The organism is Sphingobacterium sp. xlx-130 (assembly GCF_011007405.1).
In the GTDB taxonomy this organism is placed as follows: Bacteria; Bacteroidota; Bacteroidia; order Sphingobacteriales; family Sphingobacteriaceae; genus Sphingobacterium; species Sphingobacterium luzhongxinii.
Map to the genome: position 1 here is coordinate 115343 of NZ_WFKN01000009.1, position 56811 is coordinate 172153.

Consider the following 56811-nt stretch of genomic DNA (forward strand, 5'->3'; position numbering starts at 1 on the left):
GTATGCTGCGGCCTGGACTGGTGCTCCTGTTGTCAATATGACCTCTGCATATGGTGGTATTCGTTGGGGAACGGGTATGTCCAGACAATTTCAATACGAGAAGACACAAAGTCGACTAGGTGCCACTCTTTGGGAGGATAGAGATCTATATATTGAAAACTCACCTTTATTTTTTATGGATAAGGTAAATACACCTGTAGTCATCATGCACAACGACAATGACGGAGCCGTACCGTGGTATCAGGGGATAGAAATGTTTACCGCATTACGTCGACTACAAAAACCTGCCTGGTTACTAAATTATAACGGGGATGACCACAACTTGATACAAAGACAGAACAGGAAAGACATCCAAATCCGACAAAGCCAATTCTTCGATCACTTCTTAAAAGGAAAACCAGCGGCAGAATGGATAAAAACCGGAGTAAATGCAACTAAAAAAGGTATAAACTGGGGTTTAGACACAAAATAATCAAAAAAACCCAATATTATACACCAAAAACACTCGAAAAATTTATTTTTTTCGAGTGTTTTTTTTGATTTTTATAAAAAAATAAAAAAATAGATTGTATTTTTGAAACAGAAGATGTAAATCACAAAAAAAATCAACTCCAACACAAAACCCAATGTCAAGTATCAGATTTGAATCCGTAAATGCTGCCTCATCCAGACACGCATTGCCCGAAGAAAAGGTGGTCACAAAAAGAGCTATCACTATTTTTGGCAAAAATGTATTTACTATTGCCAAAATGAAAGATTTTCTGCCGAAAACAACTTTCAAAGAACTGACCAAAGCAATAGAAGACGGTGAACCAATCACTCGAGAAATTGCTGAGTTCATATCTCAGGCCATGAAAACATGGGCTATCCAAAACGGGGTATCTCATTACACGCACTGGTTTCAACCATTAACAGGAACTACTGCAGAAAAACACGATGCCTTTTTTGAACCTGATGAAAACGGTGATGCTATTGAAAAATTCACAGCTGATGCATTGGTGCAACAAGAACCCGACGCCTCTTCATTTCCAAATGGAGGTATCCGAAATACGTTTGAAGCACGTGGATATACAGCATGGGATCCTTCTTCTCCTGCTTTTATCTATGAGTCTGCTGCCGGAAAAACACTTTGTATCCCTACCGTATTCGTATCCTATACAGGTGAGTCTTTAGATTATAAAGCTCCTTTACTGAAAGCGGTAAATGCAATAGATAAAGCTGCAACTGATGTAGCACAATACTTTGATAAAGCGGTCACTAAAGTAAATGCCTCACTAGGAATTGAGCAAGAATATTTTTTGGTAGACCTTGCCCTTTACAACGCGCGTCCCGACTTGCAACTAACCGGACGCACACTATTTGGACATATGTCTGCTAAAGGACAACAATTAGAAGATCACTACTTTGGTGCCATTCCTGAGCGGGTATTGGCTTTCATGGTCGATCTAGAAAATGAAGCCCTTAAGCTCGGTATCCCCTTAAAAACCCGTCATAATGAGGTAGCTCCTTCGCAGTTTGAATGTGCACCTATGTATGAAGAGATAAATTTAGCAATCGATCATAATCAATTGCTGATGAATGTCATGGAGCAAGTCGCAATACGTCATAATTTTAAAGTGCTTCTACATGAAAAGCCTTATTCAGGGGTTAACGGATCCGGCAAACACAATAACTGGTCACTAATTACCAACACTGGAGTAAACTTGCTGTCTCCTGGGAAAACACCTAAGAACAATCTTATGTTCTTAACGTTTTTCGTAAACACAATCAAAGCCGTTCACGAATATGCTGACCTACTGCGTGCTTCTATCGCAAGTCATAGTAACGATCATCGTTTGGGTGCCAACGAGGCTCCACCAGCTATCATATCTATTTTCCTAGGATCTCAATTGGATGAGTTATTGGAAGAAGTAGAATCCGCACGCGTAGCCAAAAAAGTTAAGTCAGAAGCGAACCTTTGGCATGGAATCCCTAAAATCCCTGAATTAAAATTGGACAATACCGATCGCAACCGAACTTCTCCTTTTGCTTTTACAGGTAATAAATTTGAATTTCGTGCGGTAGGCTCCTCAGCAAACTCTGCGCTACCAATGACAGTATTGAATGCTATTGTAGCAGCTCAGCTGATTGAATTTAAAATTGAGGTAGATAAGCAAATCAAAAAAGGAACGAAAAAAGACCTTGCTATACTTAACGTAATAAGAAAATATATCAAAGAGTCCAAAGCTATCCGATTCGAAGGAAATGGATACAGCGATGAGTGGGCACAAGAAGCTGAGTCCAGAGGGCTTTCAAATATTAAATCTACACCAAAAGCTTTAGATATTTATGTCAAAGAAGAAACGATTGCTTTGTTCGAGAGACTAGGAATTTATTCTAAACGCGAATCTGAAGCTCGTCACGAGATTCTTTTGGAAAACTTCTATAAGAAGCTACAGATTGAAGCCCGTGTAATCGGGGAAGTGGTAAATAGTCAGATCGCACCTGCTTGTTTCGTCTATCAGAATGAACTGATAACCAACGTGCAAGGCCTTAAAGATTTAGGGCTGGCAAAAGAAGCTTATTCTTCCCAATTGAATCTGGTCGAGCGTATATCCAAGCATGCAAACACTATATTGGAGAAGTCTGAAGAGATGCGTCAAGCGCGTAAAACAGCAAACACTGTTGAAGACTTAAGAGAGAAAGCCATCAGCTATGATGAAATTGTTAAGCCATATTTCGATGAAATACGTTACCACGTCAATAAACTGGAAAAAATCGTTGACGACTCAAGATGGCCGCTACCAAAACTACGCGAACTCTTGTTTATTCACTAAGTAAACTAATCAACCTTTATATTTTAACTAAAGAGACATCTAAATGGGTGTCTCTTTTTAATTAAATCATCTTTGACGAAAATATTAGTGCTTACTTTAATTGATTTCTATAAGCCACATAAATATCCATATTACTTCCATTCTTGTTGGTATTTATGATAATTTACTTTTTTTTATATAAAGATGGGTTAATAAGAGTTTTATTGTTAATTTCCCCTGCTTAAAGAAGTAAAAAGATGAAAACTATAGGGATAATTCCGGCACGCTATGACTCTTCAAGATTTCCCGGCAAACCTTTAATAGATATTGGAGGTACCAGTATGATACAACGTGTCTACAATCAAGCGAAGCATGCGTCCTCTTTGAACGAAGTTATTGTAGCAACAGATGATACTCGTATCTTCGATCATGTCAAAAGTTTTGCTGGAAACGTTATTATGACAAAAAAAGATCACCAATCTGGTACAGATCGTTGCGCAGAGGTTATTGAAAGTATCCAAGGATTTGAGGTAGCGATCAACATACAGGGCGACGAACCTTTCATCGATCCACTACAGATAAACCTGCTAAGCAGCTGCTTTGATAATAGCCATACACAGATAGCGACGTTGATTCGTAAAGTAGAGACCTTTGAAGAATTATTCAACGAAAATAAACCAAAAGTTGTAATCAACAAAAATGGAGAGGCTATTTATTTTTCACGGCAAGCAGTACCATTTCTTAGAGGAACAAAAAAAGAAGACTGGCTAAAGCAACGTCCTTACTATAGCCACATCGGAATATATGGTTACAGTGTACCTGTTTTAAAAGAGCTAGCCGCTCTTCCTTACTCTGATATTGAAGCAATGGAAGCACTTGAACAATTACGATGGTTAGATAATGGTTACAAAATACACACAGCAACATCCAGCCACACCAACGAAGCCATAGATACACCTGAAGATTTAGAATATTTACTCAAGAAGTATTTTACAAAATAATATTTAATCTCTGTGTTCTTTATAATGCGAATCAATTCCAAGAGGTATAAATTGATTCGCATTTAAAGTTCTTATCTCCTCATAAGCGTGGAGTAATTCTATTAGTTGAGCCTTATTACGGATTCCTACCAAAGCACTGGCAATAATAGAATTTTGCAAAACATAAGCTAGTGCAATGGCAAGATTTGATACGCCTTGAGATTTTGCGATTAAAGTGATCTGCTCTTGTAAATGTGTCACGGTATCCACATCTGTCGCCAGATAAGGTTTAGCAGACTTTCCGATTAAGACTCCCTGTGCCAAAGCTCCTCGAGCAATGATACTCACGTCATTAGATTGAAAAGAGGTAAAATACTCCTCTGGTCTGGTATCTAATACACTATACTGCATCATATTGGAAACGATAGCGCTATGTTCTGAATAATATTTAAATACATTGGGCCGAATGGAAGACAGACCGTAAGCTCTGATTTTCCCTGTTTCTTTCAATCGCTCGAATGTTTCGATGATTTCTTCGCAATTATCGGTATTAGTACCTCCATGTAGCTGATACAAATCAATATAATCAGTCTTCAATCGGACCAAAGATGCATCAACGGCTTTATTAAGATATTCTTTAGAGACATTCCAATCCCGACCAGGGCCATCTTCATGCCATACATTTCCGACTTTAGTAGCTAATATTATATCCTGTCTGATTCCCGTTAACGCCTCACCCAACAATCTTTCATTCTCTCCTTTACCATATAAATCGGCTGTATCAAAATAATGGATTCCTTCGGAGTAAGCCTCTTTGATCAGGTTTATATCTGCTAACCTATCTTCTCCTGAAAGGGACATTGCTCCAAACCCAAGTTGGGTAACCTCTATCCCTGAATTACCTAATTTATTCCGCTGCATCTTTAGTCTTCACTTCCAAAAGTTCAACCTCGAAAACTAATGGACTGAACGGAGGTATGGTACCAGTTCCACGCTCGCCGTAGGCTAGATTATAAGGGATAAAGAATCTGTACTTGGCTCCGACATTCATCAAAGGTATACCAATCTGCCAACCCTTTATGACAGAAGACAAAGAAAGGTTAAGAGGCTCGTTCCTATCATAGGAACTATCAAACTTATTGCCATTGGGCAATGTTCCTAAATAGTGTACAATAACCTCATCAGACACAGTAGGACGAAGCCCATCTCCTTGTTTTAAAATTTCATACTGAACACCTTCGTCAGTCACTTTGACATTCGGGTTCAACTTATTCTTAGCGAGAAATTCTTCTCCTGGTTTACGAAGTTCGGCATTTTTCACTTCCATCATCTTCCGGACAGAAGTCTGAATTATTTCCGCACTCTTATCTTCCGTTAAAAGAATATTATCACCTTTGAAATAGTTCGATATCCCTTCAGAAAGTAATTTTACATCTAAATCAAACCCGTTTGATTTTAATGACCGAGCAACATCAGTACCTAACGCGTAAGACAAAGAATCTCGCCCATTTTTTAAAACAACAACATTTGCTTTTTTTACAACGGCCTTACTGCTTTGAACATTTCTGTTTTGAGGTTTTGCGGACTGCCTTTTTACGGCAGTTTGCGCATTAGCGATACATAATGAGCCTGTCATTGCCACTGCCAGAGCACACATTAATCTGAATTTCATCTATGGTTATTTATGATTGTTTCTATAATAGACATTGTGTTATTTGGATAGTCAACGGTAACGTTACTTTTATTATTCAACCAAAGTTCGATATCATATTCGTATTTTCTTTTTAGACTTTTGATAACAGGAACTCCCATTTTTTCAAGAGCTGCAGCATTCAAATGTTGTTCGTACTGATTTTTCATCGGAATCACTAAGACCTTCTTTCCTAGATACAATGCTTCGGCTGGGGTCTCGAATCCAGCCCCACACAATACGCCCTCGGAAGAAGCCATACTTTTCACAAAAGCATCGCTGTTAATAGGATTAATACTTACATTTTTATACCGTAACGACTTTGAATTGTGCTTTGAAAACACCTCCCACTTTACGTCCTCAAATTTTGTCAAATGTTTCAAAAGATGGGCGTCGTCATAAGATGGTAAATAAACGGTATAATGGCTGTTTTTCGTAGCTTCTAAATTTCGTATGGACTCCCGTATTACGGGTGTGTAGACCGACTTATGGTAGGACTGAAAATGAAACCCATAAGCGTCTGATACAGGCGCATAGTTTTTCATAATAAACTTACCCATCAAATCCCCCTCTTCAGGCTTGGGACTGTCCGGATGCAATGCACCAATTTGATGACTCAAACCAATACAACGTATATCTTTTGTATGACACGCCCATGCTGTAATAGGCTCAAAATCGTTGATAACGAGATCATAATTTTCTACAGGAACTGAATTTATTTCTTGAATAAACTTCCGGATCGTTGAGCTCATAAATGTTTTCCATAAATCAACGCCACCACTTTTTCCAAAAATAAAACTAAGACCATGCAGTTTATAAGTAATATCAAAAGGCAATTGAATATCGGCCTGAATTCCGCTAATTAGTACATCAACTTGACCAAATTGTTGCAAGCATGGAATGATATCCATTGCTCGACAAAGATGCCCATTTCCTGTACCTTGTATGGCGTATAATATTTTCATCCTCAATTTTAAAGTGATTCGAAAATACTCATTTTTTTCGATTTGCTTCTCTTCATCGTGTTAAATTATGATTAAGCATATTATTTCAGTAACTTCAAACTCATAACCATTACGATATGACAACCGCAACAAGAGTATTGATAGGTATGTCCATCCTTATATTTACTTGTTCTTGGGGATTCTATGCACATAAAAAAATAAACGAGACAGCGATATTTCTATTGCCTTCCGAACTAGCCCCCTTTTTCAAGAAAAATATAAAACTCATCACAGAAAAAGCTGTCGATGCTGATAAACGCTGTTATGTTGATACTGTAGAAGGACCTAGACACTACATAGATATCGATCGCTACGAAAATATAGATTCCGTCCCTATTCATTGGAGTAAGGCGGTAGAAAAATACTCGGAGCGTAAATTATTAGCGCAGGGTATTGTGCCTTGGCAGATATGGAAAACCTATCAAAATCTAGTACGATCTTTCAAAGACTGCAATGAAAGAAAAATCATTCAATACTGTGCAGACATCGGCCATTATATTGCTGACGCCCATGTTCCTTTGCATACAAGCAGCAATTACAATGGTCAGTACACTGATCAGGTTGGCATACACTCCTTTTGGGAGACGAGACTTCCTGAAATGTTCTCTAATGAATACAATTACTTTATTAAAAGAGCAGAATATATCAGCGATCCCTTGGAAGAATCCTGGAAAATAGTAAGAGAAAGCAACGCTCTTGTAGATTCTGTTCTTCAAATTGAGAAACAGCTTTCCCTGAAATTTAAAGCTTCTGAACGTAAAGCTTACATAGAGAGAAACAACCAACTAATCTATACTTATTCCGACAGCTATGCGACGATATACCATCAAGCGCTCAATGGTATGGTGGAACGACGTTTTAGATCATCTATTCTTAGTGTGGCATCGCTTTGGTATTCAGCTTGGCTTGATGCGGGACAGCCTGATCTATCAGATTTGAAAGTAAACGATAAAGACTTTAAACCAATAGATACCAAAAACAAAAAAAGTTTGGGACGAGAAGAATGGCATTAAGACACTATAAAATAAGAGGATGCATATTATTTCACACTCTCAAACTATACTCAATTTAGTAAGATATAGAGTATAAAACACTTAATCCTCAAAGGAACTATTAGCTAGCACCATAAGTGATCCCTTATCTATCACTGTCTTTTGTCCAGATTTGTTGCCTATAAAAATATAAAAATACACTCCACTTGTTAAATTAGATGGAACAATCCAATCGTTGCGGTAGTCGACTGAGGCAAATACCACTCTTCCAAATCGATCCATAATACTAACTTCTGCTTGATCAAAATTTGACAATCCAAAAATTTGGAAAGTATCATTTTTCGCGTCTCCATTAGGTGTTATGGTATTGGGTATAAATAATCCCTTAATGATTATGTTTACAGTAGCAATATTCGACCAGTTTCCATTTGCATCCATCACCTGATAAGCTAGCCTGTCTTTTCCGATGTAAGTTTCATTCGATTGATACAACCATTTACCATTCACGTCTTTAAATAAGATACCATTTTGGGGATAATCTACTATCCGAACACTTTCTTTGTCTATATAAGAATTTTCAACAAAATCATTATTAATAATTTGAGATAAATCTAGGGTATTATACATGACATCATAGAAATCATCTTGTGCTATTGGGTTAGTTTTTATAATCTCTAAATATACTTTGCCTACCACAGGCTGTATCCCCCTCTCGTTGGTAAGTCGATAAGAAAAAATATCATCACCATAAAAAGCGATGTCTTTAACCTTATAAACTATAGTCCCACCGCTCACCTTCAGGTCTCCATAAAGCGGAAAATCTATAATCTCAATATCTTTCCAAGTCACTGAAGTCTCGCCGCTAACAGTAAACAAATCAAACTTAACGTCCCCTCCCTGATAAAGTTTAATACGCTTTTCTTGCTCTAAAGGTGGAACAGCTTCTCCTCCATCATTCCCTCCACTTGTTCCAACACTAATTCGTATTTCACTTTCTGCCAGCAATTGCACGGAATAGGTCCAGGTATCCATAGCTCGCTCGTTACCATAACTATATGCCCCATATCCTCCATTAGACAAACCGTTGTCTAAATATTTGCTAGGTGTATAAGTTCCCCAACGATGTCCGTCGACCCGACTTGGACTTCCTACTTTATTTTCTTGTGGTCTAGAGATTTCACTGGGTTGTCCAGCAGTGATATCTGTATCATCCCAATACATGATGGCATCACTATGCGTAGTCCCGTCGACATTCATACGCTCTACTAAAATACCATTCGGATTGATCTCCATATCGAAATAAGGAAAATGTACCTCTCCTTTCAACAAAGAGATAGAAATCCCTATTTTATAATCCTTTCCTTTTGGCACAAAATGACCGTCTCCATCCAACCCATCCCAGAAAAAGTTATTTACACCTTCTTTAGCTTCCACACTCAACTCACGTTCCTTAAAGCACTGCTGTTCTGATTTTGCAGCGATGATTACCTTATAACGACCAGAATAGTTTGTTTCAAATCTCAAAAAAACTCCTTCTTCGCTCAACTGACCTTCCTTCCCTTCTAACCATTCTATCGCTATATCTTTTACCTCAACGACTTGCTTCGGATCAAACAACCAACTGCCGCCACCAGGAAAACATCCAACACTCTCTTTGGGCATGCACACATCTGGCATGTTGTAAAACATCTTGTGTGTTATATGTAAATTATTATCTTCATGATTGGGGTTATGAAACTTAGCTAACTTCTCCTGATTAGCACTTTTGTAAGTGACCTTGCCATGTTCATCCAGTATACCTGAATTATTAACGAAGTAAACAAAATCGATACCGTGGCTACCATTACCGTCAACATGATAAATGTAACCATCCTTTGTCAACACATAATTACGTCCATAAAAACCTCCATGTGCATCTGCCAAACTTTCCTGAGAAAGATGCAATTGTAACATTGACATAAAAACTCTGCCGGAAAGCCATCTCGCATTATTTACATCTCGAATAGAAACATCCCAAGCCGCAATGAGACTACCTTCCTTATGCTGTACCCAATCTTCATTAGCTTTAAGATTGTATGGATGTATCAAACGGGCATTGAAGGGGTCTGTATCAGGCGATGTAAATTCAACGCGCCAAATTCCACTTTGCCCTATGCCGACAGGCACTTCGAATGAGGTGTATCCGACTCGGGGGCCTGCTAACTCTGCAGCTCGAGTCGAACCGTTAAAACCTTGAATACGGCCCACATTATTTGATTTTGTCTGGTATATCTTACCATCAGGTGCTGTAAGTATAATACTCCCAGAACCGACATTCTGAGCACTGGAAGCGACAGCTATGGTCTCGCCTTCTAGTGCATAGGCATAATGTGAAGCTTGATTGGAAAAAGCAGTTCTCTCAAAAGGCTGCGAGACCAAAAAGGCCCGATTACCTTTTATATTTTCAGGATACAGGTCTTTAGAACCTTCGCCCAAAACGGCATTCGTCCAAAAAAACAAGCCCACCAAAAGGAGCATGTTTAATTTCATATTCATAGTATAGATAGATGTGTCCCGACGGACTGTATCAAATATAATCTTTTCGTAATAAAAAGCCAATAATAGAATTTAAAGTTTTTAGATATACAATCCTTGGCTTATTTATCTTACCTTTGCAGCCTATAAAATTTGAAGATAATGTCACATCAAGTCCCCGAAAACGGCACAAAACTTCCATTAATGGAGGATTTTTATACGATTCAAGGAGAAGGATTCCACACTGGAAAAGCAGCTTATTTCATACGTCTAGGAGGTTGTGATGTAGGTTGTCATTGGTGCGATGTAAAAGAAAGCTGGGATGCTGAATTACATCCTCTTACAGACACTGAAGCGATTGTTGAAAATGCGAAGAAACATCCCGCAAAAACGGTAGTTATCACTGGAGGGGAACCCCTTATATATAACTTGGATTATCTCACCCGACGTCTTAAGGAAGAGGGAATAAAAACTTTTATCGAAACATCTGGCGCATACCCATTGAGTGGAGTTTGGGATTGGATCTGTCTATCGCCAAAGAAATTTAAAAGCCCTAAAATAGAGGTTCTACAAGCTGCCGGTGAACTAAAAGTCATTGTTTTTAATAAAAGTGACTTCAAATGGGCAGAAGACCACGCTAAAATGGTAGGCCCTGATTGCAGATTGTACCTTCAGCCCGAATGGTCCAAAGCAAGCGAAATCACTCCGTTGATTATTGAATATGTTAAAGAGCATCCTCATTGGGATATCTCCTTACAGACCCATAAATTTTTAAACATTCCATAATTCGCTTATTTAAAGATTGTTTTCTACTTTTAACATCTGATACACATATTTCGTGTTTCTGTCCGTCGTGTACAAAAACAAATAGTCAGATGAATTGGTTATTAAAAACCTTTTTCTTTTTAACACTGTCCTGTTGGGGCACTATCACTTTAGCTCAAAAGAGTTCTGTAAATAAAAAGGCACAAAACGCCTATGAGAATGCAGCCAAACATCTGTCGCTCCAAGATAAACATGCTGCCATCACTGAATTACAACATGCCATTCTGCTAGACCCCGAATTTGCAACGGCTTATCAGCAATTAGCAGATTTATACCGATCTGAAAAACAATATCAAAAAGCAATTCCCCTTTACAAAAAAGTATTACAGATAGATCCTAATCTAACCAAACTGACTCTTTTTGGATTGGGCGAATCTATGTTGGCAAATGGGGAATATCAAGTCGCATTAAATTTTCTTACGACTTACGCCAAAGAAAATCTAAATCCGAAAAGTAGACAGAAGGTGGATAAATATATTCAAGATTGTGTATTTGCTTTAAAACAAATACCAGATACCTCTGTACATCTTGAGAAACTGCCAACAGCTATAAATACGCTGGACGACGAGTACTTTCCGAAACTGACTGCGGATGCAAGACGTATCATATTCACCCGTAAGAGCAGTAATCAGGAAAATTTCTTTGAGAGTCATAAAGAGGGATTAACTTGGTCCATTGCCCAAAAGCTTTCTGGCGCAGTAAACTCCGACTTTTTTAATGAAGGTGCGCACTCTATCTCTCCAGATGGAAAATACATTTTCTTTACTGGCTGTAACCGTCCTAATGGGCTGGGTAGCTGCGATATTTATGTTTCAAAATATGAAAATGGCGTATGGAGTGTCCCTTACAACCTAGGGCCGCCGATCAATACCAAAGGCTGGGAGGCGCAACCTGCTATCTCAGCAGACGGGCGAACACTTTACTTCGTCAGTAATAGAGAAGGAGGATATGGAGCTAGCGATATATGGAAAAGTGAGCTATCCCTAGATGGTAAATGGCAAACACCTCAAAATTTAGGTCGTAAAGTAAACTCCGTATTTGACGAGCGCTCACCGTATATTCATGCCGATAACAAAACGCTATACTTCGCATCTGCTGGTTGGCCAGGCTTTGGTCAATTTGACCTCTTTAAGACACAAATAGACACCTTGGGACAATGGACAACACCTATCAATCTAGGCGCCCCAATCAACAATAATTATGACCAAACCGCTATACATATCGTTATGAATGGATCTGTAGGCTATTTGTCGTCTGCCGATTCAACAGAACAACTCGATATATATAGCGTAAACATCCCACTGCATATACAACCAATCCCTGTAGCATATATACAGGGCAACGTCTATAACGCAGAAAACAAAACTGCTCTATCTGCGACCATTGCTGTAACAAATACAAGCAATGGTGAAGTAGCCTATCTTAATGAATCTGACTATAACGATGGCCAATTTATTGCGACATTGCCGGTAGGTGCGAACTACGCAGTACACGTACACAAACCGGGATATATGTTTGAATCAAGACAATATGATATTTCGAATATCATCTTAAAGGATGAGGTCTTTAACAGTGATATCTACCTTCATCCGCTCAAAAAAGGAGGCATAATGCAGCTAAACAACATTTACTTCGATACCGATAGTTCTATTCCACTAAAAACTTCGACAACTGAACTTCAACTGATCGTAAATTTTCTTCAAAAAAACCCAACTGTAAAAATTGAGGTGGCTGGGCATACTGACAACACAGGCAATAAAATACACAATCAAAGGCTTTCTGAAAATCGCGCATCCGCTATATCCGCATATCTATTATCAAAAGGGATTCCCTCTTCCCGAGTGACAAGCATGGGGTACGGAGATACCAAACCAATAGGCGATAATACGACGGTAGACGGAAAACAAAAAAACCGTCGAACAGAAATTATAATACGTTAAAGCTGCACAATATTGCCCGTACGCACCGCTTCGTCACAAGCTATTGCGATGTGAAGACTATTAATTGCATCCTCCATGGATTTACTAAGATCCACATTATTCCGAATAGTTTCTAAAAAGAAACGTTGTTCACGATTACACAACTCTTGATGATCTGGTTCGTCTTCCAGATTGATCCATTTATCTTCTCTAACAAAACTATTGTCTTCATTTAGATCTGCGTAATGAACCCGGATAGATTCTGTTTTTGTGTGAGCTTCTACCGAATCTGACATACCATCTTTGGAAGCATCATTTGCAACGATCGACACCGAGCCTTTAGGGCCTATGACATCTTTCACAAAAAAAGCAGTCTGACTCATCATGGGCCCCCATCCTGCTTCATACCATCCTACACTACCATCGTCAAACCGAATCTGTAGTTGCCCATAATTATAATTTTCAAGGGGGATATCATTCGTCAAACGGGCTCCAATCGCAGAAACAGAAACTGGCGCTGCATCTGTCATTTGACACATCACATCTATGTAGTGTACCCCACAATCTACGATTGGACTTAAGCTTTTCATTAGATTTCGGTGTACGTCCCACATATGGCCTTGACTTTGTTGATTCAAGTTCATCCGAAAGACCAACGGAGCCCCCATCTTCTTTCCTTCCGATATAAATGTGGTCCAAGAGGGATGATGCCGTAAAATATAACCCACCACTAATTTCTTATTTGCTCGCACAGCAGCGTCCACAACACGCCTAGCACCAATCACAGTATCGGCAAGCGGCTTCTCGATAAAAACATGTGCTCCATGTTCGAAAGCCAGGACAGCAAAATTTTCATGGGTATCGGGATAGGTCGAAATACAAACAGCGTCGGGTAGGGTCTCCAGCAGCGCTGCTTCATAATCTTCAAAACAAGGATACGAAGCGCCAAGCTTAGCGTTAAGTAGTTTTTTACTTTCGCCTCTTGAAACCAAACCTACTATTTCGAAATCAGGCAAATTGTGATATGCTTGTGCATGGGAGGCTCCCATATTACCACAACCGACAATTAAAATTTTAATACGTGTTAGCATAACTTAAACAAAAGGTTTAAATCCTGGTTGTGCTATTGGTGTTACATCAGGAGACATCGACCAGTTATATCCATCTGAATGTGGGCCTAGCTCCTCTTTAGAATCCATAATCTGCTCATAAGATATGCGTTTGCCGGTATATGCTGCGATCTTACCCCAAATTGCCAATAGCGTAGAGTTCACCATAAAGTCTCCATCATTAAGCATTTGGCCTTTTGAGATTGCTGCCATCAACTCGTCATGTTGTGTCTGATACATATTATTGATCTTTCCATTATATTCAAATGACTCGTCGCCATATATATTATAGTTTTTCATAATATTAACATCAACAAAGCCCCGCGTTCCATTAACCTCCACCGAATTACGGGATTCAGTGCCATTTTGTTGCCTTGAAAAATGCATTCCTTTAACACCTGCTCCATAATCGTACTCTACGGCAAAATGATCATAGGTATTTCCTGTAGCTTCCCACGATCGACTTTGTCGTCCGCCCGTGGCACTGACCGATTTAGGCAACTTATTGCCCATAATCCAATTCATGTAATCAACGCTGTGTATCGACTGTTCTACAATCAAATCTGATGCGTACCGCTGAAAATAATACCAGTTTCGCAATTGATACTCAAAATCAGTCCAAGTGTTCATTCGCTCTTTTAAAGTCAACTCACCGCCATACCTAAATGTCGTTACCGATTTAATATCGCCTATAGCCCCATCTCGAACCCGTTTCATAATCTCCCTATTAGGTTCTGAATAGCGGAAACAAAAACCAGAAACAAGATTTAACTTCTTTTCTTTCGAGATACGTACACTTTCCATAACCCGTTTCAATCCCGGAATATCTACTGCAACCGGTTTTTCGCAGAACACGTGTTTTCCGGATTGAACGGCATACTCTAGATGATCAGGCCTAAAATTGGGAGGACTACATAATAGTACGACATCCACTCCTGAATCAATCAGTGCCTTATAACCATCAAAACCTACAAACTGACGTTCGTTAGGAACATCAATGCGTTTTGCATCTTTTTTATTTAAAATAAGTAATGCTTGATCTATTTGATCTTGGAATGCATCGGCCAAAGCCGTAACCACGACATTAGGATCTGCAGCCAAAGATTGCACAACAGCTCCCGTCCCCCTTCCTCCACAACCAACTAAGCCGACCTTAATTGCATTGGATATTCCCAACTTCTCGGCCAATGTGATAAAAGGAATACTCCCCAATGCTATACCACTGTTTCTTAAAAAATGACGTCTAGACAAATTCATAGTTTTATTAAATAGGAAATTAAAGTTATAACAATATATATGTATTACAAACGCAAACACATAATAGTAAAGAATTCGTTACTATTTTTATCAAAAATATTACATAAATTCACAAAAATTTCAAAAACCCTTTCATTTGCTTTCTAACTAGCTACCTAAAAAGGGGATCGAATATTACAATATTTACGTAAAAATTTTAGTTGAGAACCAACCGATTTCAACTAACTAAATAACGAAACAGACTTATTAAAAAATGAATAACCAAACAGTCATTATCGAACCTTTAATTACAGACACAGCCGTCATCCTTGGGATATTAATGGCTATCTTGGGATTAATCTTTTATACCTCATCCTTGTCGAACAAATACATCAAAGGTTTTTATAATGTTATCCCCCCTTTATTATTGTGTTACTTTCTCCCTGGGATTCTAAATTCACTGCATGTATTCGAAGGGTCGAACTCTCCATTAACGAGTGTAGGTAGTAGATATCTGCTTCCGGCCTGTCTTATCCTTTTTGTCATAAGTTTAGATCTTAAAGAAATGTGGGCCTTGAGGAAACGTGCAGGTTTAATGTTCATCACAGGGACAGTAGGAATAGTCCTTGGGGGACCTTTGGCTGTTTGGATTGTTTCCTTTTTTGCCCCTCAGGTTGTTGGAGGAATAGGCCCTGACGAGGTGTGGCGTGGATTAGGCTCCTTAGCGGGGTCATGGATTGGTGGAAGTGCTAATCAAGTAGCATTAAAAGAAATCTTACAACCATCGCCTAAATTATTTTCCTCTATAATTGCTGTTGATGCGTTTGTTGCTTACTTATGGATGGCTTTTCTGTTATTTGGTGCGAGTAAAGTCAAAAAATTTGACCAGTTTTTCAAGGCGGATTCTACAGATGTCGATCAATTAATGCAAAAAATGGAAACCAAAACCCAAGCCAATGCACGTACGCCACAAACAAAAGACTTTATAATCATGTTGGCATTGGCTTTTGGCGGAACGGGTTTAGCAACCTATCTCGCTGAGCCTGTAGCATCTTTTGTAACAACGCATTACCCACAATTAGAACAATTTTCACTCACAAGCGGCTTTTTTTGGATCATACTCTTTGCTACAATCATTGGTATTGTACTCTCCTTTACCCCTGCCAAAAACCTGGAACATGCAGGAGCCTCTAAAGTTGGCACCGTATTACTATACATGCTCATTGTCACCATAGGTATGCAGATGGATATTTCAGCTATTGTTGGAAATCTTGGTTTATTTGCAGTGGGTATTATTTGGATGAGCTTCCACGCTTTTTTATTACTGATAGTAGGCAAAATTTTCAAAGTTCCTTTTTTCTACTTTGCTGTGGGTAGCATGGCTAATGTTGGGGGTGTTGCTTCCGCATCGGTAGCCTCAGCAGCATTTCATCCTTCTTTAATTTCTGTCGGGGTTATATTAGCAGTATTTGGCTATGCAATTGGCACCTATGCAGGGTGGCTTACTGCTATACTTATGCAAATTGCCTCTCCTATCTAGTGATTTTGTCATTTGTTAGTTATCTTGCATTTTTAAAATACGAAAAATACAAGTAATTATAAAAACAAATGGATATGCAGAACAAAACCTTTTACGAAGGTCAGGTCCTATGGTCTCAAATAGATGCAAATCGTCATCTTAGACATTCCGCTTATGCCGATTTCTGTGCCCAGGCACGAAGTAATATGTTAAACAAAATGGGGTTATCTTTGGATGAATTTGCAAGGCAGAAAATCGGGCCTATTCTTTTCCGAGAAGAGCTCATCTATTTCAGAGAAGTAAAGCTAGATGAATACATAAAGGTGGACGTGCTGCTTACTAAATTAAACAGAAGCAATGCACGTTTTTCCTTTCAACACATCGTATACAAAGAAAATCAGGTAAAAGCTGCAGAGGTAAATGTCGACGGTGCTTGGTTAAACCTCGTTGATAGAAAGCTTACTGACATCCCTTCAGATTGGTATGAAATCTTAGAAAAAATCCCAAAATCAGAAAACTATGCAGAAAGCAACGCATAGATACACAAATTTATTTTCTATTTTCCTTACTCTTATAATCATAATTATACCCAAGGAGAATGATGCACAACTCATGAAAGCCAAAGATATATTCTTTGAGGCGGATTCTCTACGCGGTCAATTAACACCTTTGCGTACCTGCTACGACATCCTATATTACCATCTAGATGTCCGTATTGATATCGACAATAAGTCGATTTGTGGATCCAATCTATTCAAATTCAAAGCAGTCAATCCATTTGATCGCCTGCAGTTTGATTTATTTGACAACCTGAGTGTAGACAAAGTCGAATATCAGGGGAGCGAGATCCCGTTCAACAGGTCGTACAATGCTGTATTTATAGATTTCCCGACAACTATTGAAAACGGAAAGATAGATTCTTTTAGAGTACATTATTCCGGTCATCCTTTGCAGGCTACTCGTGCCCCTTGGGATGGAGGCTTTGACTGGAAAAAGGACAGTAATGGTCTCCCTTTTGTAGCTACCGCTTGCCAAAAATTGGGTGCGAGTGTATGGTGGCCCAATAAAGACCATCAATCTGACGAAGTGGACAGCATGTTGATTTCAGTTTCAGTTCCCAAAGACGTAATCAATGTTTCGAATGGAAGACTCATTCGGACAGAAGATCTTAAAGATGGCTATCGCAAATTTCACTGGAGAGTAGAAAACCCAATAAACAACTATAATGTCGCTTTAAATATAGGAGACTACGTCCATTTCAAAGAAATTTATAAAGGAGTAGATGGTAACTTGGATATTAATTATTATGTCTTGCGAGAGAATAATCAAAAAAATAAAAGAGAACATCTACAAAAAAATGTGAGAGAAACCCTACAAGCATTTGAGCATTGGTTTGGCCCTTATCCATTTTACAAAGATGGATATAAGCTCGTTGAAACAGCTCATTTAGGCATGGAGCACCAAAGTGCAATTGCTTACGGGAACAAATACCAAAACGGATATCTAGGTAGCGACGGATCTAACACAGGCTGGGGTAAAAAATGGGACTTCATCATTGTTCATGAATCGGGCCATGAATGGTTTGGCAACAATATTACAGCAAAAGACCTTGGCGACATGTGGATACACGAGAGCTTCACCAATTACTCCGAAGCATTATTCATTGACTACTTCTATGGTAAAAAAGCAAGTCAAGATTATGTTCATGGAAATCGTACAGGCATTCTCAATGACAGACCTCTACAGGGGCCTTACCATGTAAACAAGGAAGGTTCTGGAGATATGTATCTGAAAGGAGGCGTAATACTGAATATGATACGTACAATAATTGACAACGACGAAAAATGGAGATCAATACTCAGAAGCCTTAATGAAAAATTCTACCATTCGGGAGTAGATTATAACGATATTGTTAATTTTGTAAGCACTGAATCCGGTTTCAATCTACGCCCCTTCTTTGCTCAATATGTTCAAACCACAGCTATACCGACTTTGGAAATCCAAATCGGATCAGACGGAAACGTATTAGGGAGATGGATTAGTGATATCCCAGATTTCAACATGCCAGTACACATCGGATTAAAAGGCAAAAAAAAGATCCGTATACTACTTAAAGATACGTTTACAAAAATAGAGATACCTAACTTAAAAAAAGATAATATAGAAATTGACACCTTCAATTATTATATCGGCACTTTGATACAATAACACGAGCATTTATAGCGTTTTAACAGATGGTTTCTGATCAAAAATCAACATGATTTTATTTGACATTTTTGTAGAGTTCAGTTACCATAATAGATTTTTTTTCATTAGGTTTGCATTAAAATTAAAACAGAATTAGGACTTACTAAATGGGGTTATTCAATTGGTTTACGCAAGAAGTTGCGATTGACTTGGGTACGGCAAATACCTTAATAATACATAATGACAAAGTAGTAGTGGACGAGCCTTCGATTGTAGCTTTTGATCGGACAACAAACAAGGTCATTGCGATAGGCAGACAGGCTATGCAGATGGAAGGTAAAACCCACGACAACATAAAAACAGTTAGACCACTTAGAGATGGGGTTATCGCAGATTTTACTGCGGCTGAACATCTAATAAGAGGAATGGTAAAATTGGTAACCAATGGCAAATCATGGTTTTTTCCATCATTGCGTATGGTAGTATGTATACCTTCCGGTATTACGGAGGTAGAAAAGCGTGCCGTTCGAGATTCGGCAGAAATTGCCGGTGCTAAAGAAGTCTACCTCATTCACGAACCCATGGCTGCTGCGGTAGGTATCGGAATCGATGTGGAAGAACCTGTAGGAAATATGATTATTGATATCGGTGGGGGTACGACAGAGATTGCGGTGATAGCACTATCAGGAATTGTTTGTGATCAATCTATCCGTGTGGGAGGTGACAACTTTGACTCCGATATCGTGCAATACATTCGTCGTCAACATAATATTATGATTGGAGACCGAACTGCAGAAAAAATTAAGATTGAGGTTGGTGCTGCGCTCCCGGAGCTTACGGATCCACCAGAAGATTTTGCGGTACAAGGACGTGATTTGATGACAGGTATTCCTAAACAAATAACCGTTTCTTATACCGAGATTGCACATTGTTTGGACAAGTCCATTTCAAAAATTGAAGAGGCTATATTAAAAGCACTAGAAATCACTCCTCCTGAATTATCTGCGGATATCTATCAGACTGGAATATATTTAACCGGTGGAGGAGCTTTACTGAGAGGTCTTGACAAAAGATTACAAGCCAAAACAAAACTACCTATACATGTCGCGGAAGATCCATTACGTGCTGTTGTAAGAGGAACAGGAATAGCGCTTAAGAATATCGGAAGATTCAAGTTTTTGATGCAATAACGAAAACAAGGTAAAATAAAAATACTTCTGCGCGATATAGAAAAGTTAATCTTCTTCTATATCGCGTATTTTTTAGATAACGAAATAAATCTCTACGGAAAAATATGAAAAACCTATGGCTCTTTTTGGTAAGATATAACGCCTTTTTTTGGTTTATTCTTTTTTTCACCTTTTCTATTTTCCTCGTTGTTCAGAACAACAATTACCAACGTTCTTCCTTTGTAAATTCCTCAAATGTTATTATTGGTTCTTTTTATGGCAATGTGAACTCGTGGAAAGAATACCTGTCATTGCGCGCAACTAATGAACAATTAACAAATGAGAACGCATTACTGCGTCAGAAGTTACAAAATATAACTTCCTCTGATAGTACGAAAGACTCTGTAAATATCGTGGATAGCATTGATAATTCACGATATGAATTTCTTGTTGCCTCAGTTGTCAATAACAGTGTTCATCAAAAAAGTAATTATCTAACTATTAATAAAGGGTCGATAGATGGTATAGAGAAAGATATGGGCGTAATTACCTCCAACGGGGTTGTCGGCACAGTACTGAATGTATCGCCTCATTTTAGCACCATCAAATCACTATTACATCCTGATAGTAAAATATCTGTCACGCTAGATAGTACCGGTACTGCATTTGGATCCTTAGTTTGGGGTAACAATCAAGATCCGCGCTACGCCATGGTACGGGATATTCCAAATCACGTAAAGGTTTATGTGGGACAACCTGTCTTTACGTCAGGATATTCCACTAAGTTTCCAAAGGGAATTAAAGTTGGACACATCGTGCAGACCGATTTGACTTCAGGAGAAAGCTTTAAGGACATACGGGTCCTATTGACGACAAATTTTATTAATCTTAATCATGTCTACATCGTAAAAGATAAAATGGCAATGGAGAAATTAGAATTAGAAAAACAAAACAAAGATAATGGCTAGGGTAATCGTTTTCAATATCATCCGCTTCTTGATACTTATTGTATTGCAGGTAGCCGTATTCAAAAATATTGGATATTACAATATAGCAGCATTGTTTCCTTACATCCTTATCATACTTTTATTACCTACAGGTATATCCAATTTTGTTCTTTTTCTACTTGCATTTCTTACAGGTCTTACCGTAGACGCATTTTATGACAGCATAGGCGTACATGCGGCTGCTTGTGTAGCTTTGGCTTGGTTTCGTATTTTCTTTCACAAAATCACACTGGAGATGGATGAACAGGCTTCTTTTCAAACTCCGAGTTGGGGAAACATGGGATTTAAATGGTTTTCAACCTACTTATTTCTAGGGACATTTATACATCATCTTGTCCTATTTCTAACAGAAGTGTTCTCCTTTCAGGATATACTATATACGTTAGCAAGTATACTTTTCAGCAGCTTATTCACGGTAGTGGTCATTCTTATCATTAGCTTGATTACCTACAATCGCAAATCAAGATTGATTAACTAAAGCGACATGAACAATAGTTTCTTCGAACGAAAGTACATTATACAAGGGATATTCATAGCTATAGCGCTGATTATTGTAGCTCGTCTATTCTATCTTCAGATTATAGATGATTCTTATCTACTATCAGCCAATAATAATGTGCTCCGAAAAACTGTAGTATACCCTGCAAGGGGTGTAATCTTGGATAGAAATGGAAAAATACTTGTTCAAAACGAACCTGTTTATGACCTCCTAGTCATACCGCGTGAGGTAAAAGATATAGATACATTATTGCTGTGTCGTCTACTTGAAATTGACAAAGCAGGTTTTATCTCCCGGATGAATAAAGCTCGTTCGTTTTCACCCTTCCGGGCTTCAATATTTGAAGGAATGATGAGCGCAGAAACTTTCGCTGTACTGCAAGAACATTTAGACAAATTTAGAGGTTTCCAAGCACAACCTCGTACGGTGCGTCAATACCCAGATAGCATTGCAGCGCAATTTTTAGGTTATATTCAAGAGGTAAATGAAAAAGATATTGAACGTTCAAATAATTTCTACAAACGTGGAGATTACATTGGTGCCTCGGGGGTAGAACGCTCTTACGAAGAGCTCTTAAGGGGACAACGTGGAGTCAAAAATCAAATGGTTGATGTTTTTGGCCGTGCTCAAGGTGTATTTATGGATGGCAAATACGACACCCTAGCGGTATCTGGAGATGGACTCGTATCTTCTCTTGACAAGGAATTACAACTATTGGCCGAAAAACTGATGAAAAACAAATTAGGTTCGGTTGTAGCTATCGAACCCTCAACCGGGGAGATTCTATCCTATGTCAGCAGTCCAAGCTACAACCCGAATTTAATGGTAGGAAGACAACGCGGAAACAACTATATGAAGTTGTTATACGATCCTCACAAACCTATGTTTAATAGACCTATTCAGGCTTCCTATCCCCCTGGATCTGTATTCAAGGTTGTCGCTGCACTCACGGGGCTTCAGGCGGGTGTTATTACACCGCACACCATTTTCAATTGTCCCGGCGGCTATAGATATGGAGCAGGTAGAATCATGCGTTGTACACACGTTGACGGCCCTACAGATCTAGTTAAATCAATTGCCAAATCCTGTAATACTTACTACGGCTATGTTTATGCCCGTATGATTGATTCGAGGAGCATGTCTGGACCAAAAGCCTATGAGCTCTGGCGGGAAGGACTTCATAAATTTGGCTTAGGCCATCCTTTGGGGATTGATCTACCTGGGGAAAAAGGAGGAAATGTGTATCCCGCCAGCTATTATACGAAACGCTTTGGAAGCGAAAAGTGGGGATCAAGTTATACCATTTCCCAATCAATCGGTCAGGGAGAATTGGGCATCACTCCACTGCAAATGGCTAATATCATGGCTATTGTAGCCAACAGGGGTTTTTACTATCGTCCTCACCTTATCAAAGGTATAGGCCAAAAACAAATTATCAAAAAAGAGTTCACCGAAAAGATATTTGCAGGAGTAGATGCACAACATTATGAACCTGTTATTGAAGGAATGAGTAGAGCGGTCAACGCCCCGGGAGGTACTGCTTCCTCCGTGCGTATAAATGGCATTGAAATGTGTGCAAAAACAGGTACTGTACAAAACCCACATGGTGAAAATCATGCCGTATTTTTCGCATTTGCTCCTCGTGTAAACCCTAAAATAGCGATTGCAGTCTTTGTCGAAAATGCCGGTTATGGAGGAACCTGGGCTGGACCTATAGCAAGTATGCTTGTCGAAAAACATCTCCGCGACACGATAACGCTACCAAAATATCTTCAGGACCGCATATTAAATGCCAGCCTGTTACCTCAGGTAAAAGCAAAACCGACGGAAAGTAAGAAAGATAATAACAAAGAAAAAAAAGACAGTACGCAGGTAAAAAAGCAAATTGCACAAAGAGCACAAAAATCATCACTATTAGTCCACCAAAGCCAATTAAGCCGTAGATATGAACAACACTAAAAATAGCTTTTTAGGTCGAATAGACTGGACAACGATTGCAATCTGGTTCACACTATGTCTTATAGGCTGGTTTAATATACATGCGGCAGTCTATAACCCAGAATACCCAGATATTTTTAATTTAGCTACCAACTACGGTAAACAAGCCCTTTTTATATTTACCGCAATCATAATTGGTTTTAGTATATTAATCATAGACCAACGTTTTTTTATTTCAGTTACACCAATAGTATACGGTGTCGTAATCTTACTTTTAATTGCTGTTCTTATTGTAGGAAAAAATGTAAATGGTAATCAATCGTGGATAGACTTAGGTTTTTTTCGACTACAGCCCTCTGAATTTGGAAAGCTAGCCACCTGTCTATTACTGTCTTATTACCTCAACTCCCAAGCTAGCAAAACACCTAATCTCACCTCCCTTGCTGTCGCAGCTGGCATAGTGCTATTGCCTGTTATTTTGATCAAATTACAACCTGATACAGGTTCGGCTCTTGTTTTTTTCTCGCTAGTTTTTGTCTTCTATAGAGAGGGCTATGTCAACACAAAACTATTACTATTGGGAGGCTTAGCTATTTTACTTTTTGTACTAGCATTGGTACTTGAAAACGAATGGATATTGATCGGAATTATCTTTACTATTTGTGCGACCTTGGCTTATTTCAATAGATCAAAGCGAAAGCACATACTTAATATTGCGCTACTCTGTTTAGCTGCATCCATCTATGTGTTGAGTGTTGACTTTGCTTGGGAAAATATTTTACAGCCTCACCAACGTAGTAGGATTGATATTTTACTAGGTAAAGTCAATGATCCGAGAGGAGAAGGATACAACTTAAACCAATCCCAGATTGCAATTGGTTCAGGACAGCTTTTCGGCAAAGGATATCTTCAAGGAACACAAACGAAATACAACTTTGTTCCGGAACAAAGTACCGACTTCATTTTTTGTACTATCGGTGAGGAATGGGGGTTTGTAGGCTCTGTTACCGTAGTAGCCCTATATGTATTTTTATTATTCCGGATTATACATATTGCCGAAAGACAACGGACAGCCTTTGCTCGCATTTACTCTTACTGTGTTGCATCGATTTTATTCTTCCATTTCTTCATCAATCTAAGTATGACCATTGGATTAGTTCCTATTATAGGAATCCCTTTGCCATTTGTTAGTTATGGAGGATCCTCACTGTGGAGTTTTACAATTTTACTTTTTATAATGTTAAAATTTGATTCTACTCGTAAAGGTTTATCTCCCAATTAACAATATCAAATCCGATTTAATACATACTGTATTGCCCTATCAATTACTTCTGCAGGGTTGGAACAAAATTCTTCATCAAGTCGTGATGCCAATACTGCATTTACAGAAAGTGCGTGATGACCAAACATATTGGAAAGTGCATAAATACCAGCTGTTTCCATTTCTAAATTAGTTATATGTCGACCATCATTAGTTACGAAAGAGCTCGCTTTTTGTATCAAATCCGGATACATATTATGCGATCTGACACTCCTACCCTGTGGCCCATAAAATCCAGGGGCTGTCATCGTAATTCCCTGAGCAATTCCTGATGCAAATTTAGCTAATAACTTAGGACTAGCAGCACCTATATATGGACGAAAAGACAAATTTGAAAAGTGACTCCCCACTTTGTCCGACAGGATTTGCTCCATAGGCGTATAGGTTTTAACATAGAATTGCATTAAATTATCAAAGCCAATAGCAAACTCGCTCGCCAAAATAGTACCTATCGGAATATTTCCTTGTATGGAACCAGAGGTTCCAATCCTTATAATATCTACACTTTTCAGTTTATCCTTAAGTGTCTTCGTTGAGAAATCTACATTTACCAGAGCGTCTATTTCGTTGATTACTATATCAATATTATCCGTACCAATACCGGTCGATATCACCGACAAACGTCGCCCTCGTAACAGCCCTGTATGTGTCACAAACTCCCGTTTTCCTTTCTTTATTTCTATTTTATCGAAATATTTTGAGACCAAAGGTACTCGGTCGGGATCACCAACAAATATTATCGTATCAGCCAAATCATCCGGAAGAATATTGAGATGGTATATACTTCCGTCCGCATTCAAAATCAATTCAGTATCTGCTATCATAAAGTGTACAAATATTTAGCGCTAGTCTTCTCAATTTTATCCAATTTTGACAACACCGTGTTTACAAGATTTTTTCTAATTTCTATAGTAATAACACAGCTGTTATCAAATTGTTGGCTCAAAACACTAATTTCTTCTTCTTTTAATAGACGCATTACATCATTCATTTGCAAATATTCGAAAGACACATCATAAACATCATTGACCGTCTTTTCAATGACCTCAACCTCTGCTAGGGCTTCCTGAGTCGCCATCTTATAAGCATTTATCAATCCAGGGACACCAAGCAATGTTCCTCCAAAATAACGTACTACCACGACCAAAATATTAGTCAGATCCTTAGATAGTAATACATTTAGAATAGGTCTCCCGGCAGTGCCAGAAGGTTCTCCATCATCATTAATACGAAAAACACTACGGTCTGTGCCTAGACGATAAGCCCAACAGTGATGCCTCGCTTTTGGATGGAGTGATTTCAGCGTTGCAATAATCTCCTTTAGGTGCGTCTCTTTTTTAAATGGGTAAGCATAGGCAATAAACTTACTACCTTTATCTCTAAAAACACCCTCAGAGGGCTGACCAATCGTTAAGTATGTATCTTCAAATAAACTCACAGGTACGTAATTAATAATATAGATATCACAGCCAATATTAGGCCGATCTTATTCAAAAGACTAAGCTTCTCCCGAAACATCCATACACCGACTATCGAGCCTACCACAATGACACCTACATTCATCGTGGTAAATACAATAGATGGATTTTCTGGAATAGCGCGATGTGCTTTCATATAAAAAAAAATATTCGCAAAATTGAATATCCCTAAAACACTGCCCCATATAATACTTCTCAAGTCAACTTTCTTTTTCAGTAACCAAAACTGAGATGCCAATATAAAAAAAGCGATAAACATTGCCCCGACAAATACAAAAAACATAGAGTCAATATAGGGCACCTCAGTATGTTGTGCCACTTGTTTAAACAAAACATCGATAATTCCCATTCCAACGAAAACAATTGATGGATATAGTATACTACTAGATTTTTGATCAGTACCGCTTTTATTCCAGCTCACAGAACAGATTACTGCTACCAAACCTATGACCAAACCTACCACTTTTCCTGTGTTTGCCTGTTCGTTAAAAAACAAAAAAGAGGCAAGTAAAGGTATAAACAATGACATACGCTGTGCAATATCGGTCTTTACAATGCCACTATATTTAATAGCCAAAGCGATAAAAATAAAAAGTGTAGGCAATAATATGGTAAGCGGGACGTACAACTGATACGGCAATGTCTGCCAAGAAATATCTGACAAAGCTGGCTTTAAAAGAAAATAAGTTAATAAAACTGTAGTCGGGTAATTCCATAATACAAGCTGTTGTACATTCAACGACTTGCCGCGTGCTATTTTTAGTATTACAGCAACGCTAACACTACAAAAAACACTCAAGATAACATATAACATATTTGATATTACTAAAAGACTACAATACTACTAAAAAGAGTGGAATTATATCCTGACAGTATCACATTATATTTAATCCGACCTTATCAAGAACAAAAAAAAGTAAAAAAAAAACAATAAATAAACAGAATTTAAATTAAAAAAAACAACATTTTTAAGACATAAAACAAAGTAAAAACAACACAATAAATAGTCTAAAAAAACACATAAATCATAAAAAATATCGCATTTAAGCATTTTTAAACAACATTTACATATTTTTAAAATGACAAAAAAAACAACATAAAAAAGGCGAAATATCATCAAAAAAAATAATATAAATACCCTTTCTTTTAGCTTCAAAAAAAGTAAAAAAACAAAAAAAATTTGGATATAACTTTTCTATCACATACCTTTGGAATATCAAAACAGAGACAATGAATACAGTAACTACATACAACTATTTTTACTTCTTTTATTTTAGCGATAAGAGCCGGGGCTAGTATGTATAGAGTTCATAACATGAATAAAATATAAAAAAGGTCCCGGATTCAATCCGGGACCTTTTTTATTTAAGTATTAAATATGAAAACAAAAATTGCAATCCAGGGCGTAAAAGCTTCTTTTCATGAAGAGGCTGCATTCAAATACTTCGGACAGGATATCGAAACATTAGAGTGTAGTTCATTCAAACAAACCTGTGAAATGCTTAAGCAGGGCAAAGCTGACAATGTCGTTATGGCTATTGAAAACTCTATCGCCGGAAGCATTTTGCCTAATTACAATTTATTAAGGGATTACAGGTTCCATATCGTAGGCGAAGTACACCTTAATATCCAGCAGAATCTATTAGCGTTACCTGGTGTAAAGCTCGATGACATACAATATATCGAATCCCACCCCATAGCAATTAGACAGTGTGACGAATTTCTTTCCGACCATCCAGACTGGATTATTAAGGAGGGGCTGGATACAGCAGGATGTGCAAAAAAAATAAAAGAAGAACAACTCACCAATACTGCAGCAATTGCAGGTGAATTTGCGGCAAAAATATATGGTCTTAATATTCTTGAAAAGCGTATAGAAACCAACAAGAAAAACGCAACTCGCTTCTTAATTTTGAGCAACGAGGTCGTTGAGCAAAAGGGCGCCAACAAGGCTTCCCTCTCCTTCCAGACAGGTAATGCCGTAGGTTCCCTCGCGTCCGTATTACAATGCTTTGCAGAACAAAATGTCAATCTCAGTAAGATACAGTCCATGCCTGTAGTAGGACGCCGCAATGAATACGATTTTTATGTAGATGTCGAATGGAAAAAGCAAGCCGATTACGATGCTGCCATCCGCAAAGTACTCAAACATACTGTCAATTTCAGTATCATGGGCGAGTATATCAAAAACGAAAAAGTATAATCGAAAACAACACACTAAATAATAATAAAACTAAAAAATTGAAAATAAAATGAAACATTCATTAGACATCCTTCCATTACAATCTTGGATCAACATCGGGGACAAACCCTTAATCATAGCTGGACCATGCAGTGCCGAAACAGAAGAACAACTTGTTTCTACAGCACACCTTTTAGCCAACACTGGAAAAGTAAATGTACTTCGTGCAGGTATTTGGAAACCCCGTACTCGTCCGGGAGAATTTGAGGGAATTGGCAGTATTGGTTTACAATGGTTGAAAAGAGCAAAAGAAGAAACAGGTTTACTTACAGCAACGGAGGTTGCTACAGCGAAACACGTTGAAGAAGCATTAGCGGCAGGAGTTGATGTATTATGGGTAGGTGCGCGCTCTACGGCAAATCCATTTACCGTCCAAGAGATTGCCGACGCATTGAAAGGCGTAGATATTCCTGTTTTAGTTAAAAATCCGGTAAACCCTGATCTTTCCTTATGGATTGGAGCATTAGAACGAATCAATGGTGCTGGTATAAAAAAATTAGGCGCTATACATAGAGGATTTTCATCATTCGAAAAGACAGCATTCCGTAACGAACCGATGTGGGATATTGCAATACAGCTGAAAACAATTGCTCCTGAGCTACCTATTATAAATGACCCAAGTCATATCTGTGGCAATCGTGAATTGATTCCTTACGTTACACAAAAAGCAATGGATATGGATATGCAAGGACTTATCATCGAATCACATATCGACCCTTCGGTAGCATGGACTGATGCCAAGCAACAAGTAACACCAGCAGCACTTTCAGATTTATTGGACAATCTTTCGATCCGTCATGCCGAATCTAACAATCCTGCATTCGACGATAAATTAGCCGAATTACGTCAGCAGATAGACAAATTGGACGATCAGATTATCAAACAAATCGGTGATCGTATGAAGATAGCTGAAAAAATAGGTGAATACAAACGCGACAATCACGTGACAATCTTACAAATATCACGCTGGGATGAAATCGTCCAAAAACGTTTACAGCTCGCTAAGGCACTGAATCTTAGCGAAGACTTCACCGTTAAATACTTAGAGCTATTACACAATGAGTCTATTCGTAAGCAGAATGAGATCATGAACACAAAAGTTAATGCGGAGGCATAATGGAGCAACCAAGCATTAAGCTCTCGCATCCAACAAGGGAGATAAGCGGCCTCGTACAGCTCACTGGCTCAAAATCAGAGAGTAATCGCGCGCTTATCATCCAAGCCATCAGCGCTGGAAAGGTTACTATACAAAACCTTTCCAATGCCGATGACACTTTATTGCTAACTAAGGCTATAAAAAAAGCGCATGAGAATGCTGCTAATGGTGTCAAAACAATAGACATTGGTCCAGCGGGTACGGCTATGCGGTTTTTGACCTCCTACCTCAATCTACTCCAAGGGGAATTTATATTGACAGGTACTTCTAGAATGCAACAACGTCCTATAGGCATTCTTGTTAATGCATTGAATAGCATTGGAACAGAGATCCAATACGCACAAAATGAGGGTTATCCCCCATTGCGAATCCACGGTCCTTTAATTCAATCTAAAAAATCTGTAACGATAAAAGGCGATGTAAGTAGTCAATATGTATCATCACTTCTTTTAATAGCTTCAGCTCTCGAAAAAGGACTTACACTAGAGATTGAAGGAGAACTGACATCCTTACCATATGTAACTATGACACTGGATATGTTAAGTGAGGTTGGTATTAAACATCTGTGGATTGAAAACAGTATTCAGATCCAAGCTCAGCAGGCTCTGGAAAGCACACTATATATCGAACCCGACTGGAGTGCAGCTTCGTATTGGTATGCTATCGTCGCTTTATCTAGGACTGGTTCAATTCGATTACCAGGTCTTAAGAAGAATAGTTTACAGGGAGATATAGCCATAGCGGATATCATGACGCACTTCGGCGTTAAGACGACCTTTGAAGCAGATGGAATCTTTCTTGAAAAAACGGATATTGTGTCCGACAAAACACTTTTTGACTTCAAATCATGTCCAGATTTAGCCCAGACTGTAGTTGTTGTGGCTTCTGTGTTAAAGCGGGACATATCATTTACAGGATTAGAAACACTAAGAATTAAAGAAACAGACCGTATCGCTGCCCTACAGAATGAAATCGCTAAATATGGTGCACGATTGGAAAAGGACGGAGTCAACTATCACCTACACAGTCAAAATGTAGCAGATCCTGGTACTATAGCCATAAAGACCTATGAAGATCACCGCATGGCTATGGCATTTGCACCTCTAGCATTGGTTTTTAACAACATTATCATTGAAGAACCTCAAGTAGTCGAAAAGTCCTATCCTACTTTTTGGGAGGACCTTCAGAACCAGGGATTCTTCACATCCTAAACAATTATCAGATATATCGTCTATATTTTTTCGCTAAAGTATAGACGATTTAATATATTTACCTCAATTAATAAATTATGGCAGGAAATTCATTTGGAGATCTTTTCAGAATAACCACTTTCGGCGAATCCCATGGTGCGGCGATAGGTGTTATACTGGACGGTTGTCCTTCAAACATAGTGATTGACGAAGCATTTATTCAGTCTGAGTTGGACAAAAGGCGCCCTGGTCAATCCAAAATTACTACACAACGTAAAGAGAGTGATACTGCGCAGATTCTATCTGGTATATTTGAAGGTAAATCTACCGGCACGCCAATAGCTATCGTCATTCCCAACGAAGATCAGCGCTCCAAAGACTATTCTCATATCAGTGATAAGTTCCGTCCTTCACATGCGGACTATACGTATCAGATGAAATATGGGATACGTGATTACCGAGGCGGAGGCCGATCGTCGGCAAGAGAGACTGCTGCGCGCGTTGCAGCTGGTGCTATTGCTAAACTATTTCTAAAACAACATGGCATAACCATATTTGCGCATGTATCCGGTGTAGGTTCGATCGAATCACCAAATCTAGACAACTCAGACTTACGCAATCTATTAGAACTACGCGAGTCCACTATTGTCCGCTGTGCTGATCCAGCCACAGCCAACGAGATGATAGATTACATTGATGGTATCCGCAAAGCGGGAGACACTGTGGGCGGACGCATCTCGACCATCATACAGAATTTACCTGTAGGATTGGGCGAACCCGTATTTGACAAATTACACGCTGATCTGGCAAAATCTATGATGGGTATTAATGCCGTACACGGCTTCGAATACGGATCAGGCTTTGACGGATCTAGACTAAAAGGCTCCGAACACAACGATATCTTTGTCAAAGAAGCCAATAAAACTATAACACGCACAAACTATTCTGGTGGTATACAGGGCGGGATATCCAATGGCATGGATGTCACTTTCAAAGTTGCATTCAAGCCCGTCGCTACAATCATGCGTGACCAACCCACACTAAACGAAGCAGGCGAAGAGGCCGTAATATCAGGTAAAGGAAGACATGACCCTTGCGTTGTGCCACGAGCTGTTATTATCGTAGAAGCCATGGCTGCTCTTGTAATCGCTGACCACCTATTAAAACACAACGCATACTTAAATGTCACAAAGTAAGTCTACATATATATTAGCTTGCGATATCGGAGGTACACACATTACCTCCGCTATTGTCGCTTGCGATACATGGTCAATTCTTTCAGAAACTATCACTCGCGCAGAAGTAAATTCTTCTAAAAATGCTAAATCGATTTTTCAAAGTTGGACAAATGCAATTAAAGAATCAATTGCTCGCTTCAATGGCCCAATAGATCAAATCGGTATCGCTATGCCGGGCCCCTTCGATTATGAAAATGGTATTTCTCTAATGAATGGACAAAACAAGTATGACGATCTTTACAAACTTGACATTACTTCAGCATTGCGTGAGGAGTTGGAATCCCCTTCAATCGACATACGCTATATCAACGATGCGGCTGCATTTTTACAAGGAGAGATCTTCGCTACAGGTCGCCATCAGGAACATTGTATCCTAGGGATTACACTAGGGACTGGACTAGGTAGCGCCATATGGCAACAAGGAGATAAGGCTTATGATGCTAATTTATGGAATACTCCTTATAAGGACAGTATTTTTGAAGAGTACTTAGTGACTCGTTGGTTCACAAGGCGGTTTGAAGAACTATCAGGCTTACAAGAGTTTGGTCTTAAAGAAATTATAGAAAAACATCATCAAACAGATTTCTTTCAGTCTATAATGGTAGAATATCGTAGCAACTTATATCAGTTCTTAACTTTTTTTTCCGACAAACATCTTTGTAATAATTATATTATTGGTGGAAACATTGCCAAGGCTTGGGGGATCATTAATAATGATAATTCATTTGTTGATTTCAATATCCGTATCGGAGAATACGAAGAAAAAGCTGCATTAATAGGTGCAGCTTCACTATTTGAATAATATTATCATTTACTTTCCCGGTTCAGTAATTAAAATTACTGAACCGGGAAAGTAAATGATTTTTAAAACAATGATGGAAATTGTTGAGGATTTACATCGTTCATAATCCTATATACAGACTCTATTATATCATCCACTGATGGTTTTGTAAAGTAATCACCATCAGAACCATATGGAGGTCTATGTGCTTTTGCGCTTAAAGTTAGAGGCTTGCTCTCCAAATGATAATAGCCCCCTTGATCTTCTAGAATCTGCTGCAATATAAAGGCGCTCGCACCACCAGGTACATCCTCATCCACAACAAGAAGACGGTTAGTCTTCTTTAGAGAAGTAACGCAAATATGTTCTTTATCAAATGGTTGAAGACACTGTGCATCAATAATCTCAATAGAAATCCCTATTTTATCCAGCTCTAAAGCAGCTTCTTGAACTAATCTAAGTGTCGAACCGTAAGATACCACGGTTACATCGGTACCCGATCGCAATAATTCAGCGATCCCTAGAGGTACTGTAAATTCACCTACATTACTCGGCATTTTCTCTTTCAAGCGATAGCCATTAAGACACTCTACGACTAAAGCTGGATCATCTGACTTCAACAATGTGTTATACATTCCTGCTGCTTGCGTCATATTGCGGGGTACACAGACGTGAATCCCCCGTAAAGCTCCCAATAAAACTGTCATGGGTGATCCAGAGTGCCAAACCCCCTCTAGACGATGCCCCCGAGTGCGAATGATAAGAGGTGCTTTCTGCTGACCTTTAGTGCGATACCCCAAAGAAGCTAGATCATCACTTAATACGGGGAGGGCATATAATAAGTAGTCCAAATATTGTATCTCAGCGATAGGGCGTAGTCCACGAACAGCCAGACCGATCCCTTTTCCAATAATCGTAGATTCCCTAATTCCGGTATCAAAGACACGCATTTCACCAAACTTGTCCTGCAATCCGGCAAATCCCTGATTCACATCCCCAATCTTACCAACATCCTCACCAAAAGCCAATATCCGTTCGTCTCTGCTAAAATTAGCTTCAAAACAAGCATTCAGCACTTCCCGTCCATCCACTATAGCAGCATCTTGTTCGTATTCAGCCTCCACAACAGCAACGTTAAATGGACTTGCATCCGACTCCACATAAAGTGTACTATTATATCTATCGGCATTTAATATCTGCTTATCTCGATACCACAACAGCAATGCTTTCTTTTGCGGTGAATCCTTAAAACGAAGTTCTCTCAGCACCTGCCTTACCGTGGAGTAGATCTCCTTTAACGAAGCTTCAGACGAACTGATCAAGGTCTTCAACGGCAGCTCAACTACTTCGTCTTGAATCTGTGAAAGTAATGAAACCGCCTCATCCAACTCAGCCTGAATCATTTTTCTATAATCAGACCAAGCCCTACGCTGTTCCTCTCTAACAAATCTTTTTGCCTTATCCTCTATCGCTATGAGTTCTTCTTCAGAGGCTATCCCGGCATCTAATATCCATTGGCGCATTTTGATGTTACAATCATAATCAACTTCCCAAGTTAAACGTTCCTTCGTTTTATAACGTTCATGAGACCCTGATGACGAGTGTCCCTGCGGCTGGGTTAACTCTGTAACATGAACAATACACGGCCTGTGCTCTTCGCGAGCTATCTTGGCAGCCTTTTCATAGGTCTCGCATAGTCCTGGATAATCCCAACCATTCACCTTAAAAATTTCATACCCCTCTCCATTTTCATCTCGCTGAAACCCTTTCAGCACTTCCGAAATATCCCCTTTACTGGTTTGGATCGAATTCGGTACAGATATCCCATATCCATCGTCCCAAATAGATATAACTGCTGGTATTTGATGTACACCAGCCGCATTGATTACTTCCCAAAATACACCTTCGGAAGTAGCAGCATTTCCAATATTACAGAAGACGACTTCCCTTCCATTATTCGAAAAGTACTTCAAATAAGAGAGGTCTTTATTATTACGGTACAATTTGGATGCAAGTCCCAATCCCATCGAGCGCGCCATTTGACCACCTGTGGTTGAGATATCAGAAAAAGAGTTTTTTATTAATGTTTGATCCTTCCAGTTTCCGTTCTCGTCCAATAAATTAGTCGAAAAATGCGCAACCATCTGTCTACCTCCAGATGACGTATCCGCCTCAATATCAGGATGCGCGTACAATTGCGCAAAAAAATGATAAATGGTTGTTATACCAGAAACGAAAGCAAATGTCTGATCTCTATAATAACCTGAACGCCAATCTCCATGCTCAAAAACCTTAGCTAATGCAATTTGGGCGAGTTCCTTTCCATCCCCAAAAATACCAAACTTGGCTTTACCTGTCAGTACCTCCTTACGTCCCAATAGACTCACCACCCTACTCTGTACGGCAAATTCATAATCCGCCTTAATGATTTGACGAAAATCATCAAAACTCAGTTTAGAAGTAGATAAATCTACGGAAACCTTTAAATCAGTATCTATCATTAATTTAATGTTCTATTTTAACAAAAGTAGCAAATTTAGTTCTTACAATATAAGTATTAGTAATATTAATCACTTTCCTCAGCTATTTCGAGGTATATATCCAATCTTATTTTCTAAGTAACTTCAAGTATCATTAAGGCTCCTTTTTAACTATAGCTCAGTCACGCTTAGCCTTCTTTTGAATCCCCCCAGTAGCAGCATATCTAAGATATTATATTCAGTAAATTTTAAACAGGATCTAGAATATACAGTATTATTATGTACTTTTAAACACAACTTAACGTAATAATAACACATTAATGAATTTGAAAAATAGTGCAGACAATACCGAAATAGGCTTAGGAGACTTGGAAAAGACGGTAATAATAAATACTTTGATTCAAACTCCAATTGTTGAGCGTGATCAAAAATGGATAGGAACTTTTCTGGAAAACATTGCTGATGCCAACCTTAAACTAGGCTCCCCAGAGGTTATTATAGCTAGCGATGGATTTCCTTATGTTCAGCTAGAGACCGTTACATCAAATGAGCACTTTCATGCTTTTGTAATCAGTAAGCAACTTCCAACACTTTTATTACAGGGTTTTGGTATTGTAATCAACGCGCAAACCGAACAGCCTGATTGGATATTTACTTATGGAGATATTGCCAATTTTGAGTTAAATGATAGCTTCTATAGTGACGAAAGCATCTTCTCTAATCACAAAGAAAATGTAGTAATTGGAAACGATGAAAAAGTATTAATAGGTCAACCTTCAGATGCGATACTGCCTAAATATATCAGAAAACAACTCCGCGAATTTTTAAAACACGCAGGAATTAATATACCGAAAACAATGTTGATCGCCCGTAATTTTGAAGATGAAACCCAGGTCAAACAAGATCTAGTTTTCAACTTTACACCGGCTCAATTTGCCAATGAACAAGACTTCCAGCAAATAGGAAGCACAGTAGCATGGTTTCTTCCCAGACACTACTCTTTTTTGTTTATTGACGAAATGTCTATAGAAAGCGGATTTCAGGAGATTTAATCATGTTTAAAATCTATCATAAAATTGTATTTTTTGCTTTCGGACTTGTAACTGTATCCTGCGCTTCACAACGACAGATCGATAACGGGTGGAAGTCTCTCTTCAATGGTAAAGACCTAAAAAACTGGACAGCGAAAATTTATCCCTACGAGAGCGGTAACAATTTCGCTGCTACTTTTCGTGTTAATAATGGAGTTATCCAAGTAAATTATGATGGTTATGGCAAGTCTTATGACAATAGGTTTGGGCATCTTTATTATGACACTCCATTTACCAACTATCATTTAAAATTGGAATACCGATTCTACGGGGATTTGTACCCGGGGGCACCTTCTTATACCTTGCGCAATAGTGGTATTATGTTCCATTCGCAAGATCCCAAAACAATGCCTGCCGACCAAGACTGGCCCATATCTGTTGAAATGCAATTTCTGGGGGGCCTAAGCGATGGTAAACCAAGACCTACAGGCAACATGTGTTCACCTGGCACACACATATATCATCAAGGTAAGCTGCTAACAACCCATTGCATAAATTCAAAATCCAAGACCTACGACGGCGACCAGTGGGTGAAAGCAGAACTCATCGTATTAGGAGATTCCATCATTCACCATATTATCGAAGGGGACACCGTACTGTCTTACAACAAACCACATATCGGAGGATCAGTAGTAAACAACTTTGATCCTCGAATGAAAATAGATGGGAAAGCCCTGAAGAGCGGATTTATTGCACTTCAAAGCGAAGGACAACCCGTAGAATTCAGAAATATATTCATCAAAGATTTAACCCCCAAGAATAAATAAACAAGAAGTAGTATGTACATGTTCAACGTAAGGGTATATGGAATACTGATAGATGCACAGAATAGAGTATTAGTGAGTGACGAACGCACGCAAAGTGTATCTTTTACTAAATTCCCCGGAGGAGGCTTAGAATATGGCGAAGGATTGATAGATGCTTTAAAACGTGAATTTATAGAAGAGTGCAATTTAGAGATCGAAGTAGTAAAACACCTTTATACAACCGATTTTTACGAGAAATCAAGCTTCAATAACAGTCAGATTTTATCCATCTATTACTTGGTAAAAGCATTAGGTCCGATAACAATGCCGCTACAAGAGCGTCCGATGAATTTTGAGCCCCTTAACACACAAGACAAAGAGGAAGTTTTTCGATTAATAGATTGCCACGAACTACATAGCGAGCATCTTACTTTTAAAACGGATCAAGTCGCTTGGGAAAGCTACAAAAAAACAGATCACCAACCTAAAATCTAGGTTTTTTTTCGTTTTTTTTTATTTTCAAAAAAGCTTGATTATTCTAAAAATGATTTATATTTTTATAACACTGAAATCATGCTTACCAGTGCATGGTGCTTGATTATCACAAATGAAGCCCCTTTCTGGGAGCTGCATTTATAGTTAGTGTGATTTTAAGGCGATATCCCAAATATCGCCTTATTTTATATATACACTAATTTACTTTTAACTAAGGAAATAAGCGATAGCAGCAATTACAATCCCACAAATGACAATCAGCCATTTAAGACTCCGCTCCCCCTCATTGCTTTTAAATTTGTAATCTCTCTTATACTTATCCATAACACTATTGTCTTTATCTAAAGATGCAAAGAATATAATAAATCTACAAACTATTCATGGTGATAAGGTTCGCCTTTCATAATTGAAAAAGCCCTATAAACCTGCTCTACAAAAAATAAGCGAACCATCTGGTGCGAAAATGTTAGCTTCGAAAGAGACATACTCGCATTTGAACGTTCTTTCACTTTAGGAGCGAAGCCATAAGGTCCTCCAATAAGAAAGACCACATGTTGTACACTTCCGATCATCTTTTGTTCCAAATACTCTGAGAATTCAATAGATCTAAATTCTTTTCCTTTTTCGTCCAAAAGAACCACATAATCCGCATTGGTCAAATTTTTAAAGAATAGTTCCCCTTCTTTTTCCATTTGTTGTGCCTCAGACATGCTTTTCACATTCTTCACATCCGGCAGTATTCCGATTGTAAACGGCACATAGTGCTTTAATCGCTTAAGATATTTATCGATTCCTTCCTGAATAAACTTATCATCCGTCTTTCCGATACACAACAAACTAATCTTCATATTTCGAATCTAACCTACTTCTATTTTTTTACACAAAGATACGAAATGAGCGAGTAAACAAGATACTCTGGTCTGTTATTTATCGATCTACTATTTTACACAAAGTAAAATTGATTTATGAGTTTTACTTTATGACATCCAGTTAGCGCTATTCGGTACAATTGGATCTTTTTGTGCTGTGTCCTGAAGTTTATTTTAGCGAGACCCCAGCGACTAAATTTTAGGGTCTCATTAGCATCTCGCTGAAAACAGGAAGTATTGAAAAAAACGGGATTGGTCTATAAACAAAAAAACTTCAATTTTTTGAATTTGTAGGGTTTTGATACCTTTTCCTTGTTAGCAAGCGGCTGTCGAAGGATTGGTTCAGCCCCTCGATCGCCCTTGCGCAATATCCTGAACCTTCAAGAATCGATACCGTGGGGCTCTCATCCCTCTAAACGCAAAAGACCTCCATCTTTCGATGGAGGTCTTTCTGCGGAGAGCGAGGGATTCGAACCCCCGAACCTGTGACAGTTAACGGTTTTCAAGACCGCCGCATTCGACCACTCTGCCAGCTCTCCGCCACAAAAGTAGAAATTCTACCTTGGTTTCCAAAATTTATTTCAAAAAAACGCTCACAAATCACTATAAATGCTGATTATTAACTTTTTAAGAACTGTAATTCACCTTCAAATTTCACTTCATCGGAGACCATTACGCCACCAGTCTCCAAGGCGGCATTCCATGTTAATCCAAAATCAGATCGATTTATAGCTCCTTTTACGGTATATCCAACTTTCTCATTACCCCAAGGGTCTTTCGCAATGCCTCCAAATTCAGCTTTCACCACGATTGACTTAGTAATTCCTTTCACAGTTAAATCACCATGAATCTTAAAATCGTCCCGTACATCTCCTACCACCGAAGTTGATACAAATGTGATAGTAGGAAATTCTGTTGTATCAAAAAAATCATCACTTTTCAAATGTTGGTCTCTTTGTTCATTTTTCGTATCTATTGAGGTTGTATCTATTTTTACACTCACTATTCCTTTTGAGATATCGTCAGACTCACTATTAATGGATACTTCAAAATTTTTAAATTGTCCTTTTACTGTAGAGATCATCATGTGACGCACTTTAAATTCAATTTCACTGTGCGCCGTATCTAAATTCCATGTTGCCATAATACTATTTAATATAACTTGTTAATATAATAAACTAATTTATCTTGCTTTTGTTCTTAACAATACAAAGGTAACCAACAACAAAAACTTCACTCTTAAACTATATTAAGATTTTAAGACAAATTATACAACTGTCATGCAGGCAGTTATTCGATACAGCACAAAAAAAAGAATAAATATTTTGTATTTGACATCCAAAACGCTACTTTTGTTGCACTGAAAGACAGGCGCCCATAGCTCAGCTGGATAGAGCAACGGTTTTCTAAACCGTCGGTCTCAGGTTCGAATCCTGATGGGCGTACGTAATACTCTAAACAAATTGTTTAGAGTTTTTTTTTTTATTACCTGATTATTCATTTATTATACTTACCTTGCGAGTGTTAAATTAAAATATAATGAACAAAGGCAAAATTAAATTTTTCAATGAAACTAAAGGATTTGGTTTTATTACTCCAGAAGATGGAAGTGCAGATGTATTCGTACACGTATCTGCTTTAAAAAGCCAAGTATCCGAAGGTGACGTTGTAACTTTCGACACTGAAAGGACTCAAAGAGGTATCAATGCGGTTAACGTGCAATTAGCATAATATATTACAACAATACTTTCTTACAAAAGGGATAAACTATTACGGTCTATCCTTTTTTTTTCGCCATTACTTTACGATAGCATATAATTAAAACATTAGCCATGTCAAAGTCAGCTTTCTTGCTATGGCGGGTATTGAAATGTCTTCAAATTATATGAGACCAATATCTTTACAATATGCTACCAACTGCTCATTCTTACCTACCCCTAAAATATCCTTCATTTGTCGGAGACTTTTTTCAATGCTGCTCAGCCCCCAAGGCTTAATATTCCTTTGTTGTAGATAAACTGGAATATTCTTTTGTGCTACCCCCTCAGCCAACAGCGATATAATTGCAATATCCTGTTTGCTAAACTCATAACTATTTTTACCAAAATATTTTTGTGTATTTTCAGGTGAAATATATTGTCTATTTTCATTTACTGCATACAAGGCCTCTAATAGATAGTACGCATCCCGTCTTGCCTTACGCACAAAACCATTCACCTGTCCCAATTTTAACAAGTTGTCAATCTTGCTATTTAGACGTTCAGCCGTAAGGACTATTATTTTTAGTTCCGGTTGGATAGCTTTAGCAGCTTCTATCAATGCAAGACCATGTCTGATTTCCTGTTCCGTATTATCATCTTCAAATCCTAGATCAGTAATCAAAAGATCATATGGTACTTTTTCCAAAACTGCCTTCTTGAGCCATACCAAAGCATGGTCACAATAGTAGACATATTTAGCTTCCTTAATGCCAAAGTCATTTAATGACTTTTGTACAGATATATTAGCTAACTCATGATCTTCAGCTATCAATACTCTTTTTAACATAAAATATCACATGGTTTAAATGATGGGGATCTGAATATCTATTCTCAAACCATCAGCTTCTTTATTCTCAAAGATAATCTTTCCTCCAATCCTCTGAATACGGGTTTCCGTATTTCTGATACCATTTCCGTCATGAATTCCTTTCATTCTACTCCCGTTATATTTATACGTTATGCTAAAGCACTGCGCTTCCCGTACAAATCGAACCAAAACGGTAGCTTCCCTACCGTCCTTTCTCATGGTGAGCATGAGTTCTAGTAATATACGGTGTATTTCTTCTTTTAGCACCGCCGACAGCCCCTCCCAGACCGACGCATCATTCCCAACAATAAACACCTTATGCTTGATACTCGAAAAAGATTTCAATAACCTGCTTATCACTTGATCAAAAGATAAGAGTTCAGATTCGTCATCAGTTTCCGCTTCATAAGAAATATCCCTAGACCTATTATACATGTCTTCAATCTTGTCTAATACATCGTCTTTATCAAGTGTCTCAATATGTGTTATCTCGGACATCACGCGATACAAACCGTTGGCCACAACATCATGCACTTTTCTTGATGTTCTTAATTGATTTACTTTTATGCGTTCAGCAGCTTCATTCTTCATTCTTTCTTTACGCTGTTTTGACCTAACGTATCCCAACACCACGAATAATAAAATACAGATCCCCCCAATCGAGGCCCAGACTCGCTGTAAATTGATCTTTTGTATCTTTTCAGAGAGACTATTCTTCAACTCAGTATGCTCAACCTTATTTTTCTCCGCTTCATAACGGACGGAGGCAAACTGATTTTTAGAAAGTAACCTTGAACTATGTACACTATCTTGCAAAAGCTTGAAACTGTCTATCAAACCCTTGGAAGAATCACTAGGTTCTAGGCGAACAAGCATGGTAAATGCATTCATCAGATCCTCTGAACTATTCAGTTGATTCGCCATGTCAAATCGTTTTCGCGCATAGTAAATTGCAGAGTCTATATTCCGATCTTCATAGTATTCTGTAAGGTGGGTGTAACTGGAGTTTTGGCCCCACACATCCTGAAGCTGTTTTCGAATATCTTTGGCCATCCAAAGATCAGGCAATGGATCATAATATGTATCTATCCGCCACCTCGTCTTCGCATAATTAGTCAGCGCCCTAGCATACGAAAGATCATCAGTTCTCTTTTCGACGATTAGCTTCTCATATATCTTCAAAGCTTCTTCAAACCGCCGTAAATCAAATAATACTACTGCTTTATTATTTAACACCAACTCCTTATGAGACGTATTTGTTGCGAATCTAATGCTTTGATCGTAAACACGTAATGCTTCATCAAAATCATCCAACTGAGCTGTTGCGTTGCCAATATTGTTGTAGTTAATACTGATCAAGTTATGTTGCGTACTATCTTCAATATTAAGATATTTGAATGCTTGATAAGATAACTCTTGAGCACCTAAATAATCACCAACATCCGTAAGTGTTATTGCCATTTGAATCAGACACAACGAAATACCACTACTATCCCGCGCTTCAAGATACAAATCCTTAGCACGGTCAAAGAAAACAAAGGCACTATCTAATTTCCCTTTATCCAGAAATCTTATTGCTTCTCGATACATGGACTCGTCTACTGAATCAGTTTTGACTAACACAGACTCCTGATCCCCGCATGATACCACACTCAATAATAACAGAAAAAAAAAAGCACCAATTTTCAAAGCTATAATTTTGTGCTTAAGATACTAAAAACACGATCATCTATAACATTTAGCGACCACAAATAGTCAATTTAAAACCAAAAAAAACTAATCTGTAAAAGAGGAATTAAAAATATCCCCTTTTACAGATTTGTAAGTATTGAATTTGCAACATATGTTGTCCGTACCTCAACTATACCATTCTACTAAACATTTTTAGTGGCTTTACCGGTGGACGTGTAGTCCCTTTATCTCCGCCTGTACCATTTTCTTGATCAAGATAGCTATAAATCTTTAGTGGCTTTACCGGTGGACGCGTAGTCCCTTTATCTCCGCCTGTACCATTTTCTTGATCAAGATAGCTATAAATCTTTAGTGGCTTTACCGGTGGACGCGTAGTCCCTTTATCTCCGCCTGTACCATTTTCTTGATCAAGATAGCTATAAATTTTTAGTGGCTTTACCGGTGGACGTGTAGTCCCTTTATCTCCGCCTGTACCATTTTCCTGTTCAACATTTGCCCTACGAACCACAGGAGGAATAGGTCTTATGATACCTTTTGATTTACCCGTTTCACTTTCAGGATGTGATTGATAAACAAACTGTCCAGTTGTTGTATTAGGACAACTAGAATTCACAGAACTATTCAAGGAGCTACCTGCTAGTAGCACTAACGTTAATACCCACATTTTAAAAAAATTAAAAGTCAAAAACTGAGTAGCCCCGGTGCATCGTGCGCCGGGATACTACATTGTTTTCAGAAGGCCTTCTGATTTTTTCGGGAAGTGGGAGTGTCCATTGCGGGAACTATATGCTGCTTCCCAAACCGGCAAACAGTTCCTACAATATCTTCTCGATAGTATCTTGTTTTTACTAGATCACCACCACGTTTGCAGTGATCCTTAACTAGATTCTGAGAGCAAACCTAGCGTGGTTTAAGTCCTGATTTAATGATAATTCCAATCGTACCATTTATTCCACCATTAATTCCAATAGTGTCGTTGAATTCAAAAAATTCCAAGAACAAAAAAAAATTTAAGCTTAAAATATTCACACCTATTTTACGGTTTCCCGTAATTTTCAACAGTCGTACTACACTAATTTTGGATTATGTTTGAGCAATTTAAGAGCGAAGTGGTAGCATGTTTTTTGGAACAAAAGCGTCTAGGGAGACTACCTATTGAATTACAAAAACCCTCAACAGGTAGACTTCGAAAGTTGATAAAACAGCGATTATCAGAGGAACCTATTCCGGGGGATAGCAAGACTGTTGGGAGGTTTCTATCGTGCTCTACGGATCACAACGTAGTCATTCATCAACTAGATTTAATGGATCTTGACAAACTAAGACCATTAAAAAACTATGTATCAGGCATTACATCCAATCCATCCGAAGACATATACAAACTGCTAGCAATCTGTATTAACTTTCGTCCTAGGCCTTACGACGCTTGGCGTACACCGATACCTGTTCAATCCGCAAAATATTCATCTTCTACTACAGATCTGCATACTCACTTTGAAGCTGTCAAATTATATCGTCAAAAAACAGGAAAGAGCTCAAACAATTTCACTATGTTAAACACGTATCTTTCTATTGGAGCAGTAGCCCTAGGGGCTATATTCTTCCTATTCGACAAATGGGGAAAAGAGTAGGGGAAAGCTAAATAAAAGGCAAAAAAAAGGCGTTCTGAATATAATTCAGAACGCCTTTTTCGTTATAAGTGAGATCATCACTTTATTTATTTTCAAACATATTTACCGATCTATTGACTTCATATCAATGACGAATCTATATTTCACATCACTATCCAATACGCGCTGATAAGCTTCATTCACATAATCAATATCAATCATTTCAGTCTCAGGAAGAATACCGTGCTGGGCACAAAAGTTAAGCATATCCTGCGTCTCTTGTATCCCTCCTATACTTGAGGCTGTCAATATCTTATTACCTCCCATGATAGAACGGCCTTCGATCTCAATAGGTGCCGCTGGAATACCTACACAAATATGCACACCATAAGTTCTCAGTAAATTTAAATAAAGATTATAATCGTGCGGAACAGATACCGTATCAATAATAAAATCAAAATAACCCAAAAAACCAACTATCTCGTCAGGAACATTCATATTCAGAAAGTGTTTTGCACCCAACAAGGTAGAATCGGCTTTCTTTCGAGGTGAATGACTAATCATCGTTACCTCCGCTCCCATAGCCACTGCAATCTTAACAGCCATATGCCCCAATCCGCCTAGTCCCAATACCCCTACCCGATGTCCTGCTTTCACATTCCATCTTTTTAACGGCGAATATGTTGTAATTCCGGCACACAGCAGAGGAGCAACTTTCTTAATATCTAAAGATTCAGGTATATGTAACACAAAATCAGCATCTGCCACTATATTATTACTATAACCACCAAATGTAAACGTATGATCATGCATGACATCCTTACTATTATAGGTCCATACAGTTTTCTTTTCTAGACAAAACTGCTGCTGGTCCGACTCACAGTTTTCACATTCTCCACAAGACGCCACCATGCATCCCACCCCAGCCAAATCACCTTTCTTGAATTTAATCACAGCATTACCAACAGCACTTACACGACCTACAATCTCATGTCCCGGAACAATCGGATACTGCGTCCCTCCCCACTCATCACGAACCTGATGGATATCCGAATGGCAGATACCGCTATATAATATATCTATCAACACATCGTTGGCGCCCAGTTCTCTTCTTTCAAATTCCCAATACTCCAGTTTCGAATTACTATCCTTAGCAGCATAACCTTTTGATTTTATCATCACTATCCGATTAAAAATTAAACATTCTTTACGCTATGTCAGCCAGCGTCTTATATACACAAATTTACATAAAATCATTTTTACATCGAATATATTGTGTCCTAATATAAAAGCTAATTTTGTAGGCACCCAAATGTATACTAAATCAATAGATTATTCGTACATTAGAATTATAAAACCGTATCCATTATGTCAAGATTAGAAACAAACAGCATACACATCGGCAAAGAATACAACCAAACAAGTGCCGTAGTGCCCCCTATATTTCAGACTTCCACGTATCTGGCTAGTGATAATCTAGACCAATACATTATCGCTGCCACCGAAACAAAACATCCCGAATTTTACCACCGGCATGGCAATCCAACCAACAGTCAGGTTGCCGCTATTTTAGCCTCACTTGAGAAAACAGAAGACGCACTTGTCCTGGCTACCGGAATGGCTGCCATTAGCACTGCTATATTAGCTATCGTCCGATCAGGCGATCATATTGTATCACAGCAGTCCCATTATTCCGGAGCGTCCTTATTCTTGAAAGAATTTCTCAACGACTACAATGTTGAGATTACACAAGTAGACCAGACAGATAATGCATCTTTCAGCAAAGCAATCCGCTGCAATACAAAACTCATCTATATTGAGACACCTTCCAATCCAAATCTAGATATCACCGACCTAGCCTTTATCGGCAGACTAGGACAGGAAAATGGCATCACCACCATGGTCGACAATACCTTCGCCTCACCGATCAACCAAATACCGGCAGAGTTTGGCATAGATGTGACCGTACACAGTGCCACCAAATACCTGGGTGGGCATTCCGATCTGACTGCCGGTGCTGTATGTGGTTCTAAAGATTTTATTCATAAAGTCTGGCGAAGATCGTTGGTATTGGGAGCCAGCCTTAGTCCATTTGATTCCTGGTTGCTTCTTCGTGGTCTAAAGACCTTAGCACTTCGCGTGCGTCAGATCAATGAGAATGCACAGCAGCTTGCTGAATGGCTGTCCCAGAACAATCATATCAAATCCGTCATTTATACAGGACTTCCCTCCCATCCACAGCACCAGCTCGCAAGCCAGCAGATGAAAGGCTTTACGGGCATGTTATGCATCGAGGTAGCGGGTTCTACCGAAGAAGAGCAGTATCGTCACGCACAAAACATACTCCAAAATCTAAAAGTATTTGCCAATGCTGCCAGTCTTGGTGGAGTAGAATCCCTCGTTGTACACCCGGCTAGTATGTGGGGCGGACATCATTCGAGCGAACAGAAAAAAATAGCCGGGATCAATCGCGGGATGCTTCGGATTTCTGTCGGTATAGAGCATATAGATGACCTTATCGCTGACTTTGCACAGGCATTTGAAGCGTAATAAACCTCATCCCAGACACATGATAACGTCAAAATATCCTGTCCAAAAAAGGAGAACAAAAAACCTCCTTTTTTCAAATTATTTCAATAGCCAGCTAAGTTGTATATTAGCATTAGAATACATGAGAGTAGCTACTTCATTATAAATTTATATAAAATATGAGACCTCCCGAATTGCTGCCACAATCCCCAAAAAACAAACAACTATTATTCCAATAACTAATACATATATACCACAAACATCTTTATAAACACAATCTATACAATAATTCAGACAATGACGAACTGTTTTACATATTTTAGCAAGCTATGAACCTATACAATTGCAATATATGGAAGATTTGATAACCAAAGTTTATAATGTGGTATGGAGTGATGCGTTGGTCTATCTTTGTCTTATCACTGGGATTTATTTTACCGTCCGATTTAAATTCCCACAACTTACACAACTTCGTGAGATGGTGCGTCTCCTATTCAAAGGCAGTAGTTCGGACAAAGGAATATCCTCCTTTCAGGCCTTTTCATTGGCTATCTCGGGGCGTGTCGGTACTGGTAATATCGCAGGCGTCGCTACCGCTATCGGCATGGGAGGACCTGGCGCCGTATTCTGGATGTGGATCATTGCATTTTTGGGAAGTGCATCGGCTATCGTTGAGGCCACTTTGGGGCAGATGTACAAGGAAGTAGATCAAGGAGAATATCGTGGCGGACCGGCATTCTATATCTTAAAAGGATTACGTTCGAAGATATTTGCCTGGACATTTGCCATAGTCACCATTATTAGCACAGGCTTCCTCCTTCCAAGCGTACAGAGCAATAGTATCAGTGTCGCTGTCGAGAAGGCATTCGATATCCCGCCTCTCTTCACTGCCCTATTCCTAGCGTGCCTATTAGGCATCATTATCATAGGTGGGGTAAAGCGTATCAGCAAGGTCGCTGAGTTTGTCGTTCCTTTCATGGCCGGAGCCTACATCCTCATGGCTATTGTCATTATGGTTCTCAACCTACAAGAGATACCTCGTGTTTTGGCACTGATTGTTAAATCGGCATTTAATATGGAGGCTACTTTTGGTGCTGTTGCTGGCAGCGCTATAGCCTGGGGTGTAAAACGCGGCATCTATAGCAATGAAGCCGGGCAAGGTACAGCTCCTCATGCAGCAGCAGCAGCCGAGGTTTCGCACCCGATCAAACAAGGTTTGGTACAAGGTTTTTCGGTTTATGTAGACACCCTTTTCGTATGCACGGCCACCGCATTGATGATCCTATTCACGGGCCAATACAATGTGCAGGACCCCGAAGGAGGCTTTATCGTCGAACATATTCCAGGAGTAGAAATGGGACCTGCTTTCACACAACAGGCCGTAGCACATCACTTCCCAGCCTTTGGGAATATCTTTGTGGCCCTAGCACTCACATTTTTCGCTTTCACCACGATCATGGCCTACTATTACATCGCCGAAAGTAATGTCAGCTTTATCAGCAAACAATCGTCAAAACGCATTATTGTGTGGTTACTACGTCTCCTCATCCTTATCTCTGTCTATATGGGGTGTGTGAGCACTGCCGAGTCCGCGTGGACTTTGGGTGACATCGGGGTAGGCATGATGGCGTGGCTCAACCTTGTTGCGATCATACTACTCCACAACAAAGTGTATAGACTTTATAAGGATTATCAAGAGCAACTGGCACGTAAGGAAGACCCCACGTTCGACAGTAGCAAACTTAATTTTAGAAATATGGATTTCTGGTCGAGGTCAAAAAAACCAACTTGATCATTGCGTATATAACATATTACCAACATCAATAACTTTACGTAAATCCTGTTTAAAAGCTAGTTTTCTATTTCTTTTTTGAGATTCAGGTTTTATTTTAGTACAACCGTATAAACAAAATATTATGAAACCTACATTTGCTAAAATATTGAATGATATTAATCGACAGGCATTTAGTATCAAACATTATTCTAACACTAATTTTGCTACTGAATTTCACTATCACCCAGAATGTCAGATAAATCTTGTTTTAGAAAGTACTGGTAAGCGAATAATAGGAGACAATATTGATTCGTATGAGAAGGATGAGATCACATTTCTAGGATCAAACTTGCCCCACGTCTGGTATACCCATGCCGATGATTTTCCCGACAGCATCGTTGCTCGATCTATCACACTTTTTTTTGATCCCGAAAAGCTACTTGCAGTAATGAGAAATTTTATTGACACTAGGCGACTTCACTCCTTTCTCCAGATTTCTAAGCAAGGTATACTTTTCGAACCTTTATTGGCCCAAAGAATGAAACCTTTGATTTTAGACATTTCCAACGCTGAAGGGCTTAAACAAGTCGTGCTGTTTTTAGATCTAATGGATCTTATTATAAATACAAATGCTTATAAAGTTTTAAATGATACAAGATACGATATAGAGTCTTTAACAAATAACTATGATAAGATAGACAATATCATTAGATTTATGTTTCAAAACTATCACCGTGACATCAGTCTAGATGAAGTTTCTGTCATTGGAAACATGACAAAGCCTGCTTTTTGTAGATACTTTAAAAACCGAACACAAAAAAGCTTTACACAATTTTTAAATGAAATTAGAATTAGTTATTCCTGCAAAATGATAAACGAAAGTAACGAATTAATAGGTAATATTGCCTATGCCTGTGGCTTTAGTAGTTTATCAAATTTTAATAAAACATTCAAATCAATTAAGAAAACAACACCCACAGATTATAAAAATAAACTTTCGATTATAAGAAATACCAAGTGAGTAAGCTCACAAAACTTATTATATATCAAAATACCATTCTACGTCTAGAGTTGCTTCTTGCTTAATTATGATTTCCATTCTTTTCATTCCCAGGAGATATTCTAAAAAAAGGAAAAACTGCACGTTCAAAAAGTTTGATTCCGCGGACTGAATTTCGTCTGATAACTTTTTTTCCTTTCTTTAGTTGATGCTTATTTTTTTTAAGGCTTAGATTATAAGATCTAAACCCTAGCTTTTCAACCTACGCACTTTAAGGGATAGTGTCACTTTCTGCGACATGTACCTTTAACCACCTAACAATAGTAGCCTTTGTACAAATATTATATTTTTTCACAGCTTCACCGATTAATAACTCACCATTTACAATCGCTGATACGACCTCCTTTTTTATTTTTTTTGAATACTTTTTACCTCTTCTTTTATTCATAATTTACGCCAAATCAACTTAATACAACATATTCTTTTTTTTTTAAAAATACGATCAAAAGTGGCTAACTACGACCATTTATATACGTCTCAGATACACCACCGTATACTACATAGATACTTCATACCACACCAACAAAGTATTCCGCCTTAAAACAGATTCGGCATTGCCGGAGAGACAATACCGAATTCCAAATCTACCTATGAAAGTATACCAGAGTTGGCATTAATTACTTTTAATTGTTTACTTTTTCTGCATCTGAATTTCCCTAAACTCTAGTATCTCAATTTCTGTCCTCCGATTTTTTTGATGTTCTGCTTCTGAACATTTTACACCGTCAACGCAATGATTAAGCAGACGTTCTTCCCCATACGCTGATAATGTTATTCTACCTCTATCAATCCCTCTATTCACCAGATAATCAACAGCTTCAGATCCTCTCTTTTGTGAAAGTCTAAGATTGTATTTTGCTGAACCACGGCTATCCGTATGACTGGATAGTTCAACCCCTAAAGTTGGATTGTCACGTAGCGTGTATACCAACCTATCCAAAACTCTCTTGGACTCATTTTGAAGAGCATAAGCATCTAAATTGTAATATAGATTTTCCAAGATAAATTTATGTCCCACCTGTATAACCGGCTCTAGTCTTAAAGTTATACTCGTGCTAGAATCTTGAGAAATTCTACTCAGCCCTCTCACTTCTGCAACCCCAACTAAAAAGCCTTCCTTTTCTACTTGAATTGTATAGTCCATTTCTCCAGCCAAGGAGAAGAAAAATCTTCCGTGTTGATCACTTTTCTTCTTAGCAAGAAGTTGTTTGTTTTTGTCATAAAGCACAACGGAAGCTTCAACCAACTGTTCTCCCGTCTCTTTATTGAGTACTATACCCTTCAATTCTGTCGTAAATTTTGGATGTTCCAGATTAAACCTGTAGATGTCATCCCCTCCCTTACCTCCCGGTCGATTAGAAGATATGTAACCGACCTTTCCAAGACTATCCTTTTGGTATAGCACAAAAGAAAAATCATCACTGGCCGAATTGATCGGAAACCGTAGATTTTCCCGTTTGCAAAAATCAGACTTCATACCTCTGGCTTTAAAAATATCCAGTCCCCCCATTCCCGCAAAACCATTGCTCGAAAAATAAAGTTCATCCCCATCGACTCGCGGGAACATTTCGTCCCCGGTTGAATTTATTTCAGTTCCTGCATTTATTGGTTCGCTCCAAGACCCATTATCAAGTCGCTCCGAAAACCAAATATCCTTTCCTCCTTTACCACCGGGCATATTAGAAACATAATATAATATATTTTCATCTTCACTTAACGCAGCATGACCTAAAGAATATGCTTGCGTATTATTATAAGGAAAGCTTGACTCTTCCCATCTTCCATTTACCTTTTTATACAAGATCAACTCTAAATTGTACTGTCGGTATCGCCTCCCCTTCTCGCGATTAATTTCTGAGTTTACTCCAGTGTAAGTCCGTGTAACGTACATCGTTTGTGCATCCTTACTAATTACAATATCCCCCACATGGTATTTAGATTGATTAACAACGGTTAACAAACGTTTTGGACTATATAGCGACCCAACACTATCGCGTAATGCTCCATACAAACGTGAATAAGCTCTTTTTAAATCCTTTTCATCGCTATATATCTTTGCATTTGCATCGGAAACATAGTAGATACCTAAATCACTCGAAAAAGAAACATATTCGGAACTTTTTGTATTCACTTCCTGCTGATTGACCATTGAATACGCCGTAGGATGTGTGAGCCAAGCTTGTGCAGAATCAGCTCCAGCCATTGCTACAATAATCTTTTCCGACTCATTATATAACAATGCATATCGCTGATATTGAATCTTAGCTTCTTTATATTTTCCTTGCATCTTTAAAACTTCAGCATAATTCAACACCGATTGTTCTTCAAAATCATCCGTCTTCTGTACGCGTGCATAAAGATTTTCAGCTAACTCGTAATCTTGTAGATAAAAATAACATTCAGCCAATCGCTCTACATCTTTATGTATTGCTTTCTCCCTGTTAACCAATGACTCAAAAAGCGAAGCAGCTTTCCTATATTCATAGCGATCTAACATCTCTTGCGCCCGTGTACGAACATTTGCGCCCTCCTGTCCGCAGGCACATCTAGTCATTAAGATTAGAATTAGGGCAATTAATGTGATTATATCCTTTATCATTTCTCTTTCATTAAATCGAACCATAACATCCTAAAAATATCGGGGATTCATTACCCTCTTAAAAGACTGACCAAATGTTAAACCCAAGGTAATCTCATGTGATCCATTTTGGAGCCCACTCATTCTATTCAGCATTATATCATAAGAATAGCCTATCCTCAGACGCTGGGTAGCGTAAAACTGAACGATACCAGTTGCTGCGTTCAAATTGCTTAATTTACTTGGAGAATGATCCCAGTAAGTACGCTTGAATATGCGAGCTCTTGTCCGATAACCGGCTCCTAGCCAAACCCTATTGCTAAAAATTAACATTGCATTTAAATCCAGGGAAGTAGGACCTTTAAAGTCATCTTTCACCAATATACTTGGGCGCAGCAATATATCGGAATCCAACTCGAATACAGCTCCTCCAATAAAATACAAATTGGTATTACGATAAAGACTTTCAAGTTTGTTTTCGTTAAAAATAAATTCTTCACTTTCTGACGATTTAGCAAACAAATCTTGTATTGCAACTCCAGCATACCACTTTTCTGTATTATAATAAGCACCTAATCGAATATCTGGTCTCCATGTACTTATCATTCCATCAGGGATCAGATTATCGACCTCTAAACGATCTAACTTACTCCCATCCAGACTATATTGACTCGTACCCAACGCAATACCAAATGCCAATCGACGGGTATCCGCCCGATTCAACTGTAAACGCAGCGCATAATTAGCAAAAAAAGAAGTGACTTTCTGTGCTCCTAACGCATCTGTACCAACTTGAAGCCCTACGCCATGACGCTTACTTTCTGAATCCAGAACACCATCGATAGAAATAGATCCTGTTTTTGGAGCCCCATCCCAACCGGCCCACTGTGTCCTAAGTGCCAATTGTGCAAACCATTCTTCTTTATATCCCGTATAAGCCGGATTTACGCTTATCGAGTTAAAGATATACTGAGTAAACTGAATACTTTGCTGTCCATACACATTCACTACAGACAACAGCAATACAACTATGGGTAAATACTTCATTCTCTTCCTTATTATGTTAAGGCTAACATTATCCTTTCGTCCCACTTAAACCTCCTATACTATGCCTTACGGTAGTACAGGTATCTCTACCATCTTAACTATAGCCAATTTTCATTCTAGTTTTTTTCTAATCCGATAAAACTCTTCCTCTTATCCCCCAATCACACGGATACCGTCTAAAAGCAATAATACTGCACAGTATCTCGATCAAAAAAAATATTCTCCTTCTATTCATAGACCCTGCCATACATCTAGAAACTGATTTGGGTAAAGGACGCCTAAAAGTAAAAACTATATTTTTTTCCTCTCCTACAGCCATTTTCGAATCAAACACACTACCTATATAATAATTTACCCTAGTGACGTTTGAGAAGAACATGAGTTTTAAACACCCGTACCTTTCCGTCTCTTCTTGCCTTAATAATCGGATAGTAGGTACCTTCATTCAAACCACTTCCATCCCATTCATCTTTATAGTCTTCATTATGATAGACTTCATTGCCCCAACGATTTATTACAGTAAGTTCTATTTGATCATAAGCTTCCGTTCCTTGAATAATAAATCGATCATGACTACCATCTTCATTGGGCGTCAGCACATTAGGTATTAAAAGCTCTCTTGGCATAATCTGAACCGTCACACGAGCACTGTCCCGCTTCCCATTTATGTCGACAATTTCATACTCAAAAGTATCCTCCCCTACAAATCTATTGTTAGGAACATATGTCACAACACCATCAATACCGACCATAACCTGCCCATTATGAGGATAATACACAACTTTCACCTGGCTACGAATAATAGCGCTAGATCCTGCTTCATCATTTGCCAGAACGTCAATCTTTACGTCATATCCGTACGACATAGTAACCCTATCATCGTTGGCCGTAGGCCCTTCCAAAGAGAATTTTGTAAACCAAGTTCCTGTAAGCGTATTTTCGGACATTGTCTCTATATCATTCCGTGTATTTACTCCTTCTTCCTCAATTACAGTTACATCTCCTATCCAATTCCCTCCATCCGCATTCTGGACAATCCGCGCATCGGCATCTACATAAGCCACCCCGTTGGTCTGCATATTATGGCTCAATGTATAATTCATTTTCATATTTTTATCCGCAAAAACATTCCAGATCCGATCCATACCCAACGTTTCATCCCGTATTTGTATCCCTGAAGCTAAATAATTGTTTACCGATACATGAACACGTGAATTCCAGGTCTGTGGTATCAATCGTGCTGGAGTATAGTCCCCTTGTTCAACCCCTACAGGAAAAAACAATTCCTTTATTGTACTATAGCCGCGAATCATGTGTCCTGTAATAACATTACCGGTCACCACCATACGCTCTGGTCCATAGTTCAACAATTCACCGGTCTCCGAAAGTTCCAGATTGTTTCCATTCAGATAAATACTTGCTCCGTCAACCCGAAAATCAATAGATTTTCCAATTTTTAATGCTGCAGAAAGAGCTCCTTGGTTAGAAACTCCTCCTCCATAACTCGGAGCGACGATGTTAGTTAATTTAATTCCAAGAGGATTGGTCAGCACAATATTTACCCCGATGAAATTTCCATTATTTGCATCTATTTCAGTTGCAGAAGCTTTCAACTTCTCATAATAGGGGTTGGTAGTTGGGCTATGAACGTAAATAGTACCTGCTCCGGTGATCTTTGCATTCTGATCAACCCACACATTCCGGCTATAAATATGGACTTCTCCATCAATCTTCCAGTCTGCCGCTGGCCCCAAATATAAAGTCTCGGCGTATACAATTTTGTAATTCCCTGCACTTATGTACTCCATCCCGTTGCTTGTTTCAAAAGATCCGGACCGACTCTGTGCAATTAGCGAAGATCCGCTAAATAGAGTACTTAATAATATAATTAGCCAATTCTTCATGTTTCGTTATTAATCATTGCCTTCCGCTAAAAACTTTTCTTGATCTGCTTGTATTCAATCGCTCAAACGAGTAAGCTCGAGGTCCGACAAAAACTATCTGGTATACTCCAAAATTAAATCATAGGTTCCAGCTTGCTGAGTGACTGCCATTAAACCCGATCCAAAAATAATTTTACCTGTCCCTGAGTCATAATTCATAATTCCACTACTTATTGCATTATTCGATCTATTGATGAAACGCACACCAATTATCTTCGTTGGTCTATTCGCTGAAGGCAATGTAATAAAAGTGCTTGCTTCGTTTAAGATTACTTCTAGCGTACGTTCATATACGGTAACATCTCCGATCCATTTTCTACCTGTGGCCTGTTCGGTTGTGCTATAGTTGATCAAGTCCGTCGATACATGGAGCTTACCATCAGTCCCAGCAACGATCTGGTTTTTGGCATCTGTAGAGATCAAACTAACTGACTTTTCACCGCCGCCATTTTCAAGTGTCAAAGAAATCTCTCCGGGTTTATTCAAAGTCATACTCAAATCCAAAACTTGCTGTTGATCCGTATTATAATATGAAGACAAATCAACTGCCGGCGATGTAGCCACCCCATTAACCGTACTGTAAAGTTGATGTCCACCATTCAGTTCCAGTTTATTGCTATTAATAATATTTACAGCCGTTCCTGTAGTACCATTAACTGAAGTCGTCAAATTATTATTAATAGAGGTATTGCTAACACCAGTGATGACATCCAGATCTGCTTTACTTTTCCAGACGACTTTACTTGTAGCATCTACAGTCAAAATCTGCCCATTTATACCAGGAGTAATCTTACCTGGACCAATCCCTCCATCATCAATTCCTATAGCAATATCTTCCAAAACCGATCCTGTGGTCGTCCCTGTCAATCTAATTCCATCTGTTGAAGAGATATTCTTTCTACCTGATATTGCCGAGGGGTTTATCTCTTTGTAGCTTACAGTTCCATCAATGTTAACTGTGGCAACATGTCCTGCTTTAGCTCCCGTTCCGTCTAGCTTGCTTGCTGGTACAGCTTTCAACTTAAGGTTGTCCGCATCAATTACATTATCGGCAATGATGGTGCTATTCAATGATCCTGTCACCTCACCTGAAACTGAAACATTTGATTGGTTCACACCCAATACACCGCCTACAACTGTTACAGAAGGGTTTGTTGCCGCCTGTTTTACCACACCTAATGTTTCGCCATTTGCTGTAGCCACATCAACAACATAAGGAGAAGTTGCTATTCCTGTTCCGGTTAACGTTGCATTTACTCCCGCTGCCAAAACTGTTTTTTCAGAAAGAACCGACAAGTCAACAGTTTTAGTATTCCCGTTCTCTAGTGTAATAGACAAAGTATTTTCTGTAATCGAAAAGTCGGTTATTGTTTGCTTATCATTATCAACCAGGTTCAGGACCGTAGCCGTACCGTCCTCATCCTTGTAGGTAAGGGTCTTCGCTGTAGCATCGTAAACAATACTGGTCAGCGTCTCGTTACCACTGATAAGGTTCTTGATCTCGTTCACCACATCCGTGTTGGAAAAGATATCACCTGCA

Annotated in this window: 48 protein-coding genes and 2 tRNA genes (1 of these 50 running past the window's edge); 28 read left to right on the forward strand and 22 right to left on the reverse strand. The window is 38.7% G+C overall.

Annotated features, from left to right (window positions below):
* The 3 genes from G7B18_RS15675 to kdsB all read left to right on the forward strand — a co-directional run.
* Positions 1-472 carry the final stretch of a prolyl oligopeptidase family serine peptidase gene (locus G7B18_RS15675; protein WP_240452877.1) on the forward strand. 2309 nt of this gene lie to the left of the window's left edge, so the window shows 472 of its 2781 coding nt (coding positions 2310-2781); the start codon falls outside the window, past its left edge; the stop codon is at positions 470-472.
* A gap of 154 nt (positions 473-626) precedes the next feature.
* Entirely contained in the window at positions 627-2816 is a 2190-nt protein-coding gene (locus tag G7B18_RS15680; protein ID WP_164108453.1) for a glutamine synthetase III, read from the forward strand.
* A gap of 236 nt (positions 2817-3052) precedes the next feature.
* Positions 3053-3796, forward strand: a complete 744-nt coding sequence (gene kdsB / locus G7B18_RS15685; protein ID WP_164108452.1) for a 3-deoxy-manno-octulosonate cytidylyltransferase — start codon at positions 3053-3055, stop codon at positions 3794-3796.
* A gap of 3 nt (positions 3797-3799) precedes the next feature.
* Here the strand turns inward: kdsB and G7B18_RS15690 are convergent, their stop codons facing one another.
* The 3 genes from G7B18_RS15690 to G7B18_RS15700 are packed head-to-tail and all read right to left on the reverse strand — an operon-like array spanning position 3800 to position 6430.
* The gene (locus G7B18_RS15690; protein WP_164108451.1) at positions 3800-4696 is read right to left on the reverse strand and encodes an aldo/keto reductase; all 897 of its coding nucleotides are present in this window, start codon (positions 4694-4696) and stop codon (positions 3800-3802) included.
* The gene (locus G7B18_RS15695) at positions 4683-5447 is read right to left on the reverse strand and encodes an FKBP-type peptidyl-prolyl cis-trans isomerase (RefSeq protein WP_240452878.1); all 765 of its coding nucleotides are present in this window, start codon (positions 5445-5447) and stop codon (positions 4683-4685) included. The genes G7B18_RS15690 and G7B18_RS15695 overlap by 14 nt, the downstream gene beginning before the upstream one ends.
* Positions 5444-6430 (reverse strand): glycosyltransferase family protein, encoded by a 987-nt coding sequence (locus G7B18_RS15700; protein WP_164108450.1) that lies wholly within the window; start codon positions 6428-6430, stop codon positions 5444-5446. Before G7B18_RS15700 ends, G7B18_RS15695 begins: the two co-directional genes overlap by 4 nt.
* A gap of 116 nt (positions 6431-6546) precedes the next feature.
* On the opposite strand from G7B18_RS15700, the gene G7B18_RS15705 reads away from it, so the two are divergent.
* Positions 6547-7482, forward strand: coding sequence for a zinc dependent phospholipase C family protein (locus tag G7B18_RS15705; protein WP_164108449.1), 936 nt, complete (start codon positions 6547-6549; stop codon positions 7480-7482).
* Positions 7483-7563: 81 nt separating this feature from the next.
* On the opposite strand, the gene G7B18_RS15710 is transcribed toward G7B18_RS15705, so the two are convergent.
* Positions 7564-9996: a gliding motility-associated C-terminal domain-containing protein gene (locus tag G7B18_RS15710; RefSeq protein ID WP_164108448.1), complete on the reverse strand. Its 2433-nt coding sequence runs from the start codon at positions 9994-9996 to the stop codon at positions 7564-7566.
* A 141-nt stretch (positions 9997-10137) separates the two neighbouring features.
* Between G7B18_RS15710 and G7B18_RS15715 the strand changes: the two genes are divergently transcribed.
* Complete coding sequence (locus G7B18_RS15715; protein ID WP_164108447.1) at positions 10138-10761, forward strand: 7-carboxy-7-deazaguanine synthase QueE; 624 nt, start codon at positions 10138-10140, stop codon at positions 10759-10761.
* 89 nt (positions 10762-10850) lie between these two features.
* Positions 10851-12740: an OmpA family protein gene (locus G7B18_RS15720; RefSeq protein ID WP_164108446.1), complete on the forward strand. Its 1890-nt coding sequence runs from the start codon at positions 10851-10853 to the stop codon at positions 12738-12740.
* Here the strand turns inward: G7B18_RS15720 and G7B18_RS15725 are convergent.
* Together G7B18_RS15725 and G7B18_RS15730 are read right to left on the reverse strand one after the other, a co-directional pair.
* A complete protein-coding gene (locus G7B18_RS15725; protein WP_164108445.1) occupies positions 12737-13810 on the reverse strand; it encodes a Gfo/Idh/MocA family protein in 1074 nt (357 codons plus the stop codon). The two genes, G7B18_RS15720 and G7B18_RS15725, sit on opposite strands and share 4 nt — an antisense overlap.
* 3 nt (positions 13811-13813) lie before the next feature.
* Positions 13814-15085: a Gfo/Idh/MocA family protein gene (locus G7B18_RS15730; protein ID WP_164108444.1), complete on the reverse strand. Its 1272-nt coding sequence runs from the start codon at positions 15083-15085 to the stop codon at positions 13814-13816.
* Between the two features lie 253 nt (positions 15086-15338).
* Between G7B18_RS15730 and G7B18_RS15735 the strand changes: the two genes are divergently transcribed.
* The 8 genes from G7B18_RS15735 to rodA all read left to right on the forward strand — a co-directional run bounded on the left by G7B18_RS15735 (position 15339) and on the right by rodA (position 24665).
* Positions 15339-16604 carry a DUF819 domain-containing protein gene (locus tag G7B18_RS15735; protein WP_164108443.1) on the forward strand — a complete coding sequence of 422 codons (1266 nt, stop codon included), beginning with the start codon at positions 15339-15341 and terminating at the stop codon, positions 16602-16604.
* A 74-nt stretch (positions 16605-16678) separates the two neighbouring features.
* Positions 16679-17122 carry an acyl-CoA thioesterase gene (locus tag G7B18_RS15740; RefSeq protein WP_164108442.1) on the forward strand — a complete coding sequence of 148 codons (444 nt, stop codon included), beginning with the start codon at positions 16679-16681 and terminating at the stop codon, positions 17120-17122.
* Between the two features lie 73 nt (positions 17123-17195).
* Positions 17196-18791, forward strand: coding sequence for a M1 family metallopeptidase (locus G7B18_RS15745; RefSeq protein WP_240452879.1), 1596 nt, complete (start codon positions 17196-17198; stop codon positions 18789-18791).
* A 146-nt stretch (positions 18792-18937) separates the two neighbouring features.
* Complete coding sequence (locus G7B18_RS15750) at positions 18938-19960, forward strand: rod shape-determining protein (protein ID WP_079642435.1); 1023 nt, start codon at positions 18938-18940, stop codon at positions 19958-19960.
* Between the two features lie 104 nt (positions 19961-20064).
* Positions 20065-20907 carry a rod shape-determining protein MreC gene (gene mreC / locus G7B18_RS15755; RefSeq protein WP_164108440.1) on the forward strand — a complete coding sequence of 281 codons (843 nt, stop codon included), beginning with the start codon at positions 20065-20067 and terminating at the stop codon, positions 20905-20907.
* On the forward strand, positions 20900-21424 hold the full coding sequence (locus G7B18_RS15760) for a rod shape-determining protein MreD (RefSeq protein ID WP_164108439.1): 525 nt from the start codon (positions 20900-20902) through the stop codon (positions 21422-21424). Before mreC ends, G7B18_RS15760 begins: the two co-directional genes overlap by 8 nt.
* Positions 21425-21430: 6 nt before the next feature.
* Positions 21431-23404 (forward strand): penicillin-binding protein 2, encoded by a 1974-nt coding sequence (gene mrdA / locus G7B18_RS15765; RefSeq protein ID WP_164108438.1) that lies wholly within the window; start codon positions 21431-21433, stop codon positions 23402-23404.
* Positions 23391-24665 carry a rod shape-determining protein RodA gene (gene rodA / locus G7B18_RS15770; RefSeq protein WP_164108437.1) on the forward strand — a complete coding sequence of 425 codons (1275 nt, stop codon included), beginning with the start codon at positions 23391-23393 and terminating at the stop codon, positions 24663-24665. The genes mrdA and rodA overlap by 14 nt, the downstream gene beginning before the upstream one ends.
* A gap of 5 nt (positions 24666-24670) precedes the next feature.
* Here rodA and G7B18_RS15775 read toward each other — a convergent pair whose 3' ends face one another.
* From G7B18_RS15775 to G7B18_RS15785, 3 genes are read right to left on the reverse strand one after another with little or no spacing between them, the layout of a single operon-like run.
* Positions 24671-25528 (reverse strand): nucleoside phosphorylase, encoded by an 858-nt coding sequence (locus G7B18_RS15775; RefSeq protein ID WP_164108436.1) that lies wholly within the window; start codon positions 25526-25528, stop codon positions 24671-24673.
* Positions 25525-26142: a YigZ family protein gene (locus G7B18_RS15780; RefSeq protein WP_164108435.1), complete on the reverse strand. Its 618-nt coding sequence runs from the start codon at positions 26140-26142 to the stop codon at positions 25525-25527. Before G7B18_RS15780 ends, G7B18_RS15775 begins: the two co-directional genes overlap by 4 nt.
* The gene (locus G7B18_RS15785) at positions 26139-26996 is read right to left on the reverse strand and encodes an EamA/RhaT family transporter (RefSeq protein WP_164108434.1); all 858 of its coding nucleotides are present in this window, start codon (positions 26994-26996) and stop codon (positions 26139-26141) included. The genes G7B18_RS15780 and G7B18_RS15785 overlap by 4 nt, the downstream gene beginning before the upstream one ends.
* 564 nt (positions 26997-27560) lie before the next feature.
* Here G7B18_RS15785 and G7B18_RS15790 point away from each other — a divergent pair.
* The 5 genes from G7B18_RS15790 to G7B18_RS15810 all read left to right on the forward strand — a co-directional run bounded on the left by G7B18_RS15790 (position 27561) and on the right by G7B18_RS15810 (position 32810).
* A complete protein-coding gene (locus tag G7B18_RS15790) occupies positions 27561-28385 on the forward strand; it encodes a prephenate dehydratase (protein ID WP_164123414.1) in 825 nt (274 codons plus the stop codon).
* A 49-nt stretch (positions 28386-28434) separates the two neighbouring features.
* Positions 28435-29541 carry a chorismate mutase gene (locus tag G7B18_RS15795; protein ID WP_164108432.1) on the forward strand — a complete coding sequence of 369 codons (1107 nt, stop codon included), beginning with the start codon at positions 28435-28437 and terminating at the stop codon, positions 29539-29541.
* Positions 29541-30791: a 3-phosphoshikimate 1-carboxyvinyltransferase gene (gene aroA / locus G7B18_RS15800; RefSeq protein ID WP_164108431.1), complete on the forward strand. Its 1251-nt coding sequence runs from the start codon at positions 29541-29543 to the stop codon at positions 30789-30791. The genes G7B18_RS15795 and aroA overlap by 1 nt, the downstream gene beginning before the upstream one ends.
* 77 nt (positions 30792-30868) lie before the next feature.
* Positions 30869-31966, forward strand: coding sequence for a chorismate synthase (gene aroC / locus G7B18_RS15805; protein ID WP_164108430.1), 1098 nt, complete (start codon positions 30869-30871; stop codon positions 31964-31966).
* Positions 31953-32810, forward strand: coding sequence for an ROK family protein (locus G7B18_RS15810; protein WP_164108429.1), 858 nt, complete (start codon positions 31953-31955; stop codon positions 32808-32810). The genes aroC and G7B18_RS15810 overlap by 14 nt, the downstream gene beginning before the upstream one ends.
* A gap of 62 nt (positions 32811-32872) precedes the next feature.
* On the opposite strand, the gene G7B18_RS15815 is transcribed toward G7B18_RS15810, so the two are convergent.
* The gene (locus G7B18_RS15815; RefSeq protein WP_164108428.1) at positions 32873-35290 is read right to left on the reverse strand and encodes a thiamine pyrophosphate-dependent enzyme; all 2418 of its coding nucleotides are present in this window, start codon (positions 35288-35290) and stop codon (positions 32873-32875) included.
* A 299-nt stretch (positions 35291-35589) separates the two neighbouring features.
* On the opposite strand from G7B18_RS15815, the gene G7B18_RS15820 reads away from it, so the two are divergent.
* Genes G7B18_RS15820 through G7B18_RS15830 form a run of 3 tightly spaced genes read left to right on the forward strand, consistent with a single transcriptional unit; the run spans position 35590 to position 37601 of the window.
* The gene (locus G7B18_RS15820; RefSeq protein ID WP_164123416.1) at positions 35590-36321 is read left to right on the forward strand and encodes a hypothetical protein; all 732 of its coding nucleotides are present in this window, start codon (positions 35590-35592) and stop codon (positions 36319-36321) included.
* A 2-nt stretch (positions 36322-36323) separates the two neighbouring features.
* Positions 36324-37127: a DUF1080 domain-containing protein gene (locus tag G7B18_RS15825; protein WP_164123418.1), complete on the forward strand. Its 804-nt coding sequence runs from the start codon at positions 36324-36326 to the stop codon at positions 37125-37127.
* Between the two features lie 12 nt (positions 37128-37139).
* Positions 37140-37601: an NUDIX domain-containing protein gene (locus G7B18_RS15830; RefSeq protein WP_164108425.1), complete on the forward strand. Its 462-nt coding sequence runs from the start codon at positions 37140-37142 to the stop codon at positions 37599-37601.
* Between the two features lie 374 nt (positions 37602-37975).
* Here G7B18_RS15830 and rlmH read toward each other — a convergent pair whose 3' ends face one another.
* The 3 genes from rlmH to G7B18_RS15845 form a co-directional block, all read right to left on the reverse strand.
* The gene (rlmH, locus tag G7B18_RS15835) at positions 37976-38449 is read right to left on the reverse strand and encodes a 23S rRNA (pseudouridine(1915)-N(3))-methyltransferase RlmH (protein WP_164108424.1); all 474 of its coding nucleotides are present in this window, start codon (positions 38447-38449) and stop codon (positions 37976-37978) included.
* A gap of 475 nt (positions 38450-38924) precedes the next feature.
* Positions 38925-39009 (reverse strand) — tRNA-Ser (locus G7B18_RS15840).
* A gap of 80 nt (positions 39010-39089) precedes the next feature.
* On the reverse strand, positions 39090-39614 hold the full coding sequence (locus tag G7B18_RS15845) for a YceI family protein (protein WP_164123419.1): 525 nt from the start codon (positions 39612-39614) through the stop codon (positions 39090-39092).
* A gap of 227 nt (positions 39615-39841) precedes the next feature.
* Between G7B18_RS15845 and G7B18_RS15850 the strand changes: the two genes are divergently transcribed.
* Both G7B18_RS15850 and G7B18_RS15855 read left to right on the forward strand, forming a co-directional pair.
* Positions 39842-39915 (forward strand) — tRNA-Arg (locus G7B18_RS15850).
* Between the two features lie 94 nt (positions 39916-40009).
* Positions 40010-40201 carry a cold-shock protein gene (locus tag G7B18_RS15855; RefSeq protein WP_079642416.1) on the forward strand — a complete coding sequence of 64 codons (192 nt, stop codon included), beginning with the start codon at positions 40010-40012 and terminating at the stop codon, positions 40199-40201.
* Positions 40202-40351: 150 nt separating this feature from the next.
* Here G7B18_RS15855 and G7B18_RS15860 read toward each other — a convergent pair whose 3' ends face one another.
* The 3 genes from G7B18_RS15860 to G7B18_RS15870 all read right to left on the reverse strand — a co-directional run bounded on the left by G7B18_RS15860 (position 40352) and on the right by G7B18_RS15870 (position 43394).
* Positions 40352-41017: a response regulator gene (locus G7B18_RS15860; RefSeq protein ID WP_164108422.1), complete on the reverse strand. Its 666-nt coding sequence runs from the start codon at positions 41015-41017 to the stop codon at positions 40352-40354.
* Between the two features lie 15 nt (positions 41018-41032).
* A complete protein-coding gene (locus G7B18_RS15865; RefSeq protein ID WP_164123421.1) occupies positions 41033-42727 on the reverse strand; it encodes a tetratricopeptide repeat protein in 1695 nt (564 codons plus the stop codon).
* A gap of 172 nt (positions 42728-42899) precedes the next feature.
* Complete coding sequence (locus G7B18_RS15870) at positions 42900-43394, reverse strand: hypothetical protein (RefSeq protein ID WP_164108420.1); 495 nt, start codon at positions 43392-43394, stop codon at positions 42900-42902.
* 421 nt (positions 43395-43815) lie between these two features.
* Here G7B18_RS15870 and G7B18_RS15875 point away from each other — a divergent pair, with 421 nt between their 5' ends.
* A complete protein-coding gene (locus tag G7B18_RS15875) occupies positions 43816-44361 on the forward strand; it encodes a hypothetical protein (RefSeq protein WP_164123423.1) in 546 nt (181 codons plus the stop codon).
* A gap of 102 nt (positions 44362-44463) precedes the next feature.
* Here the strand turns inward: G7B18_RS15875 and G7B18_RS15880 are convergent, their stop codons facing one another.
* Positions 44464-45519, reverse strand: coding sequence for an NAD(P)-dependent alcohol dehydrogenase (locus G7B18_RS15880; RefSeq protein WP_164108418.1), 1056 nt, complete (start codon positions 45517-45519; stop codon positions 44464-44466).
* Between the two features lie 189 nt (positions 45520-45708).
* Between G7B18_RS15880 and G7B18_RS15885 the strand changes: the two genes are divergently transcribed.
* The 3 genes from G7B18_RS15885 to G7B18_RS15895 all read left to right on the forward strand — a co-directional run bounded on the left by G7B18_RS15885 (position 45709) and on the right by G7B18_RS15895 (position 49664).
* Positions 45709-46890, forward strand: coding sequence for a trans-sulfuration enzyme family protein (locus G7B18_RS15885; protein ID WP_164108417.1), 1182 nt, complete (start codon positions 45709-45711; stop codon positions 46888-46890).
* Between the two features lie 331 nt (positions 46891-47221).
* A complete protein-coding gene (locus tag G7B18_RS15890) occupies positions 47222-48661 on the forward strand; it encodes an alanine/glycine:cation symporter family protein (RefSeq protein WP_164108416.1) in 1440 nt (479 codons plus the stop codon).
* Between the two features lie 124 nt (positions 48662-48785).
* On the forward strand, positions 48786-49664 hold the full coding sequence (locus G7B18_RS15895) for an AraC family transcriptional regulator (protein ID WP_164108415.1): 879 nt from the start codon (positions 48786-48788) through the stop codon (positions 49662-49664).
* 250 nt (positions 49665-49914) lie between these two features.
* Here G7B18_RS15895 and G7B18_RS15900 read toward each other — a convergent pair whose 3' ends face one another.
* From G7B18_RS15900 to G7B18_RS15920, 5 genes are all read right to left on the reverse strand, one after another.
* Positions 49915-50091 carry a hypothetical protein gene (locus G7B18_RS15900; RefSeq protein WP_164108414.1) on the reverse strand — a complete coding sequence of 59 codons (177 nt, stop codon included), beginning with the start codon at positions 50089-50091 and terminating at the stop codon, positions 49915-49917.
* A 243-nt stretch (positions 50092-50334) separates the two neighbouring features.
* Positions 50335-52302 carry an OmpA family protein gene (locus G7B18_RS15905; RefSeq protein ID WP_164108413.1) on the reverse strand — a complete coding sequence of 656 codons (1968 nt, stop codon included), beginning with the start codon at positions 52300-52302 and terminating at the stop codon, positions 50335-50337.
* A 30-nt stretch (positions 52303-52332) separates the two neighbouring features.
* Entirely contained in the window at positions 52333-53328 is a 996-nt protein-coding gene (locus G7B18_RS15910; protein WP_164123425.1) for a type IX secretion system membrane protein PorP/SprF, read from the reverse strand.
* Between the two features lie 356 nt (positions 53329-53684).
* The gene (locus tag G7B18_RS15915; RefSeq protein ID WP_164108411.1) at positions 53685-55232 is read right to left on the reverse strand and encodes a gliding motility-associated C-terminal domain-containing protein; all 1548 of its coding nucleotides are present in this window, start codon (positions 55230-55232) and stop codon (positions 53685-53687) included.
* Positions 55233-55325: 93 nt separating this feature from the next.
* Positions 55326-56811: hypothetical protein (locus G7B18_RS15920; protein WP_205601723.1), on the reverse strand; the 1486-nt coding region annotated here is incomplete at its 5' end.

Bases quoted from the DNA above. Each gene is read 5' to 3' on its own strand.
- G7B18_RS15820 (WP_164123416.1), top strand. From the start codon at position 35,590: ATGAATTTGAAAAATAGTGCAGACAATACCGAAATAGGCTTAGGAGAC.
- G7B18_RS15875 (WP_164123423.1), top strand. From the start codon at position 43,816: ATGTTTGAGCAATTTAAGAGCGAAGTGGTAGCATGTTTTTTGGAACAA.
- G7B18_RS15735 (WP_164108443.1), top strand. From the start codon at position 15,339: ATGAATAACCAAACAGTCATTATCGAACCTTTAATTACAGACACAGCC.
- G7B18_RS15845 (WP_164123419.1), bottom strand. From the start codon at position 39,614: ATGGCAACATGGAATTTAGATACGGCGCACAGTGAAATTGAATTTAAA.
- mrdA (WP_164108438.1), top strand. From the start codon at position 21,431: ATGAACAATAGTTTCTTCGAACGAAAGTACATTATACAAGGGATATTC.
- G7B18_RS15890 (WP_164108416.1), top strand. From the start codon at position 47,222: ATGGAAGATTTGATAACCAAAGTTTATAATGTGGTATGGAGTGATGCG.
- G7B18_RS15870 (WP_164108420.1), bottom strand. From the start codon at position 43,394: ATGTGGGTATTAACGTTAGTGCTACTAGCAGGTAGCTCCTTGAATAGT.
- G7B18_RS15860 (WP_164108422.1), bottom strand. From the start codon at position 41,017: ATGTTAAAAAGAGTATTGATAGCTGAAGATCATGAGTTAGCTAATATA.
- G7B18_RS15775 (WP_164108436.1), bottom strand. From the start codon at position 25,528: ATGATAGCAGATACTGAATTGATTTTGAATGCGGACGGAAGTATATAC.
- G7B18_RS15790 (WP_164123414.1), top strand. From the start codon at position 27,561: ATGAAAACAAAAATTGCAATCCAGGGCGTAAAAGCTTCTTTTCATGAA.
- G7B18_RS15815 (WP_164108428.1), bottom strand. From the start codon at position 35,290: ATGATAGATACTGATTTAAAGGTTTCCGTAGATTTATCTACTTCTAAA.
- G7B18_RS15885 (WP_164108417.1), top strand. From the start codon at position 45,709: ATGTCAAGATTAGAAACAAACAGCATACACATCGGCAAAGAATACAAC.
- aroC (WP_164108430.1), top strand. From the start codon at position 30,869: ATGGCAGGAAATTCATTTGGAGATCTTTTCAGAATAACCACTTTCGGC.
- G7B18_RS15810 (WP_164108429.1), top strand. From the start codon at position 31,953: ATGTCACAAAGTAAGTCTACATATATATTAGCTTGCGATATCGGAGGT.
- G7B18_RS15690 (WP_164108451.1), bottom strand. From the start codon at position 4,696: ATGCAGCGGAATAAATTAGGTAATTCAGGGATAGAGGTTACCCAACTT.
- aroA (WP_164108431.1), top strand. From the start codon at position 29,541: ATGGAGCAACCAAGCATTAAGCTCTCGCATCCAACAAGGGAGATAAGC.
- kdsB (WP_164108452.1), top strand. From the start codon at position 3,053: ATGAAAACTATAGGGATAATTCCGGCACGCTATGACTCTTCAAGATTT.
- G7B18_RS15760 (WP_164108439.1), top strand. From the start codon at position 20,900: ATGGCTAGGGTAATCGTTTTCAATATCATCCGCTTCTTGATACTTATT.
- G7B18_RS15910 (WP_164123425.1), bottom strand. From the start codon at position 53,328: ATGAAGTATTTACCCATAGTTGTATTGCTGTTGTCTGTAGTGAATGTG.
- G7B18_RS15900 (WP_164108414.1), bottom strand. From the start codon at position 50,091: ATGAATAAAAGAAGAGGTAAAAAGTATTCAAAAAAAATAAAAAAGGAG.
- mreC (WP_164108440.1), top strand. From the start codon at position 20,065: ATGAAAAACCTATGGCTCTTTTTGGTAAGATATAACGCCTTTTTTTGG.
- G7B18_RS15795 (WP_164108432.1), top strand. From the start codon at position 28,435: ATGAAACATTCATTAGACATCCTTCCATTACAATCTTGGATCAACATC.
- G7B18_RS15895 (WP_164108415.1), top strand. From the start codon at position 48,786: ATGAAACCTACATTTGCTAAAATATTGAATGATATTAATCGACAGGCA.
- G7B18_RS15905 (WP_164108413.1), bottom strand. From the start codon at position 52,302: ATGATAAAGGATATAATCACATTAATTGCCCTAATTCTAATCTTAATG.
- G7B18_RS15915 (WP_164108411.1), bottom strand. From the start codon at position 55,232: ATGAAGAATTGGCTAATTATATTATTAAGTACTCTATTTAGCGGATCT.
- G7B18_RS15710 (WP_164108448.1), bottom strand. From the start codon at position 9,996: ATGAATATGAAATTAAACATGCTCCTTTTGGTGGGCTTGTTTTTTTGG.
- G7B18_RS15730 (WP_164108444.1), bottom strand. From the start codon at position 15,085: ATGAATTTGTCTAGACGTCATTTTTTAAGAAACAGTGGTATAGCATTG.
- rodA (WP_164108437.1), top strand. From the start codon at position 23,391: ATGAACAACACTAAAAATAGCTTTTTAGGTCGAATAGACTGGACAACG.
- G7B18_RS15830 (WP_164108425.1), top strand. From the start codon at position 37,140: ATGTACATGTTCAACGTAAGGGTATATGGAATACTGATAGATGCACAG.
- G7B18_RS15855 (WP_079642416.1), top strand. From the start codon at position 40,010: ATGAACAAAGGCAAAATTAAATTTTTCAATGAAACTAAAGGATTTGGT.
- G7B18_RS15825 (WP_164123418.1), top strand. From the start codon at position 36,324: ATGTTTAAAATCTATCATAAAATTGTATTTTTTGCTTTCGGACTTGTA.
- G7B18_RS15700 (WP_164108450.1), bottom strand. From the start codon at position 6,430: ATGAAAATATTATACGCCATACAAGGTACAGGAAATGGGCATCTTTGT.
- G7B18_RS15695 (WP_240452878.1), bottom strand. From the start codon at position 5,447: ATGAAATTCAGATTAATGTGTGCTCTGGCAGTGGCAATGACAGGCTCA.
- G7B18_RS15725 (WP_164108445.1), bottom strand. From the start codon at position 13,810: ATGCTAACACGTATTAAAATTTTAATTGTCGGTTGTGGTAATATGGGA.
- G7B18_RS15740 (WP_164108442.1), top strand. From the start codon at position 16,679: ATGCAGAACAAAACCTTTTACGAAGGTCAGGTCCTATGGTCTCAAATA.
- G7B18_RS15715 (WP_164108447.1), top strand. From the start codon at position 10,138: ATGTCACATCAAGTCCCCGAAAACGGCACAAAACTTCCATTAATGGAG.
- rlmH (WP_164108424.1), bottom strand. From the start codon at position 38,449: ATGAAGATTAGTTTGTTGTGTATCGGAAAGACGGATGATAAGTTTATT.
- G7B18_RS15785 (WP_164108434.1), bottom strand. From the start codon at position 26,996: ATGTTATATGTTATCTTGAGTGTTTTTTGTAGTGTTAGCGTTGCTGTA.
- G7B18_RS15680 (WP_164108453.1), top strand. From the start codon at position 627: ATGTCAAGTATCAGATTTGAATCCGTAAATGCTGCCTCATCCAGACAC.
- G7B18_RS15880 (WP_164108418.1), bottom strand. From the start codon at position 45,519: ATGATAAAATCAAAAGGTTATGCTGCTAAGGATAGTAATTCGAAACTG.
- G7B18_RS15750 (WP_079642435.1), top strand. From the start codon at position 18,938: ATGGGGTTATTCAATTGGTTTACGCAAGAAGTTGCGATTGACTTGGGT.
- G7B18_RS15745 (WP_240452879.1), top strand. From the start codon at position 17,196: ATGAAAGCCAAAGATATATTCTTTGAGGCGGATTCTCTACGCGGTCAA.
- G7B18_RS15705 (WP_164108449.1), top strand. From the start codon at position 6,547: ATGACAACCGCAACAAGAGTATTGATAGGTATGTCCATCCTTATATTT.
- G7B18_RS15720 (WP_164108446.1), top strand. From the start codon at position 10,851: ATGAATTGGTTATTAAAAACCTTTTTCTTTTTAACACTGTCCTGTTGG.